Source organism: Flavobacterium sp. ENC, from assembly GCF_020991415.1.
Lineage (GTDB): Bacteria > Bacteroidota > Bacteroidia > Flavobacteriales > Flavobacteriaceae > Flavobacterium.
Genome location: NZ_JAJMOY010000009.1, coordinates 115,344 through 161,149, shown reverse-complemented (window position 1 = coordinate 161,149; position 45,806 = coordinate 115,344). Strand labels below are relative to the sequence as shown.

Annotated in this window: 45 protein-coding genes and 1 tRNA gene (1 of these 46 only partly in view); 25 read left to right on the top strand and 21 right to left on the bottom strand. The window is 36.5% G+C overall.

The genetic code is table 11. The features are described 5' to 3' along the window. Together LPB89_RS19325 and pafA are read left to right on the top strand one after the other, a co-directional pair. Positions 1 to 180: hypothetical protein (locus LPB89_RS19325; RefSeq protein WP_230703289.1), on the top strand; the 180-nt coding region annotated here is incomplete at its 5' end. A 646-nt stretch (positions 181 to 826) separates the two neighbouring features. Then, positions 827 to 2,464 carry an alkaline phosphatase PafA gene (gene pafA / locus LPB89_RS19320; protein ID WP_230703288.1) on the top strand — a complete coding sequence of 546 codons (1,638 nt, stop codon included), beginning with the start codon at positions 827 to 829 and terminating at the stop codon, positions 2,462 to 2,464. Between the two features lie 105 nt (positions 2,465 to 2,569). On the opposite strand, the gene ald is transcribed toward pafA, so the two are convergent. Continuing rightward, complete coding sequence (gene ald / locus LPB89_RS19315; protein WP_230703287.1) at positions 2,570 to 3,688, bottom strand: alanine dehydrogenase; 1,119 nt, start codon at positions 3,686 to 3,688, stop codon at positions 2,570 to 2,572. Between the two features lie 199 nt (positions 3,689 to 3,887). Here ald and LPB89_RS19310 point away from each other — a divergent pair, with 199 nt between their 5' ends. Continuing rightward, complete coding sequence (locus tag LPB89_RS19310) at positions 3,888 to 4,346, top strand: Lrp/AsnC family transcriptional regulator (RefSeq protein ID WP_127339627.1); 459 nt, start codon at positions 3,888 to 3,890, stop codon at positions 4,344 to 4,346. A gap of 61 nt (positions 4,347 to 4,407) precedes the next feature. Here the strand turns inward: LPB89_RS19310 and LPB89_RS19305 are convergent, their stop codons facing one another. Next, complete coding sequence (locus tag LPB89_RS19305) at positions 4,408 to 5,856, bottom strand: glyceraldehyde-3-phosphate dehydrogenase (protein WP_230703286.1); 1,449 nt, start codon at positions 5,854 to 5,856, stop codon at positions 4,408 to 4,410. Positions 5,857 to 6,075: 219 nt separating this feature from the next. Beyond that, positions 6,076 to 7,476, bottom strand: coding sequence for a trypsin-like peptidase domain-containing protein (locus LPB89_RS19300; protein WP_230703285.1), 1,401 nt, complete (start codon positions 7,474 to 7,476; stop codon positions 6,076 to 6,078). A 139-nt stretch (positions 7,477 to 7,615) separates the two neighbouring features. Here LPB89_RS19300 and dapF point away from each other — a divergent pair, with 139 nt between their 5' ends. From dapF to LPB89_RS19275, 5 genes are all read left to right on the top strand, one after another. Beyond that, positions 7,616 to 8,398 (top strand): diaminopimelate epimerase, encoded by a 783-nt coding sequence (gene dapF / locus LPB89_RS19295; protein WP_230703284.1) that lies wholly within the window; start codon positions 7,616 to 7,618, stop codon positions 8,396 to 8,398. 114 nt (positions 8,399 to 8,512) lie between these two features. Next, the gene (locus LPB89_RS19290) at positions 8,513 to 9,040 is read left to right on the top strand and encodes a GNAT family N-acetyltransferase (protein WP_230703283.1); all 528 of its coding nucleotides are present in this window, start codon (positions 8,513 to 8,515) and stop codon (positions 9,038 to 9,040) included. A gap of 16 nt (positions 9,041 to 9,056) precedes the next feature. Then, the gene (mltG, locus tag LPB89_RS19285; RefSeq protein WP_230703282.1) at positions 9,057 to 10,097 is read left to right on the top strand and encodes an endolytic transglycosylase MltG; all 1,041 of its coding nucleotides are present in this window, start codon (positions 9,057 to 9,059) and stop codon (positions 10,095 to 10,097) included. A 59-nt stretch (positions 10,098 to 10,156) separates the two neighbouring features. After that, on the top strand, positions 10,157 to 11,020 hold the full coding sequence (locus LPB89_RS19280; protein WP_230703281.1) for a DUF2279 domain-containing protein: 864 nt from the start codon (positions 10,157 to 10,159) through the stop codon (positions 11,018 to 11,020). 99 nt (positions 11,021 to 11,119) lie between these two features. Then, complete coding sequence (locus LPB89_RS19275) at positions 11,120 to 11,764, top strand: peptidoglycan-binding protein LysM (protein ID WP_230703280.1); 645 nt, start codon at positions 11,120 to 11,122, stop codon at positions 11,762 to 11,764. Between the two features lie 63 nt (positions 11,765 to 11,827). On the opposite strand, the gene scpA is transcribed toward LPB89_RS19275, so the two are convergent. The 10 genes from scpA to dnaA form a co-directional block, all read right to left on the bottom strand. Continuing rightward, entirely contained in the window at positions 11,828 to 13,966 is a 2,139-nt protein-coding gene (gene scpA, locus LPB89_RS19270) for a methylmalonyl-CoA mutase (protein WP_230703279.1), read from the bottom strand. A gap of 45 nt (positions 13,967 to 14,011) precedes the next feature. Beyond that, positions 14,012 to 15,376, bottom strand: coding sequence for a methylmalonyl-CoA mutase subunit beta (locus LPB89_RS19265; RefSeq protein ID WP_230703278.1), 1,365 nt, complete (start codon positions 15,374 to 15,376; stop codon positions 14,012 to 14,014). Positions 15,377 to 15,392: 16 nt separating this feature from the next. Beyond that, positions 15,393 to 15,728, bottom strand: coding sequence for a septum formation initiator family protein (locus LPB89_RS19260; RefSeq protein ID WP_127339749.1), 336 nt, complete (start codon positions 15,726 to 15,728; stop codon positions 15,393 to 15,395). 146 nt (positions 15,729 to 15,874) lie between these two features. Next, complete coding sequence (gene udk / locus LPB89_RS19255; RefSeq protein ID WP_127339636.1) at positions 15,875 to 16,483, bottom strand: uridine kinase; 609 nt, start codon at positions 16,481 to 16,483, stop codon at positions 15,875 to 15,877. 388 nt (positions 16,484 to 16,871) lie between these two features. Further along, positions 16,872 to 17,753 (bottom strand): SDR family oxidoreductase, encoded by an 882-nt coding sequence (locus tag LPB89_RS19250; RefSeq protein ID WP_167470957.1) that lies wholly within the window; start codon positions 17,751 to 17,753, stop codon positions 16,872 to 16,874. Positions 17,754 to 17,830: 77 nt separating this feature from the next. After that, positions 17,831 to 18,958, bottom strand: coding sequence for a methionine aminotransferase (locus LPB89_RS19245; protein ID WP_230703277.1), 1,128 nt, complete (start codon positions 18,956 to 18,958; stop codon positions 17,831 to 17,833). Between the two features lie 46 nt (positions 18,959 to 19,004). Beyond that, entirely contained in the window at positions 19,005 to 19,430 is a 426-nt protein-coding gene (locus LPB89_RS19240; protein WP_230703276.1) for an energy transducer TonB, read from the bottom strand. A 22-nt stretch (positions 19,431 to 19,452) separates the two neighbouring features. After that, a complete protein-coding gene (locus tag LPB89_RS19235; RefSeq protein WP_230703275.1) occupies positions 19,453 to 20,166 on the bottom strand; it encodes an SAM-dependent methyltransferase in 714 nt (237 codons plus the stop codon). An 88-nt stretch (positions 20,167 to 20,254) separates the two neighbouring features. After that, a complete protein-coding gene (locus LPB89_RS19230) occupies positions 20,255 to 20,722 on the bottom strand; it encodes a low molecular weight protein-tyrosine-phosphatase (protein ID WP_230703274.1) in 468 nt (155 codons plus the stop codon). Positions 20,723 to 20,731: 9 nt separating this feature from the next. Next, entirely contained in the window at positions 20,732 to 22,159 is a 1,428-nt protein-coding gene (gene dnaA, locus LPB89_RS19225; RefSeq protein ID WP_029272655.1) for a chromosomal replication initiator protein DnaA, read from the bottom strand. 186 nt (positions 22,160 to 22,345) lie between these two features. Between dnaA and LPB89_RS19220 the strand changes: the two genes are divergently transcribed. Next, on the top strand, positions 22,346 to 22,750 hold the full coding sequence (locus tag LPB89_RS19220; RefSeq protein WP_127339641.1) for a thioesterase family protein: 405 nt from the start codon (positions 22,346 to 22,348) through the stop codon (positions 22,748 to 22,750). Between the two features lie 31 nt (positions 22,751 to 22,781). On the opposite strand, the gene LPB89_RS19215 is transcribed toward LPB89_RS19220, so the two are convergent. The 3 genes from LPB89_RS19215 to ribD all read right to left on the bottom strand — a co-directional run bounded on the left by LPB89_RS19215 (position 22,782) and on the right by ribD (position 25,176). Beyond that, positions 22,782 to 23,414 carry a YigZ family protein gene (locus tag LPB89_RS19215; RefSeq protein WP_230703273.1) on the bottom strand — a complete coding sequence of 211 codons (633 nt, stop codon included), beginning with the start codon at positions 23,412 to 23,414 and terminating at the stop codon, positions 22,782 to 22,784. A 117-nt stretch (positions 23,415 to 23,531) separates the two neighbouring features. Then, a complete protein-coding gene (locus tag LPB89_RS19210; RefSeq protein WP_230703272.1) occupies positions 23,532 to 24,134 on the bottom strand; it encodes an HAD family phosphatase in 603 nt (200 codons plus the stop codon). Further along, complete coding sequence (gene ribD, locus LPB89_RS19205; RefSeq protein ID WP_230703271.1) at positions 24,127 to 25,176, bottom strand: bifunctional diaminohydroxyphosphoribosylaminopyrimidine deaminase/5-amino-6-(5-phosphoribosylamino)uracil reductase RibD; 1,050 nt, start codon at positions 25,174 to 25,176, stop codon at positions 24,127 to 24,129. Before ribD ends, LPB89_RS19210 begins: the two co-directional genes overlap by 8 nt. 95 nt (positions 25,177 to 25,271) lie before the next feature. On the opposite strand from ribD, the gene LPB89_RS19200 reads away from it, so the two are divergent. Next, positions 25,272 to 25,769, top strand: a complete 498-nt coding sequence (locus LPB89_RS19200) for a GNAT family N-acetyltransferase (RefSeq protein WP_230703270.1) — start codon at positions 25,272 to 25,274, stop codon at positions 25,767 to 25,769. A 72-nt stretch (positions 25,770 to 25,841) separates the two neighbouring features. Then, the gene (gene prmC / locus LPB89_RS19195; protein ID WP_230703269.1) at positions 25,842 to 26,696 is read left to right on the top strand and encodes a peptide chain release factor N(5)-glutamine methyltransferase; all 855 of its coding nucleotides are present in this window, start codon (positions 25,842 to 25,844) and stop codon (positions 26,694 to 26,696) included. Between the two features lie 135 nt (positions 26,697 to 26,831). On the opposite strand, the gene LPB89_RS19190 is transcribed toward prmC, so the two are convergent. Then, entirely contained in the window at positions 26,832 to 28,076 is a 1,245-nt protein-coding gene (locus LPB89_RS19190) for an ABC transporter permease (protein WP_230703268.1), read from the bottom strand. 205 nt (positions 28,077 to 28,281) lie between these two features. Here LPB89_RS19190 and hisS point away from each other — a divergent pair, with 205 nt between their 5' ends. The 12 genes from hisS (at position 28,282) to LPB89_RS19130 (ending at position 39,416) form a co-directional block, all read left to right on the top strand. Beyond that, positions 28,282 to 29,709 (top strand): histidine--tRNA ligase, encoded by a 1,428-nt coding sequence (gene hisS / locus LPB89_RS19185; protein WP_230703267.1) that lies wholly within the window; start codon positions 28,282 to 28,284, stop codon positions 29,707 to 29,709. A 213-nt stretch (positions 29,710 to 29,922) separates the two neighbouring features. After that, positions 29,923 to 29,993: transfer RNA gene (locus LPB89_RS19180), tRNA-Trp, on the top strand. Positions 29,994 to 30,452: 459 nt separating this feature from the next. Next, positions 30,453 to 31,031, top strand: coding sequence for a nucleotide exchange factor GrpE (locus LPB89_RS19175; protein WP_127339648.1), 579 nt, complete (start codon positions 30,453 to 30,455; stop codon positions 31,029 to 31,031). Between the two features lie 79 nt (positions 31,032 to 31,110). Beyond that, the gene (dnaJ, locus tag LPB89_RS19170; RefSeq protein ID WP_230703266.1) at positions 31,111 to 32,220 is read left to right on the top strand and encodes a molecular chaperone DnaJ; all 1,110 of its coding nucleotides are present in this window, start codon (positions 31,111 to 31,113) and stop codon (positions 32,218 to 32,220) included. 161 nt (positions 32,221 to 32,381) lie between these two features. Next, on the top strand, positions 32,382 to 33,311 hold the full coding sequence (locus tag LPB89_RS19165; protein WP_230703265.1) for an ABC transporter ATP-binding protein: 930 nt from the start codon (positions 32,382 to 32,384) through the stop codon (positions 33,309 to 33,311). Positions 33,312 to 33,387: 76 nt separating this feature from the next. After that, positions 33,388 to 34,704, top strand: coding sequence for an ABC transporter permease (locus LPB89_RS19160; RefSeq protein ID WP_230703264.1), 1,317 nt, complete (start codon positions 33,388 to 33,390; stop codon positions 34,702 to 34,704). 88 nt (positions 34,705 to 34,792) lie between these two features. Beyond that, positions 34,793 to 35,956: a sigma-54 dependent transcriptional regulator gene (locus tag LPB89_RS19155; protein ID WP_127339651.1), complete on the top strand. Its 1,164-nt coding sequence runs from the start codon at positions 34,793 to 34,795 to the stop codon at positions 35,954 to 35,956. A 254-nt stretch (positions 35,957 to 36,210) separates the two neighbouring features. Beyond that, the gene (locus tag LPB89_RS19150) at positions 36,211 to 36,870 is read left to right on the top strand and encodes a DEAD/DEAH box helicase (RefSeq protein ID WP_230703263.1); all 660 of its coding nucleotides are present in this window, start codon (positions 36,211 to 36,213) and stop codon (positions 36,868 to 36,870) included. Between the two features lie 17 nt (positions 36,871 to 36,887). Continuing rightward, entirely contained in the window at positions 36,888 to 37,703 is an 816-nt protein-coding gene (locus LPB89_RS19145; RefSeq protein ID WP_230703262.1) for an alpha/beta hydrolase, read from the top strand. Between the two features lie 30 nt (positions 37,704 to 37,733). Further along, positions 37,734 to 37,952: a putative signal transducing protein gene (locus LPB89_RS19140; protein ID WP_059116437.1), complete on the top strand. Its 219-nt coding sequence runs from the start codon at positions 37,734 to 37,736 to the stop codon at positions 37,950 to 37,952. Positions 37,953 to 38,081: 129 nt separating this feature from the next. Beyond that, on the top strand, positions 38,082 to 38,885 hold the full coding sequence (locus LPB89_RS19135; RefSeq protein ID WP_230703261.1) for a Cof-type HAD-IIB family hydrolase: 804 nt from the start codon (positions 38,082 to 38,084) through the stop codon (positions 38,883 to 38,885). Positions 38,886 to 38,888: 3 nt separating this feature from the next. Next, on the top strand, positions 38,889 to 39,416 hold the full coding sequence (locus tag LPB89_RS19130; RefSeq protein ID WP_230703260.1) for a GNAT family N-acetyltransferase: 528 nt from the start codon (positions 38,889 to 38,891) through the stop codon (positions 39,414 to 39,416). Positions 39,417 to 39,516: 100 nt separating this feature from the next. Here LPB89_RS19130 and LPB89_RS19125 read toward each other — a convergent pair whose 3' ends face one another. Beyond that, the gene (locus tag LPB89_RS19125; protein ID WP_127339655.1) at positions 39,517 to 40,038 is read right to left on the bottom strand and encodes a hypothetical protein; all 522 of its coding nucleotides are present in this window, start codon (positions 40,036 to 40,038) and stop codon (positions 39,517 to 39,519) included. A gap of 507 nt (positions 40,039 to 40,545) precedes the next feature. Between LPB89_RS19125 and mtaB the strand changes: the two genes are divergently transcribed. Together mtaB and LPB89_RS19115 are read left to right on the top strand one after the other, a co-directional pair. Beyond that, positions 40,546 to 41,880: a tRNA (N(6)-L-threonylcarbamoyladenosine(37)-C(2))-methylthiotransferase MtaB gene (gene mtaB, locus LPB89_RS19120; protein ID WP_230703259.1), complete on the top strand. Its 1,335-nt coding sequence runs from the start codon at positions 40,546 to 40,548 to the stop codon at positions 41,878 to 41,880. A gap of 620 nt (positions 41,881 to 42,500) precedes the next feature. Next, the gene (locus LPB89_RS19115) at positions 42,501 to 43,568 is read left to right on the top strand and encodes a hypothetical protein (protein WP_230703258.1); all 1,068 of its coding nucleotides are present in this window, start codon (positions 42,501 to 42,503) and stop codon (positions 43,566 to 43,568) included. Between the two features lie 211 nt (positions 43,569 to 43,779). Here LPB89_RS19115 and LPB89_RS19110 read toward each other — a convergent pair whose 3' ends face one another. From LPB89_RS19110 to LPB89_RS19100, 3 genes are all read right to left on the bottom strand, one after another. Continuing rightward, positions 43,780 to 44,289 carry a hypothetical protein gene (locus tag LPB89_RS19110; RefSeq protein WP_230703257.1) on the bottom strand — a complete coding sequence of 170 codons (510 nt, stop codon included), beginning with the start codon at positions 44,287 to 44,289 and terminating at the stop codon, positions 43,780 to 43,782. Positions 44,290 to 44,419: 130 nt separating this feature from the next. Next, the gene (locus tag LPB89_RS19105) at positions 44,420 to 45,136 is read right to left on the bottom strand and encodes a 3-ketoacyl-ACP reductase (protein WP_230703256.1); all 717 of its coding nucleotides are present in this window, start codon (positions 45,134 to 45,136) and stop codon (positions 44,420 to 44,422) included. 113 nt (positions 45,137 to 45,249) lie between these two features. After that, positions 45,250 to 45,806: the 3' portion of a phospholipid scramblase-related protein gene (locus LPB89_RS19100; protein ID WP_230703255.1), read on the bottom strand. Its footprint extends 31 nt past the window's final position; 557 of the gene's 588 nt are visible here — the last part of the coding sequence; the start codon falls outside the window, past its right edge — the gene reads right to left on this strand; its stop codon occupies positions 45,250 to 45,252.

The window sequence follows — 45,806 nt, the reverse complement described above, 5'->3', positions numbered from 1 at the left end:
TTTGATGGGGATTTTTTGTTTTCGAAATACTGCAGTTATGCGGGAGCCCTCCCGATAGCTATCGGGACTATCGGGGGTCGTCGCCTTTCTTTTAAAAACCCTGTTTCTAACGAAACGGGGTTTTTTGTTTATATCGATTCGTGGATTTTTAACCGCAAAGCACGCAAAAGGGTTTACTAAATCCTCTGAAATCGCAAAGGACACAAAGCTGTGTGGCAAGTATTGGAATTTGGGACTTGTCCCGATGGCTGTCGGGATTGGAGTTTTGTGTTTATACCTCAGTGCGTTAGGGATCGCAGTGATATCCTTTTGCGGGAATCCCGAAAGCCCTGGCGCAGCAACCTCAAACCACTCCCGCAAAAGATTTAGTGAAGAGCCCGGCCCGAAGGGAAACGCCCAAACAGAATACCTGATGATGTTTTAAAAAATGATTTGTTGGGTGGATTTTAACCGCAAAGCACGCAAAAGGGTTTACTAAATCCTATAAAAATCGCAAAGGGCGCAAAGCTATGCGGCAAGTATTGGAATTTGGTGCTTGTCCCGATGGCTATCGGAATTGGAATTTTGTATTTATACCTCAGTGCGTTAGGGATCGCAGCGATATCCTTTTGCGGAATCCCGAAAGCCCTCGCGCAGCAACCCCAAACCACTCCCGCAAAAGATTTAGCGAAGAGCCCGGCCCGTAGGGAAACGCCAAAATGAAATATATGATGATAGACCAAGTTGAGATTCTGTTAAATTATAATCAATTTTAGGTTTTAAATTATGGTGGGTTAGCCTATCTAAATGTGAATCTGTATTTTTGTATTTAAATTATAATTGAAGTATGAAAAAAAGTATTGTATTGTTGACATTATTTGTTATCTCAAATTTAAGTGCTCAACAACGTCCCAAATTAGTTGTCGGTATTGTAGTAGATCAAATGAAAATGGAATATTTATATCGGTTTTCTGATGATTTTTCGCCAAATGGGTTTAAAAGATTAATGAATGATGGATATACTTTTCAGAATATGCATTATAATTATATGCCTACTTATACTGCTCCGGGGCATGCTTCTATTTATACAGGGACTACACCTGCAACCCATGGAATTGTAGGTAATGAATGGTTTAGCAGAACCCTTGGTAAAAACATTTACTGTACTGATGATGCATCTGTTAAAACCCTTGGAGACGGTACAGTTGAAGAGGGCGCAATGTCTCCCAAAAACTTACAGAGTACAACTATTACTGATGAAGTAAGAATGGCGACTAATTTTGCCGGAAAAGTGATTGGTATTAGTTTAAAAGATCGTGGTGCCATATTGCCTGCAGGCCATTTTGCAAATTGGGCTTTCTGGTATAGTAAAACAGGTTCTTTTATTTCCAGTACTTTTTATGGGGATAAGTTACCGGAATGGGTTACTCAATTTAATAATGAGAAGCATTATTTGCCTTATATCAATAAAGGATGGAATTTATACAAACCAGCGGATACATATAACGAGAGCCTTCCGGATAATAATCCGTATGAAGGCAAGTTGTATGGTAGTGCAGCACCGGTTTTTCCTTATGATTTAAAAAAAATGTATGAGAAAAATGATGCCGGTATTTTAAGAGCAACTCCTTATGGAAACGATTTATTGGCAGAGTTTGCTATGAAAGCAGTTGAAAACGAAAGTTTGGGGAAGGACAATATTACCGATTTCCTGACAGTGAGCTTTTCTTCTACAGACTATGTAGGCCATTTACTCGGACCTCGTTCTATGGAGCTTCAGGATACGTATTTGAGACTGGACCAAACTATAGCTGACTTTTTAAGTTATCTGGACAAGACGGTTGGGAAAGATAATTATTTGCTTTTCCTGACTGCTGATCATGCTGGTGCTGAAAACGTAATCTACTTAAAAGATCATAAATATAATGTTGATAATTATCCTTCAAAAGACGTTAAGCAAAGCATGCAGGATTTCTCAGCTAAAACTTTCGGAGCAGATTTAATTTTAGACTATTCTAATTTTAATGTATTCTTCAATAAACAAATCATTAAAGAAAAGGGATTGGATCTAATAAATGTTAAAAAGGCTTTTAAAGATTTTTTAATTGCTCAGCCTCAAGTCAAAAAAGTATACACAGAAGAAGAGATAATGGCCAATTCCGGAAATGATTATTACTTAAACTTTGTGGCAAAAGGTTATGATGTAACTCAAAATGGTGATTTAGTTATTGTTGATAAGCCTGGAGATATTGAATATTCAACTACAGGAACTTCACACGGCACACCTTATAGTTATGATACGCATGTTCCTGCAATTTTTTACGGATGGCATATCAAAAAAGGAGAATCGTACGATAAAAAGGCTATAACTGAAATTGCACCGACAATTGCTCAAAAAATAAAAGTTTCTTTTCCTAATAGTACTGAAGCTAAAGTAATGCAGGAAGTTTTAAATGAAAAAGAAATCATTTCTGCTAAAAAATAATAAAAACTGTTTTACAACAAGTTTTTTGTAATATAAAAAAGGCTTTTCAATTAAGAAAAGCCTTTTACATTTAGTGTTTTAGTAAGCACTTATTTAATGTTAGCACTATGCGTTTGCTAACACTAATTCTTGGTTAAAAGGAAGATTCCAAGCTTCAGCAACTCCTTTATAAAGGATTTTTCCATTCGCAACATTTAATCCTTTTTTCAATTCTTCATTTTCAGCACAAGCTTTTTCCCATCCTTTGTTTGCTAATTGCAATGCGTATGGTAAAGTTGCATTTGTTAAAGCTAAAGTAGAGGTGTAAGGAACAGCACCCGGCATATTCGCTACACAGTAGTGAACAATATCATCAATAATAAAAGTAGGATTCTCGTGAGTCGTTGGGGTACAAGTCTCGATACAACCACCCTGATCTACCGCTACGTCAACAACAACAGTTCCCGGACGCATTAATTTTAGCATATCACGAGTAATTAAGTGAGGTGCTTTTGCTCCTGGGATCAAAACAGCACCCACAATTAAATCTGCATCAGCAATTGCTCTTGTAATGTTATAATGATTAGACATTTCTGTATTCACATTCGCAGGCATGATATCATCTAACTGACGTAAACGTGGCAAGCTTAAATCCATAATAGTAACCTGAGCTCCTAAACCAGCAGCCATTTTTGCAGCTTGTGTTCCAACGATTCCTCCACCAAGTACTAAAACTTTTGCCGGTGGCACACCTGGAACACCACCTAAAAGAATTCCTCTTCCTTTTAATGGTTTTTCAAGGTATTTAGCTCCTTGCTGAATAGCCATACGACCTGCAACTTCAGACATTGGAACTAATAATGGTAAACTACGATCTGCTTTCTCAACAGTTTCGTAAGCTAAACATACTGCTCCTTTTTCCAACATGGCATGAGTCAGTTCTTCAGAGGAAGCAAAGTGAAAGTATGTAAAAAGTAATTGATCTTTTTTGATTAATGGATATTCAGAAGCAATAGGTTCTTTTACTTTAATGATCATTTCAGCAATGGCATAAACTTCTTCGATAGTTGCCAAAACGGTTGCACCTGCATCTGCATATTCACTATCGGCAAAACCGCTACCTAAACCTGCAGTTGCCTGAACGTAAACTACATGTCCGTGTTTTTTCATTTCAGAAACACCAGCCGGAGTTAATGCTACACGATTTTCGTTATTCTTGATTTCTTTTGGAACACCTATTATCATATCGTTATATTTTTTTGTTTTTTGAAATTGTTTTTACAAATTTACAGTTAGAGAATATATTATTGATAATCCGCTGATAAATAAGAAAATATTATTTTATTTAGTATTTTTACAGAAAAATATTCTGTTTGGAAATGGTTTCATCTTCCAAAAAAGAAAAAATGACTTATTTTTAATCAAAATATAAAACGTTTTCGTTATGGCTTTAGATGAAACTGACAAAAAAATCTTACGTCTTTTGCAGGAAGATGCGCACTATACCTTAAAAGACATTGCAAACAAGATCAATTTATCCTTAACTCCGGTTCATGATCGGGTGAAACGTCTTGAAAAAGAGGGAGTTATTGAGAAGTATGTGTCGATTTTAAACAAGAAAAAATTAGGAAATAATCTCACGGTTTATTGTCAGGTTACGTTGACCAAACAAACCTATGATACTTCGGAAGGTTTTAATCAGTCTATTTTGAATTTGCCTGAGGTTGTAGAATGCAATTATGTCTCGGGGAACTTTGATTATATGCTCAAAATTATCATTCCGGATATGGAAAGCTATCATCATTTTCACCAGAAAAAATTGTCTGTTTTGCCTGAAGTTTCTCTGATCAATACGGTTTTTGTGATTTCGGAAGTGAAGAGTACCACAGTTTTACCAATATAATAAAACTAAAAACCACCAGGAATACCTGGTGGTTTTTAGCAATAATTGGTTTTGGTTTATATTAGTAATATGTAAACCGTCTTACTTTGGCAATATACTTGGCTAAACGGATTACCTGATGACTGTAGCCATACTCGTTATCGTACCAAATGTAGAGCACTATGCTTTTCCCATCTTTAGCCACAATGGTAGCATTGCTGTCATAAATGGATGGGGCTGAAGTTCCAACAATGTCCGATGAAACTAATTCATTGTTTAGGGAATATTTAATCTGCTCTACCAATTCTCCTTCCAGAGCATACTTTTTCATTATTTTATTAATCCCGGCAATGCTTGTTGCTTTTTTTACTTCTAAATTAAGGACTACCAGGGAACCGTTTGGAACGGGGACTCTTATCGCATTAGACGTTAATTTTCCTTCCAAAGAAGGTAATGCTTTTGCTACCGCACTTCCTGCTCCGGTTTCCGTTATAACCATATTTAAAGCAGCTGCCCTTCCGCGGCGGTATTTTTTGTGCATATTATCGACTAAATTCTGATCGTTTGTATAGGCATGAATGGTTTCCAAATGGCCTTTCACAACTCCCAAAGTATCTTCAATAGCTTTCAAAACCGGTGTAATGGCGTTAGTAGTACAGGATGCTGCCGAAAAAATATGGATTTCATCGGGATTATAATCATTGTGATTGACACCATGAACAATATTAGGAACTCCCTTTCCGGGAGCTGTTAGTAAAACTTTGCTGACACCATTTGAGGTTAAGTGCCTTTTTAAAGCCGCTTCGGTAGTAAATACACCGGTGTTGTCAATAACCAGTGCGTCATTGATGCCATATGGTGTATAATCTATTTCTTCAGGGGAATTTGCCGTAATCATGTGAACGGTAGTGCCATTGATAATCAAAGCATTATTTTTTGGGTCAGTGGTCACAGAACCCTGAAAATCTCCGTGGATGGAATCATAGCGTAATAAAGAAGCTCGTTTCTCTAAGCTATTAACATCATTTGTGTCACGGGTTACAATCGCTCTCAGGCGCAATTGATTTCCCTTTCCGGTTTTTGACATTAGCTCTCTTGCTAATAATCGGCCGATTCTTCCAAAGCCATAAAGCACTACGTCTTTGGGCTGGATTTCTTCTGATGATTTTGCTTTTTTCAATTTATCCAGAACAAAATATCTGGCATCGGGATATTTTTCATCTTCCAAACGGTACTCGTACGTTAGCTTTCCTAAGTCTAATTTTGCAGGAGGAAGATCTAATGATAAAATAACCTGAGCGATTTCAACGGAATCAAAAATGGTAATAGGTTTCCCGACAAATTCTCCGGCATACTGATGCAGGTTGATAATATCGCTGACATTTTTATCCAATAATTGATTTTTGAACAGCACCATTTCGATGGATTTGTCATACCATAAATCACTTATGATTTTAATTAATTCGACACCAGCTCTCCTTCGGTCGACTTGAAGTGATACTTCTTTTTGGTATAAAGTTTTTTTGCTCATAATTGAAAATTTGAAAAAATAAATAGGGTTCTATTTTAAAATTTTGCGCAAAAGTATCCATTTCAATCGATTTCGTAAACTATTTTAGCATTTATTTTCGAAAATAAAAAAAGCCACCTTATTTTTTAAGATGGCTTTTGAAGTTGTTATTTTCGTCCCAGTTTTCAGTTTTCAGTCACAGCGTCTGACTGAGACTGTAACTAAAAACTGAGACTAATTTTAGATAATAATTCGGAGAATTTCTCCGCTTTTATTGATCATTTCAATACGTACACTCTGTCCTTCGTCTTTTTGTTTTAAAAGTTTTGAAACAGTTTCAACATTTGTCGCTTTTACATTGTCAATACTTAAAATAATATTGCCTTGCAGTTCATTCTGATATTGCATCAGATTCTCATTTGAAATGCTTCTGATTTTTACTCCGTAATCAATTCTGAATTTCTTTTTATCAGCAGCATCAATATTTTCTAATTCTATTCCTTTAAATTCAGCACTGTAAAATTCATTTTTGCTTAGAGTTACCGGAACTGTTTTCGTTTTTCCGTCTTTAATGTAGGTTACGTTTACAACATCATTTGGACGTTTTGTATTGATATATCCTGAAAGATCGGCATAAGTAGCAATATTTTGTTCGTCCAGTTTTATAATAATATCTCCTGCTCCAAGTCCTGCTTTTTCAGCTCCTGAATTTTTGGTCACTTTTTTAACATAGAAACCTTGTGTTTGGGTAATTCCCAATTCTTTTGAGGCCGTACTATTTAATTCTCCTCCTTCAACACCTAAAATTCCTCTTTGAACATTTCCGAATTCCATAATGTCCTCGATAATTTTTCGGGCGATATTAGAAGGAACAGCGAACGAATATCCAACATAAGATCCTGTCATTGATGAAATCATAGTGTTGATGCCGATTAGTTCCCCTCTGGTGTTTACCAGTGCACCACCGCTATTTCCGGGGTTTACGGCAGCATCGGTCTGGATAAAAGACTGAATTCCATTAGTATCCAGATTTCTGGCTTTCGCCGATACGATACCGGCTGTTACGGTTGAAGTTAGATTATATGGATTTCCAACTGCCAAAACCCATTCACCAATTTTTACAGAATCTGAATTTGCAAAAGCGGTGTAAGGAAGTTTTTCATCAGCATTGATTTTTAATAATGCGATATCCATTTTCGAATCAGTACCAATAAGTTTGGCCGTGTACGATTTTTTATTGTTTAAAGTAATTTCAATTTCGGATGCATCCTTAATCACGTGATTGTTGGTTACAATATAGCCGTCCTCAGAAATAATAACACCGGAGCCGGTTCCGACCTGTTCTTGCTGCTGTTGTCCTCCGTAACCGTAGAAAAATTCCATCATCGGATTACTTACGGTTCGTCGAGAGACATTTTTTACGTGCACAACAGTATGAATTGTTTTATCGGCTGCAGCTGTAAAGTCGACAGTTTCAGCAGACAGTGCAACATTTTTGCCGTAGGAATCCGGGGCAAGGGTTACAACAGAATTTCCTTTTCCAAAAAAAGAATTGTTGCTTTCAAATAATAACTTGTAAGCACCAAGGGTAATAGCGCCGCTTAATAATGACACTAAAAATAAGGCTGAAAATCTTTTCATAATTAGAATTTATGTTTAAGTTATTTAACGTAAAATTAATTGAAAAAATTATGTAGAAAAATGGTTTAACGCTCTTTAACAATGATTAACATTTCATTAATTAATAGTTCGTACTTTTGTACTTCTTAACCGAATAAAAATGCAGATAGAATTTTATAAATATCAGGGTACAGGGAATGATTTTGTGATGATTGACAATCGTTCCGGGTTTTTCCCCAAAGACAATACCAAACTAATTGAGCGCTTGTGTGACAGGCGTTTCGGAATTGGTGCTGACGGACTTATTTTGCTTGAAAATGACGCTGAAACCGATTTTAGAATGGTGTATTATAATTCAGATGGAAACCAAAGTTCGATGTGTGGGAACGGTGGCCGCTGTCTGGTCGCTTTTGCGAATCAATTAGGGGTTATTGACGATAAAACCACTTTTATTGCCACTGATGGTTTGCATCATGCTTCAGTAGGGGATGATGCTATTGTTTCTTTGCAAATGATTGATGTGGATGAAATTCAGAAAAAAGATACGTATACTTTTTTAAATACGGGCTCTCCGCATCACGTACAGCTTGTGGATGATTTAGAGCACTATAATGTAAAGGAAAACGGAGCAGCCATTCGTTACGGTGAATTGTATGGAGAAAAAGGGAGCAATATCAATTTTGTAAAAAAAGTAGATGACAGTACTTTTTCACTTCGTACTTACGAAAGAGGCGTTGAAGATGAAACGCTTGCCTGTGGTACCGGTGCTACAGCCGTTGCAATTGCCATGAATGCCATTGGTCAGACCGATAAAACGTCGATCAATCTGAACGTGGAAGGCGGCAAGCTGGTGGTTTCTTTTGATAAAACCGGTGAACACTTTTCCAATGTTTTCTTAACCGGACCTGCAAAATTTGTTTTTAAAGGAACGATAGAAGTTTAAAAATCAATTTTTTAAATTCCAAATTCCAAATTCCAAATTCCAAATTCCAAATTCCAAATTCCAAAATCCAAATTCCAAAATCCAAAATCCAAAATCTAAAATCCAAAATCAAAAATGATAACGCTAAAAGGAGATTCTGTTTACCTGCGCGCACTAGAACCTAATGATCTGGAGTTTGTGTATGCAATGGAAAACGACCAGAGTATTTGGGAAGTGAGTAACACACAAACCCCTTACAGCCGGTTTTTGGTACGTCAATATCTCGAAAATGCACATCAGGATATTTACGAAGCCAAACAATTGAGGCTGGCGATCTGTCAGGATGAAGATTTTCCGGCTATCGGATTGATTGATTTATTTGAATTTGATCCGAAAAATAACAGGGCGGGAATTGGAATTGTCATTCAGAATAAGGACAACAGAAACCAAAAGGTTGGTTCTGAGGCACTAGGATTATTAATTAAATACTCTTTTCATAATCTAAACCTGCATCAATTATATGCAAATATTAATGTAGGAAATGTAGCTAGTATAGCACTTTTTACTAAATTTGGCTTTAAGGAAACAGGAATTAAAAAAGATTGGATTTTGCAAAATAACCAGTATCAGGATGAAGCAATATTTCAATTAATTAACAAATAACTTTAAAATTTCAGCTTTGACTATAAAAAAAATAATCACGTTAACTGCCGTAGCCGTAATTTCAGTTTTAATGATTTACGGATTCATTTTGATTAGTAGAATTTTCAGTTCCAATACAAAATTCGAAGAAAAAGAAGTATACGTATATGTTCCGACGGGAGCAAATTATACCGATGTTAAAAAGATAATAGCGCCTTACATTAAAAATTTCGATAATTTTGAAATGGTAGCCAATAAGAGAAGCTATCCTGACAATGTGAAATCAGGTCGTTTTTTGCTTAAAAAAGACATGAATAATATTGATCTGGTAAGAGCGATGCGTTCTAATGTGCCTGTGAAATTGGCCTTTAACAATCAGGAGCGTCTGGAAAATTTTGCCGGAAGAGTTGGATCTGAGATCGAAGCAGACAGTTTATCGCTGATGAAAGCCATCAAAGATTCTACTTTCCTAAAGGAAAATGGTTTTAACGAAGACAATGTTTTCGCCATGTTCATTCCGAATACCTATGAAATTTACTGGAATACTTCTGCAGAGAAATTCCGTGATAAAATGATTAAGGAATATCATAATTTCTGGACAGCTGACAGAATTGCAAAAGCAAAAGCACAGGGCTTAACTCCGGTTCAGGCTACAATTTTAGCTTCTATTGTTCATAAGGAATCCGTTAAAAAAGACGAAAGGCCTCGTATCGCCGGTGTTTATTTGAACCGTTTGCGTTTGGCAATGCCTTTACAGGCTGACCCGACCGTAATCTACGCGTTGAAATTAAAATCTAATAATTTTGACCAGGTTATTAAAAGGGTTTTTTATAACGATCTGATCATGAAATCGCCTTATAATACATATGTAAATGTGGGACTTCCTCCGGGACCCATCGCGATGCCTGATATTACAGCGCTGGAAGCTGTTTTAAATCCGGAAAAACACGATTATATCTATTTCTGTGCCAGTGTAGATCGTTTTGGGTATCACGAATTTGCTTCTACTTACGAACAGCATACCATTAACGCCAAAAAATATTCAGACTGGATTGCCGGTCAGGGAGTAACAAGATAGTTTTGAATTTAAAAAATGCCCCCATTTTATTGATTTTATTTTTTTTGAATTTTCAATTGATGAAAGCTCAGAGTAAAATCGATACCTTTTTAACGCCTTCAGATACTTTAAATTTAAAAAGACAAAATACGGTTATCGTAACTGAAGCTGCTTTAGCTTCAGCTACTTTAATTGGTTTGAATCAGATTTGGTATGTCGATTATCCGCAGTCTAAATTTCATTTTATAAATGATAATAAGGAATGGCTGCAAATGGATAAGGTCGGACATTTCTATTCTGCTTATCATTTGGGAAGATTTGGCGCAGAAGCCCTGAACTGGAGCGGTGCTGATACTAAAAAGCAATTAGTTTATGGCGCCGGAATTGGTTTTGTTTTTTTAGCCGCTGTTGAAGTTTTCGATGGTTATTCCTCCGAGTGGGGAGCTTCTTCGGGAGATATTATTGCGAATACGACGGGAACGGCCTTATATGTGTCTCAGCAATTACTTTGGAAAGAACAACGTATTACACCTAAATTTTCTTTTCACACCACTTCTTATGCTGATAGAAGGCCTGATAAACTGGGAAGTTCGCTAAACGAACAAATCCTGAAAGACTACAACGGACAAACCTATTGGCTTTCTGTTAACCTTCATTCTTTTGCGAAAGAATCAAAAATTCCGAAGTGGTTAAATGTAGCTTTTGGATATGGAGCTGAGGGAATGTTATCCGGAAATGTACAAAATGAAATTCCGGTTTCGGTCGAAAATCCGGAAAAATATCGTCAGTTTTTTCTTAGTTTTGACGTTGATTTAGCTAAAATTAACACAAAATCGCATTTTTTGAAAACTATTTTTTCCGTTTTGAACACGATTAAAATTCCTGCCCCAACTTTGGAATACTCCGCCAATAAAGGGCTTAAAGCACATGCTCTTTATTTTTAAAAATGCTAAAATACTGATTATTAGTATAATTACAATTTTTTTTATCTTTGCACCGTAGAAATTTCAAAAAGGTGACAGCGTTTTGAAGAAAAACAATTTATGATAAAGAAATGGTACTTTTACTCGAGTTTGATTGTTATTATTACATTTTTAAGCCTGGGTTTTAAACCCTTTAATCTAAAAACCAAACCGTGGTTTTTAATCGAAAAAACGGATGGATCCGAATACTTACTTCCATCACAAGAAAAGGATGATTATCCTAATTTAAATTTAAACATCCCATACACCGGAAATCATCTGATTGGGTTCAAAGAAGCAGTTGCTTTTAAAGAATCCCAAGGAAAATACCGGCTGGTTAATTCCTTAGGGTACATGGGTAAATACCAGTTTGGTTCTAAAGCTTTAAGAGCTATTGGTATTCACAATGACAAAGCTTTCCTGAAAGATCCTGCTTTACAAGAAAAAGCTTTTATTGCGCTACTGTCTAAAAACAAATGGATTTTACGCAATGAAATTGAAAAGTATGAGGGAAAAGTTATTAATGGTGTGGAAATTACGGAATCCGGAATTTTGGCAGCTGCACATCTCGGAGGCGCAGGTTCAGTAAAAAACTTCTTTAAAAACAGAGGAAACAAGCGTTTCAGAGATGCTTACGGGACTTCACTGAGAAGTTATATGAAAGCCTTCGGAGGTTATGATCTTTCTTTTATTGAAGCAGATAGTAATGCTACAATTAACGATTAATAAAGTGTAAACTTTATAAAAAAACCTGCTGTAAAAAGCAGGTTTTTTTTATGTTTAAAATTTTTAGTCAATTAAAATATCAAGAATTTTGATAGCCGCCTCACTAATTTTGGTTCCCGGGCCAAAAACGGCCACTGCACCGGCATCAAACAAGTATTGATAATCCTGTGCCGGAATCACACCTCCGACAATTACCATAATATCTTCACGACCGTGTTTTTTAAGTTCTTCAATTACCTGCGGAACCAGTGTTTTGTGTCCCGCGGCGAGTGATGAAACACCCAAAATGTGTACGTCATTCTCCACTGCTTGTTTGGCCGCTTCTGCAGGTGTCTGAAATAAGGGGCCAATGTCGACATCAAAACCAACATCGGCATAACCTGTTGCTACTACTTTTGCACCTCTGTCATGTCCGTCCTGGCCCATTTTGGCAATCATAATTCTCGGACGCCTTCCTTCTTGTTTCGCAAAGGCATCTGCCAGTTGTTTTGCCTTTTCAAACGTTTCGTCATTTTTTATTGCTGCACTATACACACCGCTAAAGGATTTAATTTGCGCTTTGAACCTTCCGAAAATACTTTCCAGAGCATCGCTGATTTCGCCTAAAGTTGCTCTGTTTCTTGCCGCCTCGACAGCAATTTCAAGTAAATTGCCTTGTCCGGTTTTAGCACAAAGGATTAATTTTTCCAGTGATTGATTTACTTTTTCAGTATCTCTTTTTGATTTTATTTCTTCCAGACGTTCTATCTGCTGTTTACGAACCATCTGGTTGTCGACATCCAGTATATGTAACGGATCTTCTTTTTCTAACCTGAACTTGTTTACGCCTACAATTATATCTTGTCCGCTGTCAATTCGAGCCTGTTTTCTGGCGGCCGCTTCTTCGATTCGCAGTTTTGGAATACCGGCTTCAATCGCTTTTGTCATTCCGCCCAGCTCTTCGACTTCCTGAATGAGTTTCCAGGTACTTTCCGTAATTTCATTGGTCAGGCTTTCCACATAATAACTGCCAGCCCAGGGATCAACTGTTTTGGTAATCTTGGTTTCTTCCTGTAAAAAAATCTGCGTATTTCGCGCTATTCTGGCAGAGAAATCAGTTGGCAAGGCAATGGCTTCGTCGAGTGCGTTGGTATGCAGGGATTGTGTTCCGCCAAAAGCTGCTGCAGTAGCCTCAATACAGGTACGGGCTACATTATTAAAAGGATCCTGTTCTGTTAGACTCCAGCCGCTTGTCTGGCAATGCGTTCGTAGTGCTAAAGATTTATCGCTTTTCGGATTGAATTGCTGAATCAGTTTTGCCCAGATCATTCTTCCGGCTCTCATTTTGGCAATTTCCATAAAATGATTCATTCCGATGGCCCAGAAAAAGGATAATCGTGGCGCAAATTCATCAATGGTCATTCCGGTTGAAAGACCGGTTCTGATATATTCTAAACCATCTGCCAGGGTATAGGCCAGCTCAATATCGGCTGTTGCACCGGCTTCCTGCATATGATATCCTGAAATTGAAATCGAATTGAACTTCGGCATTTTTTTGCTCGTAAATTCAAAAATGTCAGCTATGATTTTCATGGAAGGAGTTGGCGGATAGATATAGGTATTACGTACCATGAACTCCTTTAAAATATCATTCTGAATCGTACCTGAAAGTTTTCCGATGGCAACTCCCTGTTCTTCTGCGGCGACAATGTAAAAGGCCATAATGGGTAAAACGGCTCCATTCATGGTCATAGAAACAGACATCTCGTCCAGCGGAATCTGATCAAAGAGCACTTTCATGTCTTCAACAGAATCAATGGCTACGCCGGCTTTACCAACATCACCCACCACACGTTCGTGATCGGAATCGTAACCGCGATGCGTAGGCAGATCAAATGCAATTGACAGCCCTTTTTGTCCGGCGGCCAGGTTTCGTCTGTAAAAGGCATTGCTTTCTTCTGCAGTGGAAAATCCCGCATATTGACGTATGGTCCACGGACGTCTGACATACATGGTGGCATAAGGACCGCGTAAATTGGGTGCATAACCAGCTCCGAAATCCAAAAACTCTAAATCTTCGATATCCTTTTCAGAATAGGTTTTTTTGATCTCAATTCCTTCAGCAGTTACAAAGTTGTCCCCAGCCAATTGATCTTGCGAATCAACTTCTGACTTCTCCCTTTTAACGTCTAACTTTATATGTGTAAGGTCTTTTCTTATCATGGAAATACTCTTTTGAGTAGTTTTATTAATTACTTTGAAAAATGATTATTCTAGTTCTAAACGTTCCTGTTCCAGTTTTTCAGCCAATCTTTTTTCTATAATGGGTGTAATTAATGTTTTTCGGGGTTTTACTTTTACGAAAGGAAACAATTCCAGATCATGTTTCATTTTGTCGTCTTTATTTGGATATTTATTCGTTCCCAGCAAAACTTCTTTCTTCGAATCAAATAATTCCTGCTCTTTAGCAGCGCTTTCCTGGATTTTCTTTTTAATGGTTCCGTCGTTTAAAAGTTTCAGAAAACCTCCATTAGTTTCAATGTCTTTAAAGAGATTCAGACTTTTTTCCGCCAGTTGCATCGTTAAACTTTCAATATAATAACTTCCGTCGGCAGGATTATTTACTTTGTCAAAATAGCTTTCATGCTTTAAAACCAACAATTGATTTCTGGCAATTCGATCCCCAAATTCATTGTCTTTGTGGTATAAGGAATCATAAGGTAAATTGGCAACGGCATCTGCACCGCCCAGAATTGCCGACATGCATTCGGTTGTGGTACGGAGCATATTGACATTATAATCGTAAATCGTTTTGTTGCGTTTTGTCGGGGTCACTAATAAATGACACTCTAATTCCGGATCGTACTCACTGGCAATTAATTTGAAAAGCATTCGTAAGGCACGAAGTTTTGCAATTTCAAAGAAATAATTGGTTCCCACGGAAACTTCAAAAACGATTTGTTTCGGAAGGGTAGCCAAACGATTCAAATATTCATTGGCATGAGCCAGACTATAGGCAATTTGTTGTGTAATATTGGCACCGGCATTTTGATATAGACCGGAATCAATGCTGATCAAAGATACATTTGTAGTTGCTTTTGAAATGAAATCAATAGTTTCAAAATTATTTTTGTCAGTTGTCGTAAACCAGTTTCCTTCGCGTGCAAAATGACCAATCGGATCGAGATTGCAATAAAAAGTACTCTTTTTCTGTATTGAAATTGTATCTAATAATTTCACGAAATCGATTGAAATAAATTTCAAATTAAAGTAAACGATCCTGTTTTCTAAAGGAAGATTTTCTAACAGTTTACGAATATCTGTTTTCTCGTTTTCTATTGTGAAACGCAGACTTTCAGCGCCTCTTTCGATAGTATTTAAAGCTCTTTGAATTGATTTTTCAATATCATAAACAAAGATGTTCTGGCAGATTTTAAAATCGGCCGCTTTTGTCTGTACATCAGCTGTTTTTGAGAATTCGTCGCTGTGATAAAATGGTTTTACCTGAATGTCTTCAGGAGAATGCCAGATTACAGTTTCGTTATAATCAGCTCCATCCAGTTCAAACTGAATTTTTTGTTTCCACTGTTTGGATGAAACTGGACTAAAATCGTCGAATAGGGTAGTCGCCATTGGGTGTTTTTTCTGATTATTCTTTATTATCCTGAATAGTGTCTCCTTCAAATTGAATGATGTATATGTCTTCGCTGTCTTTTTTCATAAAGTACTTTTCGCGGGCATATTTTTCGATCTGTTCCGGATTTTTCAGTTGCTTGATCTGTTCCTGATCTTTTTTAATTTCCTCCTGATAGTATTTTTTATTGTCTTCAAGCTCATTGATCTGATTGTCTAAAAAACGATGGTCAAAATACGAGTAATTGTCTAAAAATAACATCCAAACAACAAAAAACAGTAATACCCAAACATATTTATTGCCCAGAAACCTGAACCAGGATTTGCCTTTATACGGATTTGTTATTTTAATTTTCACTTTAAACGATTATTACTTATAGTTTGATTTCTTTTTTAGCCCGATATTCTTTTTATGTCTGCCGCAACAGACATAAAAAGATAAAGGCGAAAGCGGGTCCCGATAGCTATCGGGATTATGGAATAAATTTACAATAAAAATTATGAAATTCTCTGATTTATTACTGCCCGGACTACATCGATGGCAACAGTATTGTATTTGTCGTTTGGTATGATGATGTCAGCGAAAGCTTTTGACGGCTCGATAAATTGCTCATGCATAGGCTTTAAGGTGTTCTGGTAACGCGTTAAAACTTCATCGATATCACGGCCGCGTTCTGAAATATCACGTTTCAAACGACGGATTAATCTTTCATCAGAATCAGCGTGAACGTATATTTTAATGTCAAAAAGATCGCGAAGCTCCGGATTGGTCAAAATCAGAATCCCTTCAACAATCATTACTTTTCTGGGATGTGTAGAAACCGTATCATCGGTTCTGTTGTGCTGAATAAACGAATAAACAGGCTGATCTATTGTTTCTCCGGCTTTGAGCGCTTTTAAATGTTTTACAAGTAAATCAAAATCAATAGCTCGCGGATGATCAAAATTAATTAATGCTCTTTCATCAAATGATAGATTAGTGGTTTCTTTGTAGTACGAATCCTGTGAAATTACACCAACTTCCGTATGTGGCAATTCGTTCATGATTTGGTGTACTACCGTTGTTTTTCCACTTCCTGTTCCTCCTGCAATTCCAATAATGAGCATAAATTTGTTGTTATATATTTGTCCGGCAAAAATAATAATTTAAGTGGATTATATCTAAACATATAATTTATTTAAACGATGCGTACTGTGTATTTAAAACATATAAGTTATGTAAGTTCATTTAGGTTTTATTCTCTTTACCATATAAGTTAAATAAGTTCATTTTAGCTCTGTATTTAGTTATAGCTGTAATTTATTGGGTAATTCAGGATTAAATCAGTAAATACTAAGTTTCGGAAATAAATATGCGAAAAGCTAAAATGAACTTATTTAACTTATATTGTTGAAGTAAGAAAGCATAAAAAAATCCCGACAGCAATGCCATCGGGATTTAGTGCAATCAGTATAGTTTTAAAAATATTCTGAATTTAGTAAGCACATTATTTATTTACTTATTCTTTTTTGCTTTTATCATCATTTCAAGCTGGTCCCAAAGTTCTTCTGGAATTGCTTCGAGTAGATTGAATTGTCCTGCGCCTTTCAGCCATTCCCCACCGTCAATTGTGATGACATCACCGTTTACATAAGCAGAAAAATCAGAAACCAGGTAAGCAGCCAGATTAGCCAGTTCCTGATGGTCGCCGACACGTTTCAAAGGCACTTTTTTGGCCATATCGAATTTTTCAGCTAAATCTCCGGGTAACAATCTGTCCCAGGCACCTTTTGTCGGGAACGGGCCCGGAGCAATAGCGTTAGAACGGATTCCGTACTTGGCCCATTCTACGGCAAGACTTCTTGTCATGGCTAAAACTCCTGCTTTTGCAGTGGCACTTGGTACTACGTAGGCAGAACCTGTCCAGGCATAAGTGGTCACGATATTCAGAATGGTAGCTGATGTCTGTTTGGTGTCAATCCAGTGTTTACCAAAAGCAAGTGTACAGTTTTTGGAACCTTTCAATACGATATCTATAACAGTATCAAATGCATTTGCAGACAATCGCTCTGTTGGGGAAATGAAGTTTCCTGCTGCGTTGTTCAAAAGAACATCTACTTTGCCAAAAGCTTTCAAAACTTCCTGAAGCATGTTTTCTACTTCTTCATAATGACGGACATCACACTGAACCGGTAAACATTTTCCGCCAGTTTCGCTTTCAAGTTCCGTTGCAGTAGTTTTCAGCTTCTCTAAATCTCTCGAAGTAATCGCTACCTGAGCTCCTAATTCCAGGAAATATTTAGTCATTGCTTTTCCTAAACCACTTCCGCCGCCTGTAACTACAATGACTTTTCCCTTTAAAGCGTCATCTCTTAACATTTTATCTGTATAGCTCATATTTTTTTCTTTTTATTACAATATTAAATAAATAAATAGGATGCACGCATAATAATGTTATAAAATTTTAATAAACTTTATATATTACTTAATTTTTTTGCCGCAGATTCTAAGGTAAAATCGTCTTTGGCAAAGCAAAAACGGATTAATTTCTGATCTTTATGATCCGAGTAAAAAGTCGAAATCGGAATTGCAGCCACGCCATGATCGGTGATTAGTTTTTTACAAAATGTCACATCATCCTCAGTTGAAATGTTGGCATAAGAGGCTACCTGAAAATAAGTTCCTTCACATGGTTTCAATTCAAAACGGCTGTTTTGTAGCAGTTTTTGAAAATAATCTCTTTTTTCCTGATAGAATTTCCCAAGCAGGTTTACATCCACAACCTCCAGATACTGGCTGATGGCAGCCTGAGAAATACTGTTGACGCTAAAAACCAAAAACTGATGTACCTTTTTAATTTCTTTCATCAGGTATTCAGGGGCAATGGTATAACCAATTTTCCAGCCGGTAATGTGAAATGATTTCCCGAAAGAGGAAACCATAATACAGCGATCCAAAAGAAAATCTTTGGTATGGGCCGAAATATGTTTTTCTTCAAAAGTAATATATTCGTAAACTTCATCCGACAAAACGAGGACCTCAGGATATTTAGAAAGTATTCTTTCGAGTTCTATAAAATCAGCTGCCGTCAAAATTTTTCCTGTCGGATTGTGCGGATTATTGATGATAATCATCTTTGTTTTTGATGAACAGGCTTTTTCAATCGTTTCCCAATTGGGCGTATAATCATCGTTTAAAGCTACACGAACCGGTTTTGCATTACAGAGAAGTACCGGAGATTCGTAGGAATCGTAACTCGGATCCAAAATAAGAACTTCATCGCCGGTTTTTACCAAAGCTAAAATTGAAGTAAAAATTCCCTGTGTTGCGCCCGCCGTAACCAAAAGCTCTAAATCAGGATTGATGGTTCTGTTGTAAGAACTCTTAGTTAACTTCGCAATCTCATGCATCAATGGGGGATAACCGGCCATTGGTGTATATTGATGTACGTTTTCTTTAGATAATTTCGCCAAAATATCGGTCAGTCTTTCATCAACGGGAAAATTAGGGAATCCCTGCGAAAGATTGATGGCATTGTATTCGGCTGCCATTTTTGACATGACCGTAAAGATGCTGGTCGTTACATTTGGAAGTTTACTCATAGGAAAGTTTGTCGTTTAAAAACTTGTGAGTGAAAGAGAGTCAGGTTTACCTGATCGTGATAAAGCCGGCATTTAAAGTTCGGACTTCTTTACCATTCTGTTTACCGGGATTCCATTTTGGAGCTAATTTTAAAATACGAATCGCTTCGTCTCCTGTTTTGGCACCAAGATCTCTTAGTATTTTTATATCACTTAAGGAACCGTCTTTTTCGATAATAAAAGTAAAATGGATTTTTCCTTTTACGGTTGGTTTATCGGCGGGTTTTATAAAATTCTTTTCCAGAAAATTGGTAAATTCAGTACTGCCCCCCGGAAATTCAGGCTTTGTGTCTATTCCGTTAATAGCATAGATAAGATTTTCATTAGCTACGGTGTTTGTTGGTGCTACAGCAGGTTTTCCGCGATCTTTTCCAGTTTGTGAAAATGTAAACTGTGCGAAACAAATCAAAATCAGGAATAGAAACTTTTTCATTATAAATGGTTTTAAAGTTAGTTTACATTTTATGAATGATAAATATAGTAGGTCTGTTGTGCAAATCAACTTTGATTTTCTTCCAGTCCGAAATACGCATCGTTTTGATGAATTCGGTTGGTAAGGTGATGTCGGTAGCGATACAAAGATGTGTGGCAGGATTTAGAATCTGCAAAATATCTTCAATCAATTTGTTGTTTCTATAGGGTGTTTCAATAAAAAGCTGGGATTGGTTTTTATCCTGGGATAATTTTTCAAAATACTTTAAAGCCGATTTTTTCTCGTCTTTGTCAATAGGCAAATAGCCATTGAAGGTAAAACTTTGCCCATTCATTCCGGAAGCCATCATGGCCAATAGAATAGAGGAAGGGCCAACCAGTGGAATAACCTGAATACCCTTTTCATGTGCCAGTTTTACAATTACCGCTCCGGGATCTGCCACTCCGGGACATCCGGCTTCGCTCATTAGTCCCATGTTTTTTCCTTCTAACAGCGGTTTTATGAACTCTAGATGTTCGCCCGGTTCAGTGCGTTTGTTAAGGGTGAAAAGTACCAGTTCTGATTGCTTCTTTTCGGGATAAACTGCTTTTATTGATTTTCGGGCCGTTTTGTCGTTTTCAACAATATAATAATCTATAAGTTCGATACTTCTTTTTACGGTTTGCGGCAAAACATCCATCGGATCGCTTTCGCCCATTGTGGTTGGAATTAAATATAATTTTCCTGGAAGTTTCATGTGCGTTTTTTTAAGTGATAAAACGGATTTTGTAAAAATAGAAATTTCTTTTCACGATTTCTTTAGGAGAAAAAATGAAAAGAATTAATTAAGAATGTGCTTTGATTAGTTTTTCGGAAATGATTTCAGCAACTTCATCTAACATTTGGTATACAGTATCAAAACCATTTGCTGCCCCAAAATACGGATCCGGTACATCTACATTTTCGTCCGGAAATAATTCGTTTAAAATAAGGCGGACTTTATTTTTGTGCTCCGGAGTTTTGGCCAGATGAATGACATCGCGGTAATTTGAATTATCCATAACATAGATATAATCAAACTCGTCAAAATCAGAAGGTTTAAATTGTCTTCCTTTTTGGTTGTGAATGCATAAACCGTTTTTCTGAGCCACTGCAATTGAACGTTTGTCGGGAGCATGACCTACATGCCAGGATCCTGTTCCGGCAGAATCAACAATAAATTTATCCTGAGGTAATTTTGATGCTAAAATACCTTCGGCTAAAGGTGACCTGCAAATATTCCCCAAACAAACCATTAAAATTTTTACTGGCATGACTCGCGTTTATAGCGTTAGTTTTTTGTTGATGTCTTCGACAAATTTTTTGAATTGTTTGTCTGTGGAAACTAAATTGTCAACTGTCTTACAAGCATGTAATACAGTAGCATGATCACGGTCTCCAATTTGTGAACCAATGTTTGCCAAAGAAGCTTTAGTAAATTTCTTTGCAAAAAACATCGCCAGTTGCCTTGCCTGAACAACGTGCCTTTTTCTGGTTTTGGACTGAAGTGTTTCAATATCCAGCTGAAAATAATCGGATACAATTTTTTGAATATAATCGATAGAGATTTCTCTCTTTACATTTTTAACAAATTTCTCTACAACGCTTTTAGCTAACTCAATGGTAACTTCTTTTTTGTTGAAAGAAGATTGTGCAATTAACGAAATAATGGCACCTTCCAGTTCTCTAACGTTGGTTTTGATATTACGGGCAACATATTCTATAATGTCTTCCGGCATATCCACACCATCGCGGTACAGAATGTTTTTCAGGATTGAAATACGGGTTTCGTAATCCGGCTGATGCAATTCGGCAGATAATCCCCATTTGAAACGGGACAATAAACGCTGCTCGATATCCTGCATATCAACAGGAGCTTTGTCAGACGTTAGGATTACCTGTTTTCCGTTTTGATGTAAGTAATTGAAAATATGGAAGAAAACGTCCTGAGTTCCCGATTTTCCGGATAAAAACTGAACATCATCAATGATCAAAACATCGATCAACTGATAAAAGTGAATGAAATCATTACGATTGTTCTTTTTTACCGAGTCAATATATTGTTGTGTGAAAATTTCGGCAGAAATATATAAAACCGTTTTTTCAGGGTATTTGTCTTTTACTTCAACACCTATTGCATGTGCAAGGTGTGTTTTTCCCAAACCAACTCCGCCAAAAATTAATAAGGGGTTAAAGGAAGTTCCTCCGGGTTTGTTGGCTACTGCCATACCCGCAGAACGGGCCAGACGGTTGGAATCTCCTTCAAGGAAATTGTCAAAACTATAGTTCGCATTTAACTGGGACTCAATTTTTAAATTTCTGATTCCGGGAATTACAAACGGATTTTTAAGTTCCGGATTTAAGTTTTTAAACGGAGCATCAACCTCTTGCGGTTTCATCGGCACTCTGTTGGCACTTGGCAGCTGTTCGGTAAACGGCTGTTTATTACCATAAGTGTTTTCCATTTTGATTTTATAGAGTAACTTTGCGTTTTTTCCCAGTTCTTTGGTAAGCGCAACTTTCAATAATTTAACGTAGTGTTCTTCTAACCATTCGTAGAAAAATTTACTTGGTACTTGAATATATAACGCGTTGTCGGTTAGCTCAACTGATTTGATTGGTTCGAACCAGGTTTTGTATGCCTGGTCTTGAATATTGTCTTTTATAAAGGACAAACAGTTTTCCCATACCGATTGAGCAGTTTTAGTCATAGATTCAAATAAATTTTTTATTATTGATAAAGATTCTCCTAATAAAAAAGGAGCGATTTTATTCCGAATTTCGGGATAACAAATATGTGAACAAATTTCTGTAAAAAAAAATAATTTGGCCTCTAATTTTATAAAAAAATGTTGTAAGGAGACTTTTAAAAACTAATTTTTTTTAATATATAAATAATGAAAAATCATCAAACTCAAGTGCGGGTTCGTTACTCTGAAACAGACCAAATGGGAGTTGTATATCACGGAAATTACGTTCCTTATTTTGAGATAGGACGCGTGGAATGGCTTAGAGATAAAGGGATTTCCTATAAAAGCATGGAAGAAAGCGGAATTGGATTGCCGATTGTTTCGATGCAGATTAATTACAAAAAATCGGCACGTTATGATGAACTGTTAACGATTCATACGACTTTCAAAAGTCAATCTTCTGTCAAGATCGAATTCGACTGCGAGATCTACAACGAAGCAAACGAGTTATTAACAACTGCGGTGTTTATTTTAGTATTTATTTCGTTAAAATCAGGTCGCCCGACTGCTCCTCCGGATTATATTTTGGAGCTGTTTAAAACCTTGTTATAATTGTTAAAAAGGTACTGGATTTTCTATTAAATTATATAAATTTGATGTCAATTTCAAACATTAAATCAAAAATGCTGAATACTGTTTCAGCATTTTTTTTTCGTGTTTTTATCACGATTTTGCCAATTGGCATTCCTGAATTTTCGTCCATTTCCATTTCCTGAGAAATGATATCCAGTTTTTTTTCCTTGATCACACGCATCACTTTATTCATGTTTTTATAGTCAAAAGAGATTAAAAACGGAACATCGATTGTTTTTTCGACAATCTCACAAACTTCAAGTGTCATTTGTGCAGTGGTTTTGTATGCGGCAATTAATCCGCCCACGCCCAATTTTACACCGCCAAAGATGCGGACCACTACAACAAGGACATTAGTCAGGCCAAAAGACTGTATCTGACCATAGATCGGAGCTCCGGCCGTATTGCCTGGTTCCCCATCATCATTGGTACGATAAGAGAGGTTTGGAGCTATACCCAGTTGATACGCATAACAAAAATGGACGGCATGCGGATGTTGCTTTTTTAAGATTTCAATAATGGGTTTTACTTCGTCTTCGGTTTCTATAGGAAAAGCGTAACCAAAGAATTTACTTCCTTTTTCCTTAAATAAGGTTTCTTCTGACTCAAAAGCTATGGTTTTATAGGTGTCGTTGTATTCCAAAAGTAAATTTTCAGATTAGATTTTGTGTTTAAAGTTTTTCTCTCGCAGATTTTGCAGATAAAGCAGATATGATAAATGTCCTGTAAAACAAATCTGCGGGAAAGATAAAAAGATAAGCTATAAAATTTTTTTATCAAACAAATCCACAACATCTTCTTTTCCTACCTGTAAATTCCATACCTGGAAACCCAGTGCGGCGGCAGAATCAGTGTTTTCTTTTTTGTCATCTACAAATAAAGTTCGTTTTGGGGATAACTCATGTTTGTTGATTAAATATTGAAACGCATCAGCATTTGGTTTTCGTTTTCCAATTTCAAATGAAAAATAAACTTTTTCAAAACACTGGTAAAAATCGCTGTAAAAAGAAATGCCGCTTTTATTTTCGAAAGTTTCAATGTGAATAGAATCGGTATTGCTCAATAAAAACAACCTGTATTTCTTGGAGAGCATTTGCAGGAATTCTAAACGGTACAAAGGAAAATCAGCCAAAACAGCGTTCCATGCTTTCAGGATTTCTTCTTTTGAAGCATTTGGAAGTTCTTTTTGAAAACCTTCAATAAATTCATCATGCGAAATGTCACCGGTTTCAAATAAAAGATTCAGACGATCCAGTTCAGCATTCCATTCGGTCATGCCTAATTGCTGCAATCCTGAAATGGTAGCCTGTTTGTCTAAATTGATAAAAATATCACCAAAGTCAAAAATTATAGTATCAATCATGATTTCTAATTCGTGTTAGTTCGTCGCTTTCAATATTGATTTTGCCTGATATTTTCCCGGATAAAAACGGAGCTTTCGTTCCTTTTCCAAATAAACTCTTTCCTTTAAAGATTCTGGCTTCGTCCCAAATATCCTCATCTATAAAAGTTTGAAGGGTTCTTAAACCGCCTTCAATTAGTACAGACTGAATTTGATTTCGATATAAAACGTCAATAATTTGGGGAATTATATTCTGATTAAAATCAATTGCTTCAAAGGTAAGATTTTCTTTTTCGCTGACAATTTCAGATTTTGTAATTACAATCGTTTTAACACTATTGTCAAAAATAAAACTGTCTTCCGGAATTCGGTTATTCTGATCTAAAACAATTCGAACCGGATTATTGCCACTCCAGTCCCGAACGTTCAGCTTCGGATTGTCCTCAATAACGGTTTGCGTTCCGGCCAAAATTGCCTGTTCTTCGCTTCTCCATTTGTGTACCAGTTGCCTGGAATACGGGTTGGTAATCCAAACTGGTTTTCGGTCCTGACCTTCTGTTTTTTCAGGAGCTAAAAAACCATCCTGACTTTCAGCCCATTTCAGAATAATATAAGGCCGTTTTTTTTGGTGATAGGTAAAAAAGCGTTTGTTGAGTTCGTTACATTCCTCTTCCAGAATACCAACGGTCACATTCGCTCCGGCTTCGATAATTTTTTTTATTCCTCTTCCGGCCACTTTTTCATTGGGATCAACAGTTCCGACTACTACATTTGGGATTTTATGTTCAATAATTAAATCACAGCAGGGCGGTGTTTTTCCAAAATGGCTGCAGGGTTCCAAGCTCACATAAATAGTAGCCTTTTTTAATAACGATTTATCTTTCACAGATCGAATCGCGTTTACTTCTGCATGCGGTTCTCCGGCTTTTTTATGCCAGCCTTCACCAATAATGCGGTCTTCGTAAACAATTACACTTCCTACCATAGGGTTGGGATAGGTCGTTCCGAAGCCATTTCTGGCCAGCTCAATGCATCGTTTTATGTATTTCTCCTGTATATTCACCCTGCAAAAGTAGTTATTTTTGAGTTTACCGTCCCGTTAAGAAAACTATCGGAAAACTATTTTTACTTTTGTAGTTATAAGACGAATAAATAAAGATGGAAAACTGGAGTATCAGAACGATTAAAAAAGAAGACAATCAGGCAGTCGCCACGTTAATAAGGGCAGTTTTTGACGAGATGGAAATCCCAAAAACAGGAACGGCTTATGAAGATCCGTACTTAGACTTAATGTTTGAAGAATATAATAAAACGCAATCGGTTTATTTTGTGGTTGAAAATGAAGGTGAAATTGTAGGTTGTGCCGGAATCGCGCCTTTGGAAAATGCAGATCCTAAAATTTGTGAATTGCAAAAAATGTACTTTTTGCCTGAAACCCGTGGTTTGGGCATTGGAAGTGTTATGATGGAGAAATGTTTGCAGCAGGCCAGGGATTTTGGTTTTGATAAGTGCTATATCGAAACGATGCCCTTTATGCATGCAGCTCAAAAATTATATAAAAAATCAGGTTTTGAATATTTAGATGCTCCGATGGGATGTACCGGGCACAGTTCTTGCCCTGTCTGGATGCTGAAAGATTTGCATGATGGACTGTAACATTTTTTGTTAGTATAGTACTTATTGTAGAATGCACTTGGCTTTATTTAAAATTAATGCTAAAAAAACAAAATGAGAATCAAACAATATCGCACTCAGTTTATACAGGAATTGTCGCCTTTTTATGATGCATATGAAGCGGAGAGTTTTTTCTATTTAATTTTAGAATACAAACACAAGCTGCGACAAATTGACCTGGCGCTCAATCATGAATTAAATTTTAGTACAGCCGATCTTGTTTATTGGTGTTCCATTTTAGAACAATTAAAAAAAGAAGTTCCAATTCAGTATTTATTAGGGAAAACGAATTTCTACGGAATGGATTTCGAAGTAAATGAGAACGTTTTGATTCCAAGGCCGGAAACGGAAGAATTGGTCGAGTGGATTATTAATGAAAATACAGGACTCGACAAATCCAAACGGTTAAAAATTTTAGATATCGGGACCGGAAGCGGCTGTATTGCTATTTCACTGGCGAAGAACCTTCCCAATGCAGAAGTGTATGCAATAGACATATCGAAGAAAGCACTTGAAACAGCCAAAAGAAATGCAATCAATAATAATGTTGAAGTTACCTTTATCTATAGGGACATTTTAGAACTGGAGCTGCTCAAAGACAATTTTGATATTATTGTTTCCAATCCGCCTTATGTCCGGAATTTGGAAAAAGAAGAAATAAAAAAGAATGTGCTGGACTACGAACCTCATTTAGCCCTTTTTGTAGAAGATAATAATGCACTTGTTTTTTATAAAAAAATTGCGGCTTTGGCTCAGAAGAATCTTCTGGAAAACGGGCAGCTGTTTTTCGAAATTAATCAATATCTGGGTGAGGAGATGAATAGTTTACTCGAATCAATGAATTTCAAAAATATTGAATTACGCAGAGATATTTATGACAACGACAGGATGATGAAGGGGATTGTTTAGTTTTTAGTCTCAGTCTTCAGTCTCAGTCTCAGTTTTCAGTCTCAGTTTTCAGTCTCAGTTTTCAGTCACAGTTTTCGGTCTCAGTGTTTACATAACGGCACCTGCGACTGCACACTGTGACTGAAAACTAAAAAATCACTCATAGCGCAAAGCTTCTATCGGGTCAAGTTTCGAAGCTTTAACAGCAGGGTATAATCCGGAAACAATGGCTACCATAAAACTTGTGGCAAAAGCTGCAAAAATTGCCATCCAGGGAATCACAAATGCAAAGCCCATTGCGGATGAAAAGGCAAATCCCACTAAAATTCCAAGTACAATTCCTGCCAGGCCGCCCAGTTGACCAATCAATAGGGTTTCGATAAAAAACTGAGTGGCAACGGTTATTCTTTTCGCACCTAAAGCTTTTCGGACTCCAATTTCACGTGTACGTTCGGTAACCGAAACAATCATGATATTCATTAAGGCAATCGATGAACCTAAAATCGTAATGATACTGATAATCCACGCAGCCCAGCCTAAGTATTGGGTTATCCCTAGAATTCTGTTGATTAGATCATCACTGCGGCCAATACCGAAATTATTATCACGAACCGGACTTAATTTGCGTACTCTTCGCATGATGCTTGTGGCGTTGTCAACGGCTTCGTCTAAAAGTTCTTTTTTGGAAACCATCACACTCATGGTGTAATTAATATTGGGTGCCGTAAACAAGGAACGCGCTACCTGAATTGGAATTAATACCCTTAAATCCTGACTGTTTCCAAACGTTGATCCTTTTTCTTTTAAAACGCCGATGACTTTAAAACGCGCTCCGCGAATGGAGATTATTTTATCGATTGGATTGACATCTTTCAATAGGCCTTTTTCAAAATCAGATCCTACAATGCAGGAATAGGTGTTGTTTTCAATATCAAACTGATTAAAACTGCGGCCTAAATTAATTTCTAAACCCGAATTGCCTATAAAATGCTCGTCGACCCCCAAAATGCTGATTTCCGGATCTGTTTTCTGGTCTAAATATTTTACTTCTGCTTTTGAAGTCGCCGTAAAGGAAAGGGAAGTTTCCGTAAAAGGATATTTGTATTTGTTTTTAAAAGCAACCGCTTCAGGATAAGAGATAATCGGATTAATAACTTCACGTTCGTTACCGCCACGATTTTTAACCGTGTTTTCGTATTGATTAATATTGAAGGTATTGGCGCCCATTGAGGCAAAATTGGTCGAAATGGTGTTTTCCAAAGCCGTAACCACAGTCAGAATTCCAACTAAAGCTGTAATTCCGATAGCGATAATTAAAACGGTAAGAATGGTACGTAACAATTGTGTTTTGATGGAACCAAACGCAATTCGGATATTTTCTTTGAATAATTTTAGCATCATGAACAATTTGTCACGAAAATACGTTTTTTGTTACAAGTTTGTTTTCGAACTGGCATTATTTATTTTAAAAAATAAGATATTTGCACTCGATTTAGAAGTATAGAGAAATCTAAAAATCTAAAAAATGAAATAATCAGGGAGTAGTTTCAAATTTTAAAAGGAAAATCGAATCATCTAAAAATCCCAAAATCTAAAATCTAAAAAAATGGCTTCAAAACCAACTATACCACAAGGAACGAGAGATTTTTCTCCGGCAGAGGTGTCAAAACGTCAATATATTATTCAGGTTATAAAAAATAATTTCGAGAAATTTGGTTTTCAGCCTATCGAAACGCCATCATTCGAAAATTCAGATACCTTAATGGGGAAATACGGTGAAGAAGGCGATCGTTTGATTTTTAAGATTTTGAATTCAGGAAATTTTTTCTTCAATAAAACAAAAATTGAATTACCGGAATACCTCGAACAATTGCAATTGAATTCTGCTGAAACAATCGATCTTAATCAGAGAATTGAGCTGAATAAATTTACAGGAAAAATATCCGAGAAAGCGTTGCGTTATGACCTGACAGTTCCATTTGCCAGATATGTGGTGCAGCACCAGAATGAAATTGAATTTCCTTTTAAAAGATACCAGATTCAGCCGGTTTGGAGAGCTGACCGTCCGCAGAAAGGCCGTTACAGAGAATTTTTCCAGTGCGATGCCGATGTTGTAGGTTCAAAGTCTTTATGGCAGGAAGTAGAACTGGTGCAGTTATATGACACTGTTTTTACTGCTTTAGGACTGGAAGGGGTTACCATTAAAATCAATAACAGAAAAATATTATCGGGAATTGCCGAAGTAATCGGGGCGTCAGATAAATTAATAGATTTTACCGTGGCTTTAGACAAGCTGGATAAAATTGGTGAAGACGGCGTGAAAAAGGAAATGATCGAAAAAGGAATTTCTGAAGAAGCATTGGTAAAAGTACAGCCGTTATTTAGTTTCAGCGGAACTTTTGCAGATAAAATCAATCAGCTTTCTACTTTACTGGCTTCCTCTGAAGAAGGGATGAAAGGAGTTCAGGAGCTTAAATTTATCTGTGACAATGTGGCCACTTTAGGTTTGTCAACCGCAACTTTAGATCTTGATGTGACGCTGGCCCGTGGATTAAATTATTACACAGGAGCCATTTTTGAAGTGGCAGCACCAAAAACAGTTTCGATTGGTTCCATTGGCGGTGGCGGAAGATACGATGACCTGACCGGTATTTTTGGTTTAAAAAATATGAGCGGTGTTGGAATTTCCTTCGGATTAGATCGTATTTATCTGGTTTTAGAGGAACTTCAATTGTTCCCGGAAACTGTGGCGGCAACTTCTAAAGCATTGTTTGTCAATTATGGTGATGCCGAGGCTTTGTATGCTTCACAGGCGATTCAGAAACTGAGAAAAGAAAATATAAAAGTAGAATTATATCCGGATAATGTAAAAGTAGGGAAGCAGTTTCAGTATGCCGACAAACGTTTGATTCCTTTTGCAGTCATTGCTGGCGATCAGGAGATTGCTGCTAATTTGTACTCGCTTAAAAACCTGGTTTCAGGCGAACAAATTTCAGTTGACTTTGAAGGATTGAAAAACGCTTTGTTAGGCTAGTAGTACGGAACGAACCGCAAAGGAACGCTAAGTTTTTGCAAAGTTCGCATCCCGATAGCTATCGGATTGTTTTAATTAAAGAATCCAAAATTTATAAAGCTTTGGGGATGATTGTCTTACTGAATCAGTAATGTTGAATCAGCAAAAATCTTTTTAAATCCGGGCGAAATAATTGCCGGGGAAGAAAAAATACTTTTAATTTGCGGCCAAGTTACGGGCGTAGTTCAAGGGTAGAATAGCGGTCTCCAAAACCGTTGATGGGGGTTCGAATCCCTCCGCCCGTGCATTTTTTTTATCACAAAGAACACAAGGATTTTTATCTGAAAATCCCTTTAAAAACATAAAGTTCGCAGAGCTAATAAAATAGGAAGCTTTGCGAACTTTGCATTTTATAAGAGCAAAAAGTAAAAAACTTAGCGTTCTTTGCGGTAAATTTTTCTCCCAAGAAACAAAAAAAAGCTTCGTCTGAAAATAGGCGAAGCTTTTTTTAATATAAGGTAAACTTGAATTAATAATTATTTATGAAGCCGAGGCCAACCCTTAAATTCAATTTTGATAGGTAATAGTGTAGTTCCAATTTGGAATTCAAATATAGTTCAAACTAAAACGTAATAGTCTTAAAATTATACTAAATTTTTCAGGCTGGTTTTCAGTTTTTTAAAGTACTGAATTTTAATAAAGTGACAATTTGACATTTTAAAAGATTTGGCAGTACTTTTGCAATCCAACACAAAGAATAAAAAATGAAGTTTAAAAATATTTTTAAAAATAAAAGTAATATGACTACGGAAAATACAGAGTTCGATCAGGAATTAGATGATGTAACGTTAGAGAACAATGCCAACGGTGAGCAGTTAATTGTTGAAGAATTAAGTGTTGAAGAGCAATTGGCTCAAGACTTGGCAAAAGAAAAAGATAAGTTTTTGAGATTATTTGCCGAATTTGAAAATTACAAAAAAAGAACTTCAAAAGAACGTATGGATTTGTTCAAAACGGCCAATCAGGAAGTTTTGCTGGCAATGCTTCCTGTTCTGGATGATTTTGACAGAGCTACTGTAGAGATCAACAAGTCTGATGATGAAAATTTGAAAAAAGGAGTGGAGCTTATTCATGAAAAATTGAAAAGCACTTTAGTTGCTAAAGGTTTAGAGCAGGTTGAAGTAAGAGCAGGTGATGCTTTTAATGCTGATTTTGCTGAAGCCATTACGCAAATCCCTGCACCTTCTGATAAGCTGAAAGGTAAAATTGTTGATGTAATCGAAAAAGGATACAAATTAGGAGACAAAATTATTCGTTTCCCTAAAGTGGTTATCGGAAACTAAAAAATACAGACAATATTCTGAAAGTCAATTTTTTAAGTATTGGAATTTGGAATTTTTGATTTGGAATTTAACCTAAATTATGAAAAAAGATTTTTACGAAATACTAGGCATTTCAAAAAATGCTGACGCTGCCGAAATTAAAAAAGCGTACCGAAAAAGTGCGTTGAAATATCACCCTGATAAAAATCCGGGCGACAAAGAGGCAGAAGAAAACTTTAAACTGGCAGCAGAAGCCTACGAAGTCTTAAGTGATCCAAATAAAAAAGCGAAATACGATCAGTACGGACATCAGGCATTTGATGGTTCCGGAGGATTTGGCGGTGGTCACGGTGGTATGAATATGGATGACATTTTCAGCCAGTTCGGTGATATTTTTGGAGGCGGATTTGGCGGTTTCGGCGGAGGAGGAGGCGGTCCTCGTCGCGCTAAAGGAAGTAATCTTAGAATTAAAGTGAAATTAACTTTAGAAGAGATTGCAAATGGTGTAGAGAAAAAAGTAAAAGTAAAACGTAAGGTTCAGGCCAAAGGCGTTACCTACAAAACCTGTTCGACTTGTAATGGTCAGGGTCAGGTAATGCGCGTAACCAATACCATTTTAGGAAGAATGCAGTCTGCGTCAACTTGTCCTACTTGTGGTGGTTCAGGTCAGATTTTGGATAAAAGACCCGCTGAAGCAGATGCACAGGGAATGGTACAGGAAGACGAAACCGTTTCAATCAAAATTCCTGCAGGTGTGGTAGACGGAATGCAGCTTAAAGTTTCTAACAAAGGAAACGATGCTCCGGGAAACAGTATTCCAGGAGATTTAATTGTTGCCATTGAAGAATTAGAGCACGAATTCCTGAAACGTGAAGGTGAAAATGTTCACTTTGACTTATATATCAGTTTCCCTGAAGCAGTTCTTGGCGTTTCTAAGGACATTGAAGCCATCAACGGAAAAGTTCGTATCAAACTGGAAGAAGGTATTCAGTCCGGAAAAATATTGAGATTAAAAGGAAAAGGTATTCCAAGTATAAATGGTTACGGAAACGGAGATTTACTGGTTCACGTAAATGTCTGGACACCGAAAACCTTAAACAAAGAGCAAAAGCAATTTTTTGAAAATGCCTTAAACGACGAGCATTTTGTGCCAAGCCCTGAAAAATCAGAGAAATCATTTTTTGAAAAAGTAAAAGATATGTTTTCGTAACGACACTTTTTTAAAAAGGTTTAAATAGATAAGACCCATTCTAATGTAAAATATTAGGATGGGTTTTTTGCGTATTCATACGCAGATTCGCTTTGAATTATTTACTTTTACAAACGCAGACCACGAAAGGTCAAATTGACGCAGAAAATCCTGAAAACAGCATGAGCAACTTACTCGAAGTACATAAAGTCGTAAAACAATACGGTGATTATGTAGCGCTTAACGAAGTTTCATTAAATGTGCCCAAAGGCAGTATTTATGGACTATTAGGTCCTAATGGAGCTGGAAAAACATCCCTTATCAGAATCATCAACCAAATTACGCTGCCCGATAGCGGTGAAGTAATTCTGGATGGAGAAAGATTACAGCCCAAACACGTACAGACCATTGGGTATCTTCCCGAGGAAAGAGGTTTGTATACTTCCATGAAAGTGGGGGAACAATGTTTGTATCTGGCCCAAATGAAAGGACTTTCCAAAGCAGAAGCTAAGATACAACTGGAATACTGGTTTGACCGCCTTGGAATTCAGGGCTGGTGGAACAAGAAAATTCAGGAACTTTCTAAAGGAATGGCACAGAAAATTCAGTTTGTGGTTTGTGTCCTTCATAAACCGAAACTGCTGATTTTTGATGAACCTTTTTCAGGCTTTGATCCTGTCAATGCCAATGTCATTAAAGATGAAATTTTAGCTTTGAAAGAGCAGGGAGCCACCATTATTTTCTCAACACACCGAATGGAAAGCGTGGAGGAGCTTTGTGATCATATCGCTTTAATTCATAAATCAAATAAACTCATCGAAGGAAAATTGGTCGATGTGAAACGTCAGTTTAAAACAAACAGTTTTGAAGTGGGAATCCTGACCAGTAATGTAGAGGGTCTGATGTATGACATCACACAAAAGTTTACCGTTTCACCGGCAAGTTTTAAATCTTTGAATGACGATCTGAAACTGGAGATTCAAATAGGGAATGCAACGCCAAATGAATTATTGCACCTGCTGACACAACGCGGACAAGTAACCCATTTTGTAGAGAAGATCCCAAGCGTAAACGATATTTTTATTCAAACAGTTACCGAGAATAAAAATTAAAATTCCAAAAATTAAATTCCAAATTCCAATGTTGACGTTTAAAATTGGAATTTGGAATTTGAAAATTAAAATATTTATGAGTATCATTTCATTAATTATAAAAAGAGAATTTATTGCCAAAGTCCGCAATAAATCTTTTGTTGTCATGACTTTTTTAAGTCCGCTCTTGTTTGTGGCGATTGCCGGTTTTATTGGTTATCTGAGTTCCATGAAAGCCGAAACCAAACGAATTGCAATTCATGACGAAACGGGTTTATTTGCAGGCGATTTTATAAAACAGAACAAGAAAGACGGGGAGTACAGATACCTGAACCTTTCTGAAATTGATGTAAAAGCACTGAAGGACAGTATCACCAAAGAAAATTTCAGTGGCTTGATTGTCATTCCCAAAACGGATAATTTGAGTGAGCTGGAAACTAAAGTGAACTACATTTCAAATAACAGTCCGAGTATTTCTTTTATAGAAAATACACAGGATGTCATCGCGTCGAAAATTACAAAAATTAACCTTGAAAAAGCTAAACTGGATACTTTAGCGATTCAGAAAGCACAGGGAACCGTCAATATTCATCTGGCAAAATCTTCCGGAGAAGAAAGCCTGAAGGGGCTGAACGAGATCAAAATCGGAATCGGCGGTGCGTTCGGCTACTTGATTATGATGTTCATCATCATTTACGGAAATATGGTCATGCGTAGTGTCATTGAAGAAAAAACAAACCGAATTATCGAAATCATTATCTCGTCGGTAAAGCCATTTCAATTAATGATTGGCAAAATCGTGGGAACTTCTTTGGCAGGTCTGTTACAGTTTGTAATCTGGGCCATTATCGGACTCGGCTTAATGTTTGCCGCTTCGGCATTTTTTGGTGTCAATGTTGGACCAACAGCCAGAATTTCGCCAGAATTAATGCATTCTGCACAACAGGAATTGTCAGGTCCGGCGCAAATGTACATTGCTGAATTATGGAATTTACCGATTGCCAGTATATTAATTGGTTTTGTGGTGTATTTCATCGGAGGCTATTTCTTATACAGTTCATTCTATGCTGCAATCGGAGCTGCTGTTGACAATCAGACCGATTCCCAACAATTTCTGCTGCCTATTATTATGCCGCTTATTCTTAGTGTCTATATTGGTTTCTTCACTGTCGTGAATGATCCGCACGGAACTATAGCAGTAGTATTTTCAATGATTCCGCTAACCTCACCGATTGTCATGCTGATGCGACTTCCATTTGGAGTGCCGTGGTGGCAAATTGCGATTTCGGTATCATTATTGTTTGCTACGTTTTTCCTTGTAGTATGGTTCGCTGCAAAAATCTACCGTGTCGGTATTTTAATGTACGGAAAGAAACCCACCTGGAAGGAATTGTATAAATGGCTTAAATATTAATTTACAGTAACAAAGGTTCAAAGGCACAAAGTGACAAAGGTTTTAAACTTTGTACCTTTGCACCTTTGCAACTTAGAACCTCAAAAATATGAGTAAAATACTAATCATAGAAGACGAAGCAGCGATCAGAAGAGTTTTGGTAAAGATCTTATCAGAAGAAAATGATACCTATCAGGTAGACGAAGCGGAAGACGGTGTTGCAGGTCTTGAAAAAATAAAAAACAACGACTACGATTTGGTTTTGTGTGATATCAAAATGCCAAAAATGGATGGGGTTGATGTTTTGGAAGAAACAAAAAAAATAAAACCGGAAATTCCGATGGTTATGATTTCAGGTCATGGTGATATGGAAACAGCTATTCATACCATGCGTCTGGGAGCATTTGACTATATCTCAAAACCGCCGGATTTGAACCGTTTGTTAAATACGGTTCGTAATGCTTTAGATAAAAAACAACTGGTAGTTGAGAATAAAATCCTGAAGAAAAAAGTCAGTAAGAATTACGAGATGGTGGGGGAAAGCGAAGCCATCAGTCATATTAAACTGATGATTGACAAAGTGGCTCCAACCGAAGCGAGAGTTTTGATTACGGGACCAAACGGAACCGGAAAAGAATTAGTGGCACATCAGTTACATGAAAAAAGCGAACGCGCTAATTTCCCTCTGATTGAAGTAAACTGCGCGGCGATTCCAAGTGAACTAATCGAAAGTGAGTTGTTCGGACACGTAAAAGGTGCTTTTACCTCGGCAGTGAAAGACCGTGCCGGAAAATTTGAGGCAGCAGATAAAGGAACTATTTTCCTGGATGAAATTGGTGATATGAGCCTTTCGGCGCAAGCCAAAGTTTTAAGAGCCCTGCAGGAAAGTATGATTACCAGGGTCGGTGCCGAAAAAGACATAAAAGTAGATGTGCGCGTGGTAGCAGCCACCAATAAAGATCTAAAAACAGAAATTGCAGAAGGCCGTTTCCGTGAAGATTTATACCACAGACTGGCTGTAATTTTAATTAAGGTTCCGCCCTTAAATGAAAGACGTGACGATATTCCGGCTTTGATTGCGCATTTTACAGAGAAAATTGCTTCAGAGCAGGGAAATGCCGTTAAAGTATTTTCTGCCCAGGCGATACAATTATTACAGGAATACGACTGGACAGGAAATATCCGTGAGCTTCGAAATGTAATAGAAAGACTGATTATCCTTGGTGGAAACGAAATCTCGGAAACAGACGTAAAAATGTTTGCCACTAAATAAAAGCTTTAGGCTATACGATTTAGGCTTTAAGCTTACTGCCCTGTGTCTACTGTGATAAAAGAAAGTTAAAAAAATAAAGTACTTGCTCAAGGCTTACAGCGTATAGCCTATAGCTTACAGCATTAAAATAAATAAAGTAATTGCATGGGGCCTACAGCTTATAGCTTAAAGCCTATAGCATTAAATAGTAAATCAATTTGCGCACGGCCTACAGCTTATAGCCTACAGCCTGCAGCTTACAGCATTAAAAAAAAATGAAACTAAAAAAGATAAACGAGAAGCTACAGGACGCCTTAATAGAAAACGGTTTGACAGAACCTAATATATTACAGAAAGAAACTTTTTCGACTATAAAAAGTGGCTCTGACTGTATTATTCTTTCTCCAAAACAAAGCGGGAAATCAACGACAATTGTTCTGAATGTCATTCAGCAATTGGCAGGTCAGGTAGAAGAATCACCAAGAGCTTTGATTATTGTGGAAGACAAAACCAAAGTATTGGAAATGGTTGAACTTTTTGCGAAATACGGAAAATATACCGACCTTGAAGTGTATGGGGTTCATGACAAAGGAGATATGGATTACGATAAAAACTATATTTCTACAGGAGTTGATGTTTTAATCGGAACGCCAAATAAATTGAGCGATATGTTTACGACGGCAGGTTACAATGTAAACCGTCTTAAAATGTTTATTCTGGATGATGCAGATCCGATTTTAAAGTTGCGTCATGAAACTAAAATCATGCGTATTTCAAATAGTATTACAAAAACACAGCGTCTTATTTTCGCTGAGGTGCTAACGGAACGCATCGAAATTTTGGCTGATAAAATGTTATTGGAGCCTTACCTTTTTGATATGGATGAAGAAGGAGAAGAACTGGACGAAGAAGAAGATCAGATTGAAGAAGAATAATCTATTTAAAAGTATTCATGGAGATATTAAAAACATTTAAATTTTTATCGATTGTACTTTTAGTTTTTTTCGTTGTTATTTATGTTATTATTGTTTCCTATGTTTATTTCAATCAGGTTGGAATGGTATTTCAGAGTGAAAAACTTTCAAAAGAGTATCGGTTTGATTATCACCAAAAGTATGAGGAATTAAACATTAAGTCCTTTGATGGCGCAAGGCTGAATGGGCTTCTGTTTAAATCGGAGAAATCCAAAGGGCTGGTTTTTTATCTTCACGGAAATGCCGGCACATTAGAAACCTGGGGCAAAATAGCGAGTACATATACTAATTTAGGATATGATATTTTTATTTTAGATTACAGAAGTTTTGGTAAAAGTGAAGGTGAAATTGAAAATGAAGAACAATTAAATAAAGATATTTCTATTGTTTATAGAACATTAAAAAAACGATATCCGGAAAATAAAATTATTGTTGCCGGGTATTCAATTGGTTCAGGACTTGCAGCTATTTTGGCTTCGGAAAATAATCCCAAAGCTTTACTTTTGCAGGCTCCATATTTTAGTTTTACGCAATTATCAAGTACCAGAGTACCGTTTTTTCCGGACTTTATGAAAAAGTTTCATTTTGAAACATATGAATATTTGCCCAAAATTAAAGGCCCGATTTATATTTTTCATGGAACGCAGGATCAACTGATTCCTTATGAAAATTCCATTCGCCTGGGTAAAATATTAAAATCAAATGGGCATTTTTATCCATTGAGGGATCAGGATCATATTGGAATGAATGAAAATAATGAATTTCAGAATCAGTTAAAACTAATTTTAGAGTAAGAATTAAATAATTATAAAAAATAAAATGTTATGGGATTAATGAAGGTGTTTTCAGGAAGTGAAGTACTAGCCATTGCTTTACAGCAAAGATTAGAAGAAGCAGGAGTAGAAACTACAAAAAAAGATAATATTCAATCGGCAAGATTAGGTGGTTTTGGCCAAACCGATCTGGCAGTGGAAGTCTTTATACAAGAAACAGATTTCGCAAAAGCAAATCCTGTTATCGAGGATTTCAGAATGAGTATTTAGATAAGTTTTCAGTCTCAGTTTTTAGTCTCAGTACAGAAAACAGATTGATATAAAGTAAGTAAAAGTAATCAGTCTCAGTTCACAGCTACAACACTGTCTACTTCGACTGCGGCTTAAAACTAAAAAAACATGCAATACAAAATGCTGGTGCTCGACATGGATGATACCTTGTTGACTGACGATCATAAAATTTCGGAATTAAATAAAAAAGTGCTTCTTGAAGCTCAGGCCAAAGGCGTTTACGTGGTTTTGGCTTCCGGCCGCCCGACTTCTGCGATGACTGCCTATGCCAAAGAATTAGAATTAGATTTAAACGATTCGTTTATCATTTCATTTAACGGAGCTATTATTAGCACGGTAAAAGAAGATCTTATTTTATTTGAGCAAAAACTGACAATCGAACAGATCCATGAATTGTACGATTATAGTGTGAAGATGAAAACCCACATCATTACTTATCTGGATAATGAAATTATCAGTGAAACAGATTCAGAGTATATCGAAATTGAAAAAGAGATAACCGGATTGCCACATCGCAAAGTGCCAAGTTTTAAGGATGCGGTAGACAGACCGGCAGTAAAGTGTATTTTATTGGAAGAACCGTCTTATTTAAAACAAGTCGAAAAAGATTTAAAAGTAGCGATGCCTCATTTAAGTGTTGCCATGTCTAAACCTTTCTTTTTAGAAGCGGCTCAGCAGGGAATCGATAAAGCGGCGAGTCTGAAACTTCTGGCAGCAAAGCTCAATATTCATCAAAGTGAAATTATTGCAGTAGGAAATGCCGGAAATGACCTCACCATGATTGAATATGCCGGACTTGGTGTTTGGGTGGATAATGTAACCCCTGAATTACGCGACAGGGCTAATGTAATTGTGGCTTCCAATAATAATGACGGAGTGGCTGAGGTAGTGCAGCGTTATATTTTAACTTAGAATATGAAAAAACCAATTGAAACAGAACGTCTGATCTTAAGGGAATTTCTTCCTTCAGATGCTGCCGGCATGTTTGAATTGGATTCTAATCCAAATGTACATACGTATTTAGGGAATAAACCTATTACTCACATTGACGAAAGTCGTGCTTACATTGAATTTGTGCAACAGCAATATAAAGATTTTGGCACAGGCCGTTGGGCAGTTATCCTAAAAGAAACAAACGAATTTTTAGGCTGGTCGGGAATCAAATTTATAACTGATGAAATCAATAATCATAAAAATTTTTATGAAATTGGATATCGTTTCATCGAAAGACACTGGGGAAAAGGGTATGCTACTGAAGCCGGAAAAGCTTTTACAGCGTATGCTTTTAATGTAATGAAAGTAGACGCTCTTTATGCTTATGCGGATGAAGGGAATGAGAACTCCCGAAGAATTTTAGAAAAGCTGGGTTTGCAGTACGTCAATTCTTTTGAACATGAAGAAGAAATGACCGTTTGGTACGAAGCAAAGAATCCAAACATATAAATTTTCCTAAGAAATGCATCCCAAACCTTTTTAAACTTACTCCTGAAGATTTAAAAAGATTTGGAAAACAGCTCGAAGTTTAGTTTCTGAGTATTCAGAATTATTTTTTAGCTACAGAAACAAAATATTTATTTCCGTCACCCATTGTTAATTTTACGCGTTCGTCGCAAAGATCGATGGCAAAATTTACACTTTCGTAACAAGTACAAGTTGTATTTTTATCTTTAGACATTTCTGTTTTGCAATTGTTGTTTTTAAAAGTAGCCAATTGCGGTGTGTACAAACTAACTAAGTCTGTAGAAGCAGTTACCAATGAAATGATACTTGCAGAATTATTGTTGGTAATTCTGTAAACAATTCTATCAGTATAGTTCACTTCATTTACAGTTACTTTACGGATGTAAGTATATGCAGTTGATCCTTCTCCTGGTTCCTTCACTTCAAATTTAAATCCCACAGCACGAATGGCAATATCAAATTGCGATTGAGAGTTTAAACTTGCCCAGCCAGTTAATGTACTAATTGATGGGAACGGATTAGTAGCCGGAGCAGCAGCAGTTTGCGCTTGCGAACTGAAAATGGTTAAGAACATCAAGCAGATTGTGGGTAAAAATGCTTTCATAATAAGTTTGGAGTTTTTAATTTTTGCCTACTCTTTATGGTTTTCGGCTTTCCCATTTTATTTTTATTAAACAAAACAACAACATAACGACAAAATATCAAAATTGTTATGGTAAAATCTGTTGCTAAATTAATTTATTTATGTTAAATTTTTAATTGCTTAACCTTTTGGGTACAAAGCATCTTTTTGAAAGCTAAATGTAAGAAAATTTTAATTTAATTATCAAAAAAATGTATTTAATCGATATTATTTGCATTTAATCGATGTTTTTGTCATTTTATTCTTATTGAAATAAGTTTTGCGATCTTTTAAAGATAAAACATATTTTAGATATTACCGGGTTGCGCTTATAGTTTTTCAGTCAAATTTAAATGTTCGATTAATGCAAAATGTTGATATATAGTATATTATTGATTTTATTTTAAAGAATATTGTATGTAAATTTGCAAACTCTTCAATTGAAGATGTAAATATAATATCTTACTACTTAAAATGTAGTGTATTCCTATGGAAAATAGAAAAAAAGTTGCCTTTTATACGCTTGGTTGCAAACTGAATTTCTCAGAAACTTCCACAATCGCCCGAAATTTTAATGATGAAGGTTTTGATCGTGTCGATTTTGAAGAAGTAGCCGACATTTATGTGATCAATACCTGTTCGGTTACAGAGAATGCCGATAAGCAATTTAAGCAGGTGGTAAAAAAAGCAATGAAACTTAACGAAAAAGCTTTTGTGGCCGCAGTTGGGTGTTACGCGCAACTAAAACCCGAAGAATTAGCAGCTGTCGATGGCGTTGATTTGGTGCTGGGAGCGACGGAAAAATTTAAAATTACCGATTATATTCATGACTTAAGCAAAAACGATATGGGTGAGGTTCACTCGTGCGAAATTGCTGAAGCCGACTTTTATGTTGGAAGTTATTCTATCGGTGACCGTACCCGTGCTTTTTTGAAAGTACAGGACGGTTGTGATTATAAATGTACGTATTGTACAATTCCTTTGGCAAGAGGAATTTCACGAAGTGATGCCCTTGAAAACGTGTTGCAAAATGCCAAAGAAATATCGACTCAGAACATTAAAGAAATTGTTTTAACCGGAGTCAATATCGGTGATTACGGAAAAGGGGAATTCGGAAATAAAAAACACGAACATACGTTTCTGGATTTAGTTCAGGCACTGGACGAAGTAGAAGGAATTGAACGTTTGCGAATTTCATCCATTGAACCTAATCTGTTGAAAAATGAAACCATTGATTTTGTTTCGAAAAGCAGAACTTTTGTACCACATTTTCATATCCCGTTACAATCCGGAAGTAATGATATTTTAAAATTAATGAAACGCCGTTATTTACGCGAAGTATATACCGAACGTGTCAATAAAATCCGCGAAGTGATGCCGCATGCCTGTATCGGTGTCGATGTAATTGTCGGTTTTCCGGGAGAAACGGATGAGCACTTTTTAGAAACCTACCATTTTCTGAATGAAATGGATATTTCCTATTTACACGTATTTACCTATTCGGAAAGAGACAATACTGAAGCCGCAAATATGCCCGGAATTGTTCCTGCAAACGTAAGGGCCAAACGCAGTAAAATGTTACGTGGCTTATCAGTTAAAAAACGCCGTGCTTTTTACGAAAGCCAGATTGGGACCAACAGGACTGTTTTATTTGAAAGCGAAAATAAAGAAGGTTACATTCACGGTTTCACCGAAAACTACGTAAAAGTAAAAACACCCTGGAATCCTGAATTAGTCAATACATTACAGGAAATTAATCTAACAAAAATAGATGAAGACGGAAGTGTTCGCCTGGAGTTTTTAAATAAACTGGCGGAAGCCTAAAAAACGAATTACGAGTCATTTCGTTCCAAATGACAAAAACAAGAAAGCCCTTTATCAAAAGGGCTTTCTTGTTTTTTAAAACCTTTGAAAAGGCCAATGTTTTATTTCTGATGTTCAGGACTCACTAATTCAAAGGATTGATATAATCGGTAGCCAATTCAATCACACTAATCTTCTGCGGATTAAAACTTAGTTCACTACCAAACTGTCCTTTTATGTCCGGGAATCGATGGTAAGTTCTTTATCAGTTATTTCAATCACTTTTCCTAAATAAGCAGATTTGGCATATTTTATACAAATCTGAAAATGCCGTATGCTTGTGATAGTTTTGGTCTGTAGCGAAAATATTGTAGCTATTATTAGTATAAAAAAAGGTTCATTTTTTTTATAACTTGTTCATTTCTATTGTACTACTGTCGTTTTAAATCCTAAAATACGGAATCGGTATACCGATTTTTGCCTGGAAAGAAACAAATTCTATTATCGTTTTTTTCCGTTAATATCTAAAAAATGCCATTTATTACTTCGATCTGCTATTTGTTACTTCGAGTAGTTTAATTTTCTTTTTGTAAGAAAAATTTCAAATATTTGTAAATCGCTAATTTTTAAATTTTTTTATTATGAAAAAGAGATTTATAACCCTTCGAATGGGACGTTTAGTTTTACTACTGTCTTTTTTATGTTTATTTTCTTGTGAAAATCCCAATCTTGATGCAGAAGATTCTGGTTCTAAGACCAATTTGGCAGCAAAAAAAAGTGCTGTTAATACGACTGCTATGACACCAGAGCAATACCAAACCTCGGAGGAGATGTACAGGTTTTTGCGTGGAAACAACAGACTCAATCCTCAAAGTCTTCATAGTAACATCGGAAATAAAGCCGTTTATTACTTTGGTAAACTGGATTTCGATACAGAAGATGGTCGGAATTATATCCAAATGGAAGAAAATATGATAGATTTTATCTCGCATAGATTCGAGCTCAACGGTAAGTACCTCAAACCAAAATATTATGATGATGCAGAGGTGCTAAGAAAATATTTCTCCTATATGGCAGAAGATTTAGATCCGCCATTTATATCATTTTACTCAAAAATAGACTTTCTTTATTCAATGTATGACAAAAATCTGAAGTCGCTGGTGCTTTTCAGAATTAATTCCAGAAAAAACAGCTTTTATATTGATCCGGTTAATGGTCGCCCTGTCGCTTTATTTCCTCATGCCGAGAGGGGATTGGAAGAGTATTACGGGTCAGACCCTGCCTACTTTCACCTGGACGAAAATAAACAATGGACTTTAAAAGTCTTAGATCCCTCAGAAGAGCTCATAAATAAAATTTATATGGCTCCATATTTTAATCAGTCAAATCCTTTTATAAATGAAGGGGCTCCTCTATTTCAAAGAGCTTTTGTACTTAAAAATAATGCTGTCAAACCAAATTTTATTCTTCCGGAGAGGAACCAGAGTGGTGATGATACTTGGGAGTTAATTGACGAATTCTTAGGACCGTACCCGGAAAGTCGCAATCGTGGTAATGCCGGAGACTGCTTTATACATATTAAGCCTTCAGGTGAGGTAGATTATTTTAGATTGAAAAAAGATCTTGATTACCATCAATGGACAGCAATACCAGATGACCGAAAAGATACTGATGTTTGGGAGTATATTGACCCTTTATCTAAAGGTTAAAAAGCAATTCCAAAAAGAGGATACATCTTCAATTTGTTTTGACCTCCTTTATTCGGAATTTATATTTTTCACTACCTGCGAAAAAAAACAATATTTGGAGAAAAACTTTCAACCCTTGAATTTTCAAGGGTTGTTTTGTTTAGCTGGAAACCTAAACTTGGCTACTAAAGTTCAGACAAATGTTAGATTTACGATGTTGAAAAAGTATATTTTACTTCGCATCTTCCTGAATCACCAATTTCAGGGAATTGATATAATCCGTATCGAATTCAATTACTCTTATTTTTTGCGGATTGAAGCTTAGTTCCCCTCCAAACTTTCCTTTTATATCCACGAAGTCAATTGTCAGTTCTTCGTCGGTCAATTCGATTAATTTGCCTAAATAGGCAGATTTGGCCGATTTTTTTGAAATCTGGAAAATACCGTATTTATCAGTAATGAAATTTACAATGGAAGCCAGATCCCTTATCGGAATAATATCTTCGGCATTTGTTTTCAAACCTTTCATACGGATTACTTTTTCAGTGAAAGCTAGATCCTGATCCCTGTGAACGGCTTCGATATTTTTGTTTTTTAAAATCACGAAACCATCCAGAATATAATCGACAGGATTATTTCTCAGTAAAATCCAGTCATCGGAATAATCAATAAGAAAGCCTGTAAAAATTTCTTTTTTATCTGTGAATTCTATCGCAATTAATTGTCTTAAATATTGTTCCATCCTGTTTTTTTTTAAATTCCAATCTCTGTATTGGGGGGAAAATTCCAAATTCCAAACTTCAAATTCCAAATCCAATTCAATTGGCAGTTGGAATTTGGAATTTAAAAAATATTGGAATTTATTTATTAATCTACGGATTTGTTGACCAGATACTACTGTTTTTAATGAAAACCCTGCGGCTTAATTTAAGCTGGGCAATGATCAATTCGGCGATATCTTCCGGCTGCATTACTTTCTCGGGATTTCCGTCAGTTAGGTTTAAGTCCAGCGCCAAATCGGTGGCCACTGTACTTGGCGTTAGTGCCGTAACACGGATATTGTGTTTTCTCATTTCCTGCATTAGCGAATCGGTTAAACCCAAAACCGCAAATTTAGAAGCACTGTAGGCACTGGTTAAAGCATTTCCGTTTAAACCTGCCGTAGAAGAAATGTTGATGATGTCGCCGGTTTGTCTTTCTATCATATTAGGTAAAACAGCGCGGGTCGTGTAATACGTTCCCATTAAATTCACCTGAATGATTTTCTCCCAGGCAGCTGGTTCCAGTTCAAGGAATTTTCCAAAAGCAGCAATACCGGCATTGTTTATTAAAATATCAATGTTAGTAAACTCGGCCAATGCTTTTTCTACTGCTGTATTGATAGAAGTAATATCTGAAACATCAGCACTTAAAGCCAGCGCTTTTACACCTAAACTGGAAATTTCAGCACTCAGATGATCGACATCAGCCTGCGTTCTTGAAATCAGGATTACATTGACGCCTTCTTTGGCTAAAGCTATAGCAATTGCTTTTCCGATTCCTTTTCCGGCGCCGGTAATCAGGGCATTTTTATTTTTTAAATCTGTCATGGTCGTATTTTTTGAAATGCAGAAAGCATCATTCTTAGTGACACAAAAATAATTCTTTTGATGGCTAAAATGATGCTTTCCGGTATTTTCTTAATCTAAGTTTAACAACTTTCTTATTCTTTCAGTACCATATCGATACACATAACAGCTCCAAGGATTAATTGTCTCAACGGACTGTCAGCTGCTACATGCTCTTCAATCTGAAGTACATAATTGTCGGCACTGGTAAAAAGCTCTTTACCCATTCCTGCCCATTTTTTGCTTACCTGAGCCAATTGCCTGTTTTCATGCGAAAATTTAAAATCCCAGCCTGTCCATTTTCCCTGAAGGGTGGCACAAGGTCTTTCATTCTTATCCAGAATTTCGAATTTACCTCCAAAAGAAAAGAACTTTTGCTTGAAAGTCCCTACCAGACGGTCCTTTTCATCCAGAACTTCAACAGTCGAACGGAAAACGGCAACACCACGTCTCACCGTAATTAATTTTTCACCGGAAGCAGTCGTAATTTCCACATCAAAAGGAGTCATTCTTTTATAATCAGTAAAACGAAATACTTTGGTGAAAAAGCCCAGATTGTTTTCGCGGCAATTCATGATGATCTGATTGGTTTCCGGATTATAAATATCATAGTTGTTAGCTGCTTTAAACATACCAACATGCTCTTTTACAA

Coding starts and splice junctions, on each gene's coding strand:
- pafA (WP_230703288.1), top strand. CDS start 827: ATGAAAAAAAGTATTGTATTGTTGACATTATTTGTTATCTCAAATTTA.
- ald (WP_230703287.1), bottom strand. CDS start 3,688: ATGATAATAGGTGTTCCAAAAGAAATCAAGAATAACGAAAATCGTGTA.
- LPB89_RS19310 (WP_127339627.1), top strand. CDS start 3,888: ATGGCTTTAGATGAAACTGACAAAAAAATCTTACGTCTTTTGCAGGAA.
- LPB89_RS19305 (WP_230703286.1), bottom strand. CDS start 5,856: ATGAGCAAAAAAACTTTATACCAAAAAGAAGTATCACTTCAAGTCGAC.
- LPB89_RS19300 (WP_230703285.1), bottom strand. CDS start 7,476: ATGAAAAGATTTTCAGCCTTATTTTTAGTGTCATTATTAAGCGGCGCT.
- dapF (WP_230703284.1), top strand. CDS start 7,616: ATGCAGATAGAATTTTATAAATATCAGGGTACAGGGAATGATTTTGTG.
- LPB89_RS19290 (WP_230703283.1), top strand. CDS start 8,513: ATGATAACGCTAAAAGGAGATTCTGTTTACCTGCGCGCACTAGAACCT.
- LPB89_RS19280 (WP_230703281.1), top strand. CDS start 10,157: ATGAAAGCTCAGAGTAAAATCGATACCTTTTTAACGCCTTCAGATACT.
- LPB89_RS19275 (WP_230703280.1), top strand. CDS start 11,120: ATGATAAAGAAATGGTACTTTTACTCGAGTTTGATTGTTATTATTACA.
- scpA (WP_230703279.1), bottom strand. CDS start 13,966: ATGATAAGAAAAGACCTTACACATATAAAGTTAGACGTTAAAAGGGAG.
- LPB89_RS19265 (WP_230703278.1), bottom strand. CDS start 15,376: ATGGCGACTACCCTATTCGACGATTTTAGTCCAGTTTCATCCAAACAG.
- udk (WP_127339636.1), bottom strand. CDS start 16,483: ATGCTCATTATTGGAATTGCAGGAGGAACAGGAAGTGGAAAAACAACG.
- LPB89_RS19250 (WP_167470957.1), bottom strand. CDS start 17,753: ATGAGCTATACAGATAAAATGTTAAGAGATGACGCTTTAAAGGGAAAA.
- LPB89_RS19245 (WP_230703277.1), bottom strand. CDS start 18,958: ATGAGTAAACTTCCAAATGTAACGACCAGCATCTTTACGGTCATGTCA.
- LPB89_RS19240 (WP_230703276.1), bottom strand. CDS start 19,430: ATGAAAAAGTTTCTATTCCTGATTTTGATTTGTTTCGCACAGTTTACA.
- LPB89_RS19235 (WP_230703275.1), bottom strand. CDS start 20,166: ATGAAACTTCCAGGAAAATTATATTTAATTCCAACCACAATGGGCGAA.
- LPB89_RS19230 (WP_230703274.1), bottom strand. CDS start 20,722: ATGCCAGTAAAAATTTTAATGGTTTGTTTGGGGAATATTTGCAGGTCA.
- dnaA (WP_029272655.1), bottom strand. CDS start 22,159: ATGACTAAAACTGCTCAATCGGTATGGGAAAACTGTTTGTCCTTTATA.
- LPB89_RS19220 (WP_127339641.1), top strand. CDS start 22,346: ATGAAAAATCATCAAACTCAAGTGCGGGTTCGTTACTCTGAAACAGAC.
- LPB89_RS19210 (WP_230703272.1), bottom strand. CDS start 24,134: ATGATTGATACTATAATTTTTGACTTTGGTGATATTTTTATCAATTTA.
- LPB89_RS19200 (WP_230703270.1), top strand. CDS start 25,272: ATGGAAAACTGGAGTATCAGAACGATTAAAAAAGAAGACAATCAGGCA.
- prmC (WP_230703269.1), top strand. CDS start 25,842: ATGAGAATCAAACAATATCGCACTCAGTTTATACAGGAATTGTCGCCT.
- LPB89_RS19190 (WP_230703268.1), bottom strand. CDS start 28,076: ATGATGCTAAAATTATTCAAAGAAAATATCCGAATTGCGTTTGGTTCC.
- hisS (WP_230703267.1), top strand. CDS start 28,282: ATGGCTTCAAAACCAACTATACCACAAGGAACGAGAGATTTTTCTCCG.
- LPB89_RS19175 (WP_127339648.1), top strand. CDS start 30,453: ATGAAGTTTAAAAATATTTTTAAAAATAAAAGTAATATGACTACGGAA.
- dnaJ (WP_230703266.1), top strand. CDS start 31,111: ATGAAAAAAGATTTTTACGAAATACTAGGCATTTCAAAAAATGCTGAC.
- LPB89_RS19165 (WP_230703265.1), top strand. CDS start 32,382: ATGAGCAACTTACTCGAAGTACATAAAGTCGTAAAACAATACGGTGAT.
- LPB89_RS19160 (WP_230703264.1), top strand. CDS start 33,388: ATGAGTATCATTTCATTAATTATAAAAAGAGAATTTATTGCCAAAGTC.
- LPB89_RS19155 (WP_127339651.1), top strand. CDS start 34,793: ATGAGTAAAATACTAATCATAGAAGACGAAGCAGCGATCAGAAGAGTT.
- LPB89_RS19150 (WP_230703263.1), top strand. CDS start 36,211: ATGAAACTAAAAAAGATAAACGAGAAGCTACAGGACGCCTTAATAGAA.
- LPB89_RS19145 (WP_230703262.1), top strand. CDS start 36,888: ATGGAGATATTAAAAACATTTAAATTTTTATCGATTGTACTTTTAGTT.
- LPB89_RS19140 (WP_059116437.1), top strand. CDS start 37,734: ATGGGATTAATGAAGGTGTTTTCAGGAAGTGAAGTACTAGCCATTGCT.
- LPB89_RS19135 (WP_230703261.1), top strand. CDS start 38,082: ATGCAATACAAAATGCTGGTGCTCGACATGGATGATACCTTGTTGACT.
- LPB89_RS19130 (WP_230703260.1), top strand. CDS start 38,889: ATGAAAAAACCAATTGAAACAGAACGTCTGATCTTAAGGGAATTTCTT.
- LPB89_RS19125 (WP_127339655.1), bottom strand. CDS start 40,038: ATGAAAGCATTTTTACCCACAATCTGCTTGATGTTCTTAACCATTTTC.
- mtaB (WP_230703259.1), top strand. CDS start 40,546: ATGGAAAATAGAAAAAAAGTTGCCTTTTATACGCTTGGTTGCAAACTG.
- LPB89_RS19115 (WP_230703258.1), top strand. CDS start 42,501: ATGAAAAAGAGATTTATAACCCTTCGAATGGGACGTTTAGTTTTACTA.
- LPB89_RS19110 (WP_230703257.1), bottom strand. CDS start 44,289: ATGGAACAATATTTAAGACAATTAATTGCGATAGAATTCACAGATAAA.
- LPB89_RS19105 (WP_230703256.1), bottom strand. CDS start 45,136: ATGACAGATTTAAAAAATAAAAATGCCCTGATTACCGGCGCCGGAAAA.